This is a genomic window from Gordonia sp. 852002-50395_SCH5434458, assembly GCF_001665905.1.
GTDB classification, from domain to species: domain Bacteria; phylum Actinomycetota; class Actinomycetes; order Mycobacteriales; family Mycobacteriaceae; genus Gordonia; species Gordonia jacobaea.
Genome location: NZ_LZTC01000020.1, coordinates 56198 through 113868 on the forward strand (window position 1 = coordinate 56198; position 57671 = coordinate 113868).

Sequence of the window (57671 nt, forward strand, 5' to 3'; positions counted from 1 at the left end):
ATGCTGCGACCCGCCGACGGACGCACGGCGACGCAGGCACTCTCGGGAGCGACAAGTGGACCGGACGCGGCAGTCGGATTCTCCCCCAACGGAATTCCCGATGATCTCTCCCCCGAGCCCGGCAGTCAACGGCCCGGCCAGATGAACGTGGCGGCAAGTCCCGCACGACCGTTCTCGATCACGGGCGGATTGGGCGCGGGCACCACGGGCGGCCGCGGACCCGAAACCGTCAACGGTTCGACCGTCGCACTTCCGTACGGACTCGACCCCGCGACGACGCCCGTCCTCGGCAGCTACGGCTACGCGGGCGAAGCCCGCCTGACCACCGACTGGTACGACCTACCCGCCGATCGCGCGAAGACCCCGCTGCTCGTGGTCTCGGCCGCGGGTGCGATCTCGACGGTCGACACCTTCGGGGTGACCAACTTCGGACAGAAACTGGTCGTGCAGTTCGGCACCAGGGGACCCGACGGGTCGTTCACCCAGATCGGGCCAGACATCCTCCCGATCGACCCCGGACCGGTCATCTCCAACCGGCCGTGGCGCAACCTGCGCGTACCCATGAGTGCGGCGCCACCGAGAGCATCGGCGATGCGAATGTCGCTGTTGGACAACAACCTCGGGCAGTACCAGTTCATCGGCATCACCCCGCCACGAGCGCCGCAACTGCAGACACTCCAGCAGGTCGTGGGATCACAGACTCCCACACTGATCGACTTCATGGTTGCCGCCCACTTCCCGTGCCAGCAGCCGATGCGGGTGACCAACGGGGTCGCGGAGATCCCGCGCTGGCGCATCCTGCCCGACTATCCCTTCGCCAACTCCCAGTCGAAGACCTGGCAGGCGGGGGTCGACGGTGGCCTGCTCGGCATCTCGGAGACAACGACGGCCGCCCAGGCCGTCCCGACCTATCTCAAGGACGATTGGACACGGGAATGGGGTGCGCTGGAACGACTTTCACCACTGACCCCGGACGCGCCGTCAGCACAGCTACAGACGTCACAGACCACCCGCTGGGGTTGGTCACACGATGGTTCGATCAGGGTGGAGCCGCAGTCCGATGACAACTGATCCGACACCGCAGCCGCCGACCCAGAGCACGGAACGCGACGAACCAACCACCGGGGCGCCACGCAACTACCGCCGAGCGCAGATCATCGCTGCCGTCGCGGGAGTGCTCGGTGTCCTTCTCGCGGTTGCCACTCCGCTGCTGCCGGTCACACAGTCGACAGCGGCCCTGTCGTGGCCGCAGGGTGAGGGCGTCGGCAACGTCGCCGCACCGCTCGTCTCGTTCGTTCCCGTCGACATGGATCTGCGGGTTCCGTGCTCACTCGCCCGTGACCTGCCCGCGTCGGGTGGAGTCCTGATGTCGACGACGCCCGCGGGCGGTCAGGACGCCAGCGCGCGCGGATTGTTCGTCCGCGCCGACGCGTCGACGATCACCGTCACCGACCGCGACGTCGTGATTCTCTCGACCGAACGCGCAGCCGCTCAGGACAATTCGTCGTGTGCGGTGGTGTTCCACGCCGACGAGCGCGGGGTGAACGCGAAGATCGACGGCACGTCGGCAGGTGCGGGCAGCCCGTTGACGTACTCGACTCCCGACCACGAGATGCGCCCGCAGATCGTCGGGGTCTACACCGACCTTCCCGGGTCTGCGTCGCGCGACGGCCTGTCGATGCACGCCACGATCGACACCAGATACGTGAGTTCGCCGACGCCGCTCAAACTGGCCGCGATCATCGTCGGCATCATCATGACGTTGCTGTCCCTGGTCGCACTCGGCGTGCTCGACTCGCGAGATGGCAGGGGCCACAGACGATTCCTGCCCGCCGGCTGGTTCACCATCCGCGGCCCCGACCTCGCGGTACTCGCCATACTGGCGTTCTGGTGGTTGGCGGGGGCCAACACATCCGACGACGGCTACAACTTCATCGTCGGACGCATCACCGGCGATGCCGGCTACGCCGACAACTACTTCCGCTATTTCGGTGTGCCGCAGGACCCCTTCGGCTGGCACTTCCAGGTGATCTCCGCGATGACGCACGTCAGTCTCGCCACACCGTGGATGCGCCTGCCCGCCTTCCTACTCGGACTTCTCGGATGGTGGCTCATCTCCCGCGAGGTGATCCCGCGGCTGGGACGAGCGGTGCGCACGAGCACTCCGGCCGTGTGGTCGGCGGCATTCGTCTATCTCGCACTCTGGTTGCCCTACAACAACGGTCTGCGGCCCGAACCAGCGGAAGCGGTCGGCGCACTCCTGACGTGGTGCTGCGTCGAACGTGCCATCGCCACACGCAGATTGCTGCCGTACGCGGTCGCCGTCGCCGTCGCCGCGTTCACCCTTGCACTCGCTCCCGGTGGTCTCATGGCCGTGGCCGCCCTGCTCGCGGGTGTCCGTCCCATCGTGCGCACCATCGTGACCCGACGTCGGCGCGACGGACTGCTCCCCATGCTCGCGCCGATCTTCGCGGCCGGAACCCTTGTGCTGTACGAGATCTTCGCCGACCAGCCACTCGCGCCGCTGATCGCGGGCAACAAGGTTGCCACCGACGTCGGTCCGACGCTCGAGTGGTGGCAGGAGCCGATTCGCTACTACTACCTCATCCTGCCCACCGCCGACGGCACGCTCGCACGCCGCTACGGCGTGCTGATCATGATCCTGTGCCTCGTCGTCGTACTCCTGCGACTGCTGCGTAAGCAGCATCCCAACGGCATTGCGCGCGCACCGATCTGGCGGCTGATCGCGGTCACGCTCGGCACGATGTTCTTCATCGCTTTCACACCCACCAAGTGGACTCATCACTTCGGCGTCTACGCCGGAATCGCAGGCGGACTCGCCGCCGCCGCGGGCGCAATGATGGCGCCGACCATTCTGCGTTCACGCCGCAACCGCGCGTTCTTCGCAGCGGCGGTACTCGCGGTCACCGGAATCTCGTTCGCGGGCACCAACGGTTGGTGGTTCGTCGGCAGCTACGGCATCCCCTGGTGGGACAGGCAGCCGTCGATCGGCGGTGTGAGCCTCTGGTGGGTATTCCTGATCGCAGCGGTTCTCACTGCGGCGGCAGGTCTGTGGTTCCACCTGCGCGACGACTACACCGACGAACAGACGCGAACCGGCCACTCCGATCACTGGTACAGCAAGCTGAAATTCTCTCCGCTGCCGGTCATCTCGATCTTCATGGTGCTGTTCATGGTGGCCTCGTTCGCAAAAGCCGCCTACGTGCAACGTGATTCGTGGTCGTGGCTGAACTCCAACGCCCGCGCTCTCACCGGCAACGAGTGCGGCCTCGCCAATGACGTCCTCGTCGAGGCCGACGTCAACACGGGCATGCTCGCACCCGCTGCCGTCGACGGCCGCCCCGCGCCGAGCATCTCCGACGCTCTCGCAGGCGCTGGGCAGGGCTCTTCGGCTGTCGGATTCACCCCGAACGGTGTGGCCAACAAGCTGTCGGTCGACGCGACCGAGGACACGGACTCGTCGGGATCGTCGGGCGCCGTGAGTTCGGCGCCCACCAACTCTGCACCGACGGGCGCGGGTTCCGACGATCGCGACCAGACAACCGACGCCTCGCAGGGCGGCACCGAGGGTGGGCAGGGCGCGCGCGGCGTCAACGGCTCCACTGTGCGACTGCCCTTCGGACTCGACCCCGCGACCACCCCGGTACTCGGCTCCTACGGCGCGCCGTCGGGAACCGGTTCGGTGACAACCGACTGGTACCAGGTACCCCAACGCAGCGCCGACAAGCCGCTGCTCACGATCGCCGTCGCGGGCTCGGTCGACGCCGTCGACGGTGACGGACTGCGCAGCGACGGTCAGGACGTGACCGTCGAATTCGGACGCGTCGGCGCCGGCGGCACCGTGCAGCGTCTGGGCACGATGTCGCCGCTCGACGTCGGAACGGCTCCGACGTGGCGCAACCTCCGATTCCCCCTCGCCGATGCACCGGCACAGGCGACGCTCGCGCGGGTCGTCGTGCGTGACACATCCGGAGCACCGTCGGAATGGGTCGCAGTCACCCCGCCACGGGTTCCGGCCCTGCGGACGCTCAACGAGGTCGTCGGAACCACAGATCCGGTCTTCATCGACTGGGTGTCGGGACTCGTCTTCCCGTGCCAGCAGCCGATGAAGGTGCGCAACGGTGTGATGCAGGTACCGCGTTGGCGCATCATGCCCGACGCCGAGGCCACCCAGAAGAACAGCCAGACCTGGATGTCGGGGACCGCGGGCGGGCCGCTCGGTATCACCGAGGCCATGCTCATCCCCACCTTGCTCCCCACATACCTGCGCAACAACTGGGGCCGCGACTGGGGCGGACTGCAGCGGTTCACCGAGGTCGACCCCGCGCCACCGGCACAGCTCGAACTCGGCACCGCGCGCCGATCGGGACTCTGGGACCCGGGTCCCATTCGCTCGAGCGGGTACTGACCGGGCGCCGGCGCGGCGTCGTAGAAACACGTGTTTCTGACAGACGCGAGCAAAGCTTCGCGTGCATGTGTCAGAAACACGTGTATTTGCGGCTCGGGTCGAGCCGTCCAGCGTGGTGAGGACATGATCACCTTGCTTGCGCCAACGGCGTGGGCGCGCATCATTGGTGCTCATGAGCGTCGACGATTCTTCGCCCGCGGAACCCGCAGAACCCCCACGGCGCGCAGAGCACGCGGAGGAGCCAGGACACAGCCACGGTCACGGCGACGAGCCGCACGCGGGGTCGCTCGCGAATCGGCTGAACTGGTTGCGGGCTGGCGTGCTCGGGGCCAACGACGGCATCGTCTCGACGGCGGGCATCGTCGTCGGCGTTGCCGCCGCGACCACTGATCGTGCCCCGATCTTCACCGCGGGAATCGCGGGGTTGGCCGCAGGAGCGGTGTCGATGGCGCTCGGCGAGTATGTCTCGGTCAGCACCCAGCGCGACACCGAACGCGCACTGCTCGACAAAGAGGCCCGGGAACTGGCCGAGCAACCCGAAGCCGAGTTCGACGAGCTGGTGGGCCTTTACGAAGCGAAGGGACTGACACATTCGACGGCGTGTCAGGTCGCGCGCGAGTTGACCGAGCATGATGCCTTCGACGCGCACGTCGAAGCCGAACTGGGCATCGATCCGCACGAGCTCACCAACCCCTGGCAGGCGGCAGTCTCGTCGGCGGTGTCGTTCACGACGGGAGCAGTCCTACCCCTGATCGCAATCCTCGCGCCGCCCGCATCGATTCGGATTCCGGTCACATTTGTCGTTGTCCTGATCGCACTGGCGATAACCGGAGCCCTCGGCGCGATCCTCGGCGGCTCGAAACCGTGGAGACCAATGATTCGGGTCGTGATCGGTGGCGCAATCGCGATGGCCGTGACATTCGGCATTGGTCACTTGGTAGGCCATACCGTTACTTGACAGTCACCTACGACTACCTGTGCGGCGCTTGTGAGTGATACGAAAATGGACTTCTACCAGCAAGTTCAGGCTTACCTTGCTTGCCGATGACGCACCCCGAGACACGCACGCGATCCGATTCCGAAGTGGTCACATTTCAATTAACAAGGATTTGGTTCGCATACCGCAAGGATTCTCGTGGCCTACCGTTGAGTATGTAAAGAAACCGCGAGAAACCGCAACAGAAAAGGCTTGTACGTCCAGCGAACCGAATTCTGCTGAACCGCTTCCGCAGTGGACCTCCGACAAGGGTTCACCCTCCCATTGGAGCGACGATGAGCATCCTGGATCACACCTCACACGACCTCTCCCCGCGCGAGCACGGCTACGAGACAAACGACTTCGGCGAGATCGTCGGGTTCGAGCACGCGGAGCTCGAAAAGACCGCTCCTGAGCACTATTTCGATCCGTTCGTCGAGCAAGCAGACACCGGCGACTTCCCCTCGCTACGTGCCGACGCCTCTCCGGTTTCGACCTCTGGTACCGACCCAAAGGTGGGTCGCGAGTCCACCACTGGAACCGTGCCCGCCCCCGACAACCACGAGGAACACAGCACCCTCCTCATCGCCGGACTCCTCCCCATCGGCTGTCTGTGGATCGGCATCACCGTCGACAGCCTCTTTGATTCCGTTGCGCTCACCGCCTCCATCGTCGCAGTGTTTGCTACTCTCACGCTCGGAGTGCTCGTCGCATCAGCACTTCACGACAGCGAATAGCGCGGTCCGACCGCGCCGTAGATGTCGGGGCGACATCGACGCTCCGTCAGAGAGCGTGAGGGATGAGCCAAGGTCTGACGAGTACCAGGGGCGGGGACGCAGCGTCGATCTTCCAGGGTATGGAGTTGAGGCTTCAGTTCAGCCCGGTCTTCGAACTGTCGGGCGGGAGCCTGGTCGGGGCAAGTCTCGAGCTCAGCGGCCCGAAGGGCACCAATTTCGACTCCCCGCGCGCTCTGCGTCGAACCGCGACGCTCATGGAACAGCGCACGGTCCTCGATTCGCGGAAGTTCGCATTCGCCGACTCCGCGGCGGCCAGACGCGTCTCCGCGGCTCTTCCGCTCTTCCTCGCCGTCGACATCGACCTCTACGATCCGGAGCGCACCTACTCAGATGGTGAGACCCTTGCGTTGCTGATCGAACCGCGTAGCGTCTTGCGGCGTCCGCAGTCGCGGCTCGCCCAGGTCGCACGGGCACGGCGAGACGGACGACTGATCGCCGTCGAAGGGGTCAGCGCGGATCGTAGGACGGCGACATTACTCACGCTCGTCGAACCCGACGTCGTGCTACTGCACCCCGACATCCTCGCGCCGATTCCGACACCCGAAACCGCGCACCTCGCACACACACTCGCCGCACACACCGAACGCACCGGCGCGATCGTCATCGCAACGGGAGTCGACACCGAGGCCGATCGGCGGACCGCTCAGACCCTCGGCGCCCGATACGGGTTGGGCGCCCTGCACCCGCCGGTGTCGGATGCCGACGACCGTGTGCTCGGCTCGATCTCCGAACTCCCTCCGCTGCCTGCACGCACAACGCCGTCCACCGACGAGAAGACACCGTTCGCCATCGCATCGAAGTCGGGTGCGCCACGTCTCGCCGACGAACGACTGCTGCTCGAGATGAGCAAGGACCTCGAGCGGACCGCGACCGAGGCGAGCGTCGCGGTGGTGCTCGGCACCTTCCAGGATCAACACCGCTTCGCACCGTCGACGTCGCAACGGTGGCGTGCACTCTCGGAAAAGGTGGGCCTCGTCGGCGTGTACGGCGAGGGAATCCGGCCCATGAGCGAGGGCAACATCCATTACGCACCACTGAGTTCCGACGACGCTCTCGTGGAGGAATGGAACGTCGCCGTCCTCGGAATGCACTTCGCCGCACTGCTTTCCGCACGCGAAATCCATGGGCGACGCCCCAGCGGTCGTCGCGAGTTCATGTTTGTCCAGAGCTACGATCGGACGATCGTGACGCAGGCGGTGCGAGTGATCTTGTCCCGCTTCACCTGACGCCCTACCTCTCTGCGAGCGAACTCAGATCGGCATCAGCAGATGCTTACGCGGAGTGCGCATCGTCTGCTTGTCACGCAACTGCGCCAACGCTTTTCGAAGCTGCAGTCTCGTCTGGGCGGGCTCGATGACGGCGTCGATGTAGCCACGCTCTGCGGCGAGATACGGCGTGGCCATCATCGTGTTGTAGAAGTCGATGAAGTCGCGTCGCACCTTGTCGGCGTCGTGCGCCGACATGCCCTCGGTCTGCCTACGAGTCAGCACCGCCGCCGCCGACTCTGCGCCCATCACAGCGATTTTCGCCGTCGGCCACGCGAAGTTGAGGTCGGCACCGAGCTGCTTGGAACCCATCACCGCGTACGCGCCGCCGTACGCCTTGCGCAGGACGACGGTGACCTTCGGAACGTCGGCTTCGACGTAGGCGAACAAGAACTTGCCCGAGCGTCGAATGGTGCCCTTCTGCTCCTCGACGAGTCCCGGCAGGATTCCCGGGGTGTCGACGAGGAATACGAGCGGGATGCGGAAGGCGTTGCAGATGCGCACGAATCGCGTTGCCTTCTCGGATGAGTCGGTGTCGAGCGTCCCCGCCATCACGCTCGGCTGGTTGGCGACGACGCCGACGCTGTGCCCGTCGACGCGCGCGTAACCGGTGAGGATGTTGGGCGCGAACAATTCGCCGACCTCGTGGAACGCGCCGTCGTCGAAGAGCTTCACGATGATGTCGCGCATGTCGTACGCGGCGTTGTCGCTGTCGGGCATGAAATCGTTGAGCGCCAAGTCGGACTCGGTGATCTCGGGCTCGAGGCCCGGATTGATGACCGGCGGCTCTTCGAAGCTGGTCGACGGCATGTACTGCAGGTACTCGCGTACCCACTCGAATGCCTGCTTCTCGTCCGGCGCGATGTGATGGATGTTGCCCCACCGCGCCTGGTTGTGAGCGCTACCGAGGTCTTCTGCCGAAATCTCCTCGCCCGTGGTCTGTTTGATGACGTCGGGGCCGGTGACGAACATGTACGACTTGTCCTCGACCGCGACGAGGATGTCGGTGTTCGCGGGCGTGTACACCGCGCCGCCCGCACACTTTCCGAGGATCACCGACACCTGCGGCGACAGACCGGAGAGCAGATCGTTTCGTCGCCCCATCTCGGCGTACCAAGCCAGTGAGGTCACCGCGTCCTGGATGCGCGCACCGGCCGAATCGTTGATGCCGACCATCGGGCAGCCGATCTTGCCTGCCCACTCCATGAGCGCAGAAACCTTGCGGCCGAACATCTCTCCGACGGTGCCGCCGAAGACGGTCTGGTCGTGGCTGAAGGCAGCGACAGGACGGCCGTGCACCAGTCCGTGTCCCGTCACGACGCCGTCGCCGTAGCCCGTGTGTGCTGCCCCGGGCATCTTGGCGAGCGCACCGATCTCGACGAAGGTCCCGGGATCGAACAGCATATCGAGACGCTCACGCGGAGAACAGATTCCCTTACGCTCGCGCTTCTCGATCGCCTTCTCGCCACCGGGTTCACGCGCCTGCTCCAACCGGACGCGTAGATCGGCGAGTTTGGCTGCGGTCGTGTCGGTCACGTGATTCTTCTTCCTCGATGTCAGTGCTGCGCCGGCCCGCTTCGCGTTCCGTCGCGATGTCGGTGCTAGTTGGTCGCCTTCGCCTCCACGGCGGCCAGACGCTTCGTCAGGTCGGCGCCGATCTTGGCGATGTACGGCTCGTCGACGATCGACAGGTGATCGCCGCCGATATGGATGATCTCCAGGTCGTCGACGACCTCGCCCCACCGACCATCCTCGTCGATCTCCGCCCACTGGGGCTCGAGTTCGATTGCGCCGTCGTGCATCTTGTCGGCGCGGTAGAGGATCACCTTGCCGCTATAGGGCTGCGGCGCGATGTTGGTCAGCGCGCGGTTGTCGACAAACGACGTCCGCTGATGCTCGATGATGCCGCCGGGGATCTTGGTGCCAGACATCGAGACCATCTCCATGATGATCGCGAACTGGCCCTCGTCGTCGGCGTCGACGAGTCGGTCCATCGGGATCGGGACGTCGGGGTCGAGATCGTAGTTGCGGATCGCGAAGTCTTTCCAGCGTTCGAGCCGTGCCCGCTTGTTCTCGGGGGTGTCGGGCACATCGTGGCGCGGTCGGACCACGTCGATCAGTCCGACGAACGCGACTTCTTCGCCCTCGTCACGCAAGACCTTGGCGCAGCCGTACGCGAGCGCGCCGCCGAGCGACCACCCGATCAGCACATACGGGCCGTGCGGTTGGACCTCACGCAACCGAGGCAGGTACTGCGCGACCCGTTCCTCGATGGTGCCCTCGACGCGGTCGAAACCGATCACCGGCTGATCGTCGGGAAGCCGCTTGAGCAGTGCCTCGTACGCCGACGTGTTACCGCCCGCGGGGTGGAACAGCAAGGCGGGCACCGGATCTCCCGCGGTGGGGTCGTAAGACTTCTTGCCGCTCGGCACCAGACGCAGGTAGCGGATGAAGCCGTCGGTGTCGGCCGCGGCGTCGAGGAACTTGCGGACGTAGTCCGACATCTCCTCGATCGTCTCCGAATCGAGAATGTCCTCGACATCGATGTCACCACCGGTGCGCTCGTTGAGCTTGTCGGTCAGCTTCTGTGCGACGTCCTCTTCGAGCACGGGCAGCTTGTTGAAGATGCCCCCGGCCGACTTGCCCGTGATGACCGCGTACACGCCGAACGTCAAGCGCTCCGCGGCATCTCGCGGCGGAACGTCGGAACCCGCCGCCTCTGCGACGGCCTGCTGGCTCGTGAGGTCCGGCGCTGCTGCAGGTGTCGTAACCCGCTGATCGAGCTTGTCGAGATCACCCCGCTGATCGAGCGCCCCCTGCTGATCGAGCTTGTCGAGATCACCCCCCTGATCGGCAGCCTCCCGCTGATCGAGCTTGTCGAGATCATCCTTCGCGAGTTGCTCGTCGATGTAGGAGTTGAGCGCTGCGGTGTCGAGTTCACCTTCGCCGGCGGCCTTGCCTGCGAGGTCGTCGAGTTGGTCGCGGTGGGTGACCGCGAACGCGACGAACTTCTCGACGTCGGACAGGTTTGCCTGACGCATCGCCTGCAGTTGCAGTTGCGGAATGTCGAATTCGTACTCGACACGGTTCTTGATGCGCACCGCCATGAGTGAGTCGAGTCCGAGTTCGATCAGCGGGATCTCGCGCGGTAGATCCTCGGGGTCGTAGCCCATCGACTCACCGACGATGATCGCGAGTCGATCACCAACGGACTCACCCGATTCCGGGTCCCACTTGTTGCCGATGTCGTCGACGACCTCGTCCTCGACCGTCAGCGACGTGTCGGTGTAGCCGACCTTCGCCGGGTCTATGGCACCGTCTGCGCGCTCGGCAGCGCCGTCGGCAGGTTCCGCGCTGCCGCCGCCAGCTTCTGTGGTGCCCGTGACGACCGCCTCGAACAGGAGGTGGAAGTTCTTGTCCCGCTTGGTGTGCACCGTCACCGACGCACCGCCAGGATGCGGACTCAGTGTGGTGGTCAACGAGCCGGTCTTCGGGAACTCGCCGTGCGTAGCTGCAGCGCCGACGCGCGCGTCGTCGAATACCTCTGCGGCCGCGGCACGAACCAACTCACGCGGATCGGTCACCGCAGCAGCATTGACCTCCCACGCGTGGCGGCCATCGGGAAGCGCGACGTGCGAACCGGGAATCCGCCCTGCCGTACCACCACTGGAGATCTGCGCGGTGAGCCAGAATGGCTTGCGGTCGAAACGGGTTCGCGGGATGTCGGCGTAATCGCCTGTGCCGAACAGTGATCCGACGTCGACGGGATGTCCGTGGACGTACAGCTTCATCAGCGCGTTGACGACACCGAAGCTCTCGTCCTCCTTGCGGCGCAGCGTCTCGATCAGCTCGGCGTCGTGCAAGCCTGCCGAAAAGGTCACTGCGGCAACGGAGATCAGCACCGCCGGGTTCGGCGAGAGCTCGAGGAAGGTCCGGTGGCCGTTCTCGACCGACTTCGAGATCGCCTGGCTGAACCACACGCTGTGGCGCAGGCCCTTGAGGAAGTAGTCGATGGTGTGCACGGGCTCGTGTCCAGCGCGGTAGAAGGCCTCGCGATCGACCGAACTGTAGAAGCCGGTTTCGAGGCGCTTCGGCTCGATTCCGGTGAGCTCGTAAGACAATTCGCCGAGCAACGGGTCCATCTGCGACGTGTGGCTCGCACCCTTGGTCTGCAGTTTGCGACCCAACTTGCCCTCGGCCTCGGCGCGCGCGACGATCGCGTCGACCTGAGGCTCGGGTCCACCGATGACGGTGTGCGTCGGTGCCGCGTAGACGCAGATCTCGAGGTCGGGGAAGTCGACGAGGACGTCATTGATGTCGTCCGCGCTGTACTCGACGAGCGCCATCAGGCGGATGTCGTCGCCGGAGAGCGTCGCCTCGCCCTCGCCCATGAGCCGCGAGCGCTGGCAGATGACACGTGTGGCGTCTTCGAGCGAGAGCCCCCCACTGATGTACGCGGCCGACGCCTCGCCCATCGAATGCGGCACCAGCACACCGGGTTCGGCGCCGTGGTGACGCAGGAGGTCGGCAAGGGCAACCTGGATCGTGTAGATACCGACCTGGGCGGTCTCGATGCCGTAGGTCTGCTCGTCGTCGACGAACATCTCCGCGATGGAGTATCCGAGTTCGTTCTGCACGTACTCGTCGACGCGGTCGACGTACTTCTTGAAGATCGGATTCTCGAGGTAGAGCTGCTTGGCCATCTTGCGATGCTGCGAGCCGAAGCCCGAGAGCAGCCAGACCGCCGTTGCGGCGTCGGGCGAATCAGCCGAGTACACAAGAGGATTGGCTTTGCCCTCCGCGACGGCGCGCACACCCTTGACTGCGTCTTCGTGGGTGCGGGCCATGACGACCGACCGCGAACGACCGTGGTTGCGGTGCGCGAGCGCGCGTCCGATGTCGGCGAGGGGCGTCGACGCACCCTCGTCGGACTCGAGCCACTCGAGCAGGTCGGCGGCAGCCTTACGACGCCGCGACGGCAGGAATCCCGAAAGCACCAGCGGCACAACCGATCCCTCGACGGCGCACGGGGCAAAGCCGTCGGCGGGGTCGGCTTCGACGACCTCGGCGGGCGCGTCGTCCTTCTTCGCCTGCGCGGCCAGGACGGCGCGCTCGGCGTCGGTGAGGAAGTCCTCGTCGTCATCGTCGGTGGTTTCGACAAGCTCAACCAGCGAGGACGGCTCAACCAGCGGGGACGGCTCAACCAACGAGGAGGACTCAGCGTCTCCGGTGGTCGGGGTGTCTCCGCTGGTCGAGCTTGTCGAGACCACGCCCGACAGATCACTCGGCAGCGCCTCACGCACGACGACGTGCGCGTTGGTGCCACCGAAGCCGAAGCCCGACACACCCGCGACAGCATGGCCCGAGTAGCGCGGCCAGTCCGTCGGCTCCTCGACCACCTTGAGGTGTCCGGCGTCGAACTGAATGTAGGGGTTGGGGCCGGAGTAGTTGAGCGATGCAGGCAGCTTGTTGTGCTGCATAGCGAGAACCACCTTGGCGAGCGCACCTGCGCCCGCGGCGGACTCCATATGCCCGAAGTTCGTCTTGGCGGAACCGAGGAGTGCAGGCGCGTCGGCCTGTCGACCGCGCCCGACGACGCGCCCGAGGGCGTCGGCTTCGATGGGATCGCCGAGCACCGTGCCGGTTCCGTGCGCTTCGATGTAGTCGACGCCGCGCGGATCGACAGCGGCGTCGGTGTACGCCGAGCGCAGCACCTCGACCTGGGCCTCGGGATTCGGAGCGGGCAGGCCGTTGGAGCGGCCGTCGGAGTTGACCGCCGAACCCGCGACAACTGCGAGCACGGTGTCGCCGTCGCGTCGGGCGTCGGCGATGCGCTTGAGTACGAACAGTCCGCCACCCTCGGCGCGGATCATGCCGTCGGCGTCGGCCGAGAACGCCTTGATGTGGCCGTCCTTGGCCTGCGCGCCGATGCTGTCGAAGCCGAGCGTCGCCGCGGGCGTGATGATCATGTTGACGCCACCGGCGAGCGCGACGTCGGATTCACCCGAGCGCAGGCTGCGTACGGCCTGATGCACGGCGACCAACGACGACGAGCACGCGGTGTCCATCGCGACCGACGGACCGTGGAAGTCGAAGAAGTAGGAGACGCGGTTGGCGACGATCGACGTCGACGTTCCGGTCAGCGCGTAGGCGGCGGTGTCGTGAGCGCCGTCGTCGAGGCCCATGGCCGCGAGAAGCTGGTAGTCGTTGGTCGACGTGCCGATGAAGACACCGACCGGCGCGCCCTTGAGGTCGCTGGCCGGAATGTGGGCGTCTTCGAGTGCCTCCCATGCCAGTTCGAGTGCGAGGCGCTGCTGCGGGTCGACCATCTCGACCTCGCGCGGACTCATCTGGAAGAAGTCGGCGTCGAAGCTCTTGACGTCGTCGAGGTAGCCGCCCTTGACGTTGGACTCGTCGATCACCTTCGCGAGGCGCGGGTCGGATTTGAACTCGGCCCAGCGGTCGTCGGGAAGGTCGGAGATGCCGTCGCGGCCGGAGATCAGGGCTTCCCAGGTGGAGTCAGGGGTCTGCCCGGCCTTGGGGAAGCGTGTCGAGAGGCCGACGATCGCGATGTCGTCGTCGGCGTTGCGCTCGCGAATCCAGAAGGTCTCGGCGTCGAGGTCGAGGCCCTCGTCGGGGTCGCCTTCGATGATGCGCTTGGCCAGCATCGCGATGGTGGGGTGGTTGTAGGCGACCGTCGCGGTCAGTACGACGCCGGTCTTGTCCTCGATGTCGGCGGCAAGCGCCACCGCATCGCGCGACGACAGGCCGAACTCCTCCATCGGACGGTCGTCGGAGATCTGCTCCGCGGAGATTCCGGTCGACGTCGCGACCCACTCCCGCAGCCAGTCGCGCAGTTCGGAAACCGTCAGCCCACCGGCGGTCTCGCCGTCGGTGCTCTCGCTGTTGACGCTGTCGGTGTCGGGGCTGTCGGCGTCGGCCGCAGGCTCGATGTTCGGCTCGTTGTTCAGTTCAGACATCGGTCACCAGACTACTTGGCGGCGCAGCCAGGGCTGCGCGGGTTGTGGGCAGAAGTGGTCTCGACAAGCTCGACCAGCGGGGCGGGGGCTCGACCAGCGGCGGGCACTCGACCAGCGGGTGGTCTCGACAAGCTCGACCAGCGGTGGCCGCTCGACCACCCCGACGACGCCGCCTCCGACGAAGAGCTGCGCCGCGGGCCCCAATCACACCGAATCGGGAAACGCATCCTGCTTGTATCCGCCGCGGAGTCGGCCGTCGACATATGCGGTCTTGGTGGCGCGGCGTGCGATCTTGCCGCTGCTGGTGCGGGGAATCGAGCCTGCGGGCACGAGCAGTACGTCGCGGGCCATCACGCCGTGGCGCTGGGCCACCGCGGCGCGGACGGTGTCGGCGATCTCCTGCGGATCGGTCTTCTTGCCCGGTCCACGCTCGGCCACGATGACCAGCTGCTCCGACGCGTCGTCGGCGTCGAATTTCAGTCCGCTGGCGGCGTTCTCGAAGACGACGCTCGGCAGCTGGTTGGCGGGGACGGCGAAGGCGGCGACAAAGCCGGGGCGCAGCGCGGTGCTGGCCTCCTGTGCGCTGAACTCGAGGTCTTGCGGGTAGTGATTGCGGCCGTCGACGATCACGAGGTCTTTGACGCGACCGGTGATGTAGAGCTCGCCGTCGAGCCAGACGCCGTAGTCGCCTGTGCGCATCCACTGTGCGTCTGCGGGCGCGCCGTCGGTGTGGCTGCCCTGTTCGAGCGGCGTGTCGACGGTGTTGTGGAACGTCGCCTCGCTCTCGTCGGCCTTGTTCCAGTAGCCGGCTCCGATGTTGAGGCCGTGCAGCCAGATCTCGCCGACCTCGCCGTCGGCTTTCTCGACGGCCTTTCCGGTCTCGTCGTATTCAGCGGCGTCGACGATCGTGGCCCACTGGCTCAGCGCGACCTGTCCACACGAGACCTGTGCGACCGCGTTGGGTGCGTGCTGGTCGACGACCTTCATGTGTCCGGCGTTGAGTTCGTCGCGGTCGACGTAGACGATCTTGGCCTCGTTGTTGCGCTGCGTCGCGGAGACGAACAGCGTTGCCTCGGCCATGCCGTAGCAGGGCTTGATCGCGGTCTTGGGCAGGCCGTACGGACCGAATGCGTCGTTGAACTTCTTCATCGAGCTGACGGTGACGGGCTCGGAGCCGTTGATCAGGCCGATCACGTTCGACAGGTCGAGGTGCTCGCCGTCCTTGGGCAGACCGCGTGCTGCGGCGTGCTCGTAGGCGAAGTTCGGGGCTGCCGCGTATGTCTCGGCGCCGTCGCTTGCCGCTGCGAGTTCCTTGATCCAGCGGCCCGGCCTGCGGACGAATGCCTGCGGGCTCATGATCGTGATGTAGCGGCCGCCGAGCGCAGGAAGGATCACCGTGAGCAGACCCATGTCGTGGAACATCGGCAGCCAGGTGACGCCGCGCGCGTTGCGGTCGATCTCGATGCAGTCGTAGATCTGCAGGCAGTTGGCCGCGACAGCCTCGTAGGTGATCTCGACGCCTGCGGGCACGCGGGTGGAGCCTGACGTGTACTGGAGGTACGCGACGGTGTCGCGGTTGTGGTCCTTACCCGCGACCGGTGCGACCCAGCTCGATCCGACGGAGTCGGGGACTGCGTCGACGGCGATCACGCGGGGACGTTCCTTGGCGGGCACGCCGGCGAAGAAGTCGCGTACGGCCTCGGCCGACTTGGTCGAGGTGAGGATTGCCGTCGGCTTGCAGTCGGCGAGCACCGCGGTCAGGCGATCGGTGTGGCCCGGCTCGTCGGGGCTGAAGAGCGGAACGGCGATATTGCTCGCGTAGAGCGCCGCGAAGAAACCGATCACGTACTCCAGCGATTGCGGAGCAAGAATCGCGACTCGATCACCGGGCTTGGTGACCTGCTGCAGCCGTGCGGCGACCGCGCGCAGTCGCTTACCGAACTGCGCCCAGGTGAGGTCTTGCGCCTCGCCGTCGCGTTCGCGGCTGTAGTCGATGAAGCGGTACGCCAGCGTGTCAGCCTGATCGCGCACGTTCCGTTCGACATAGTCGACCAGCGTCGCGTCCTCGTTGAAATGCAGGTTGCCGCTCTCATCGAGGAACTGCTCAAATTCTGTGTTCAGCATCCATTACTCCTGTGGCCCCCTTGTGGGACGCCACGTCCGTGCGCCTCGTCGGCGCGGTGTCGTGGCACTCCCCGCAGGTACCACGTCTTTTGGGCGTCGCGTCCGCATCTATAACGCGTGACACGGTAGCCCACACTCGGCTACTCACCCGAATTCTTGGCTTTTGGTGGATTGCACCTTTACGACGTCGGAATTCCGACACATCCCGAGAGTCATTCGCAGGCGAATTCACGTCAGCCCATTCCGACGAATGCGAAATGGGCCGTCGATGATGTTACTCCCCCTTCAATTGTGCAAGCACAGGCGCAAACGCATCCATCTGAGTGGGGAAGACGCCCACGTACGACATCGTCGTGCGTCGACGCACCTCGCGGATCTGGTCGGCGATCTCCTCGAACGATCCGATCGCGATATAGGGCGACGTCAACACGTCGTCGACGGTGAACTCGGTGTCGTGGGCAATGTTAGGCGGGTACCCCTGCGCAAGCGCCTTGAGTGCCATTTCCGCAGTGGCCTCGCGGTCGTCGGTGATGACGATGACCGCGATGGTCCAGTTGAGCTCGATGTCGGCGAACCGGTCGCCCGCGACCTCGCGGATGCGGTCGACGCGCGCCGCCGTCCTCTCGATCGTCATGTCCGACAGCTTCATCTTGCCGTCGGGCGTGGTGCCCGGGGCGACGGAGATGATGTCGGCGTGCTTGGCGGCCAGGGCGAGCATCTTCGGTCCGCCGCCGCCGACTGCGATCGGCGGTCGCGGTCCCTGACGAGGCCGAGGACTGCCCTCGAGGCCGTGGATCTGATAGAACTCGCCGTCGAAGTCGACGGTCTCGCCGCGCATCAGCTTGTCCAGGATGGTCAGCGATTCGTCGAGCTTCCTGATGCGCACACCCGGCGACTCGAACTCGATCCCCGCCTTGTCGAACTCTTCCTTCATCCATCCCGCGCCGATGCCGAGCTCGAGTCGGCCCTTGCTCAGGACGTCGATCGTGTTGGCCTCCTTGGCCAGGATCGCCGGATGACGGAAGCCGTTGGCGAGCACGGAGGTTCCGAGACGGATGGTGCTCGTCGCCTGGCTGAGCGCTCCGAGGGCTGCGAGCGGTCCGACCTGGTTGCCCAGGTGGTCGGGTACCGCGAACGTGTCGTAGCCGTACTCTTCCGCGGTCTGCGCCAGCTTCACGAACTTGCGGGCTCCGCCCTCGTCCTTGTTGCCCTCGCCGCCGGCTCCGAACCGGAACTTGCGCAGTTCACCGGGGTCACTCATCGTCGCCTGCTTCTCCTCACGCATCACTGCGGTTACCGGTCGCGTTGCCGGTTGGTCTGGTGGGCGTATATGCCCGACCGTCCAACGGTAATGCAGGTCGACGGCGCTGCCCAAACACGGCTCGACGGGACATACGACCTAGTCGAGCGCGGGCATGACTGCGAACGCGACGATCCGACGCCGCGTGACGGGCGCGACGTCGGATCTACGTCAGTTGTGTGCGGGACGCGGGGCGTCGGCGATCACTTTGTTCGACCAGCCGTACATCCACTGCGTGGCGCTGACGCCGTCGAGCTGCCAGTAGCGCTTGGTCGCGTACATGGCGTGAACGGGATTGTTGATCGCGCCCGCGAGCTGACCGACCGCAGCGACCGGATTGGCGACGGTCGGCGAATCGCAGATGAGATCGCCTGGCGCACAGATAGATTGGACGCGGTCTCGGAGATCGCCGAACCCACCGCTTCGCGGTCCGGTCATCGTGATCCCCGGCACGAGCTTGCCTATCCCGCTGAGCGCGACCTCGGCACCTACACCGTCGGGTGCGGGGCCGATGTCGTTCTGCTGCCCCTTCTCGCGTCGGCCGTCGGCGATGAGCCCGACGCCGAGCACCAGGTCCTGATCCGACGCGGCGATCGGGCCGCGACCGTTGCCGATGTTGCTCGCGAGGTCGCCTCCGATGACCGCACCTTGCGAGAAGCCCATGATCACGTAGCGCGTCAGCGGACACTTCTTGTTGGTGTCACGCAGTTTTGCCGCAGCGCGGTTGTAGCCCTGCTGTCGGGACACGTTGTAGTCGACCTGGCGGTCGTTGAGATTGGTCGGGTTACGGAATTGCGCGATGTAGGGAACGGTGTAGACCTCGGTGCGCGAGGTCGGGTACTCGTTCTGCAGCGCCGTGGACACCCGTCGCATCAGCGACGCCTTGTTGGCCGTCGGATTCATCGGGTCGTCGTCGGCCGACGATTCCCACGTACCCGGTATGACCAGCGTCAACACGTCCGGACAGTCGGCGGACTGCGCCTCCGGACGTCCGGGCGACGGTGGAGCGCTGGTCGACGGCCCCTCGCCGCCGGGAATACTCGGCGGTCCGGGTTTGAGCAGAGTGATCACCAAGATCACGATCAACACGATCGCGATGACGGCGAGAAGGGCTAGGAGCAGTGCAATACGACCGAGTCGACGACCCTTACGTCGACCGGTGGCACCTCGCTTGGCCGTCACCTAGCAGTAATTGTCACGTGCGGCTTTGATGACCTTGTCCGCCTTCGAGTTCGCCTCTGCGACGTTCTTCGAACTCGGGCCGATCATCGCGGTCACGAAAGCCTTCACGGTCGTCGGATCGGCTCCCTTGGACTGCTGCGCACAGACGTACTCGGCGCTGTTGAGCGCGACGGAGTTGTCGGAGTCGCCTGCGAAGCTGATGTTCTGGTCCTTGAGCGCCTGCAGGTACTTCTTGCCCTTGTTGCTCACCGGCTCGCCGCCGGGGCCGGGAAAGTTCTCCGGCACCTTGGTGCCGCTGTTCGGTGCGGTCGCGGGCAGCGTCGTCGAACCCGACACCTTGGTGCCGTCCGACGCGGCTTTCGACGACTCGATCTCTGATTCCGACGACTTCGCGGCCGACGACGACGGAGACGAGTACATCGACGTCGTCGTGACGGGGTCACTCGTGATCGGAGCACTTGCTGTCGAGTCGTCCGAGCACGCGGTCAATCCGCCTGCCAGAGCGAGTCCCGCCACCATCACACCCAACCCGAAGAACTTCCTCATCATCACTTCCTCATCACAACCCGACCGGTCGTTGTCGGCACCGTGCCAGGCTACTCCGAACGCAAGACGTCACAGACCACCACAACGACGTCACCTGCGAAAACGCCGCGATTCCTCAGCGAGATCTCAGCGCACCCACACCCGGCGCCGAGGCTGTGCCGATCAATCGAACACACTCGGCACCGGGTGAGGCTGCGCGCGGTCATTTACCGATGACCGTCCCGCCATTGGCGGTCCAGGAAATCTTGCCGCGCTCGAACGTGTTGAAGCGTCCCTTGCCGTCCCTGGTTGGCAGTTCGTCGCTGGTCGGCAGACCCAGTTTGCCGCCGGGACCGCCGATCGAGGCGTATGCCCCACCGATCGCGCCCGCGACCTCCTTGGGCCCCTTGGGACCCGTGATCACGCGACCCTTGTAGAAGTCCTGTGCGCGTCCACCCGGTACCGCGTACTCGGGGGTGAGGCAGCCGCCCAGTTTGTTGGCGTCTGCGACCTTCTTGAACGCCGCCGACGCACGGCACGCGACCTTGTCGCCGCCGAGTCCGAGCGCCGCCGCAGCCTGCGGCCACGCCTGCGCCATCTCGAACTCCCAGTAGGCCCAGGTGTGGGTTCCGGACGGTCGGTACACCGCCTGCCCCGGGATGCCGAGCTGGTTGAGCTTGATCGCGAACTGTTGCGACGTGACGCGGCTGAGCAGTTCCAGACCGACGCCCGAGTAGTTCGTGGCGAGCAGCGGGATATCCGACGGCTTGTCGTGTGGTCCGACGAGTCCGTTGCCCGACGAGACGTAGAGGCTCGTTCCGCGAAGCTTGTCGGCGATCAGGAACGGGTCGTGCTCCTTCCATGCCGGATCGCTCGGCGGTCCGAACATGTTCATCGAGTTGTAGCCACCGCCATCGCGCTGAGCGAACTGGATTGCCTGCGGCATACCCGTCGACGTCAACTGCAGAATGCCCGAGAACGACGCCGCGAACTTGTAGAAGCCCGGATTGCGCGCGGCCAGCATCATCGCGCCGGTGCCACCCATGGAGAGGCCCTCGATGCCGCGGACGTCCGTCGAACGCCAGTCGCCTTCGATGATCGGGGGCAGCTCGTGGATGAGGAATGTCTCCCACTTGTAGGTCTTGCCGCGGTCGGGCTGCTTCCAGTCGGTGTAGAAGCTCGACTCACCGCCGATGGGGAGAACGACGTTGACGTTCTTGTCCTTGTAGAAGTCGACGATGTTGGTGTTCAGGACCCACCCACTCTGGTCGTCCTGCGCACGCAGGCCGTCGAGCATCGTCAGTTGCGGGAACTTGGCGTCCGGGCGCGCCCACCAGTCACGCGCCAGCAGGATCTGCACCTGGATGTCGGTGTTCATCGCGGGCGAGTGCACCCACAGCGCGACGCGGCGGTCGGTGTACCAGAACACTTTCGTGACGCGTGCGGGCTGAGCGGGCGCCGCTGCAGGCTGCGCGGGTGCTGCCGCGGGCGGCGCAGGCTGAGCGGGCGCCGGCGCTGCGGGTTGGGCTGGCGCTGCGGGTTGAGCCGGCGCTGCCGGGTTGGCAGGGGGCGCGGCGGGCGGATCAGCAGGCGCCGACGCCTGGCCCGCCATCGTCACACCGACTGCCACGGCGATCGTCGCCGACACCGTGGCTGCGAAACGCGTGATCCGACGTCCTCGTCGCCACCCCTGCTCGTTCGTCACCCGATCCCCCTTCGCGCGATCAGCGCGTACCGCTCGACGCATTCGATTCCCACTCCTTCGCACCGGTGGGGCGGAACTCCGCTGTGTACGCGTCTACGCACACCTCAGAAATCACACACATCCCACTAGCCACATTTTGCCTCAGGTGTTTCTTACCCTGTCCCGACGATGAATCCACGCGCGACGCGCTGAGGCGGATGAGATTTCTGTGACTTGTGATGCAGATGGGGTCAGTCGACGTGGCGCTATCGAGGTCGGCCACAAATTCGAGGTCGGCCACAAACGACGCGACCCCGACCGGGAGTCCCGGTCGGGGTCGCGTACGAGTAGAGCGTTACTGATCAGATCAGCGGAAGAAGCCTCGCTGGTAGGCGCTCCACACCATGTCCTGCCAGTAGCCCCACGCGTGGGTGCCATTGGCGTCGTAGGTCATCAGGTTGATGCCCTGCGTGAAGGCTGCGACCTCGAATGCCTTGCGCTGTGCCAGCGCCAGCACCTCGAGCGTCGAACCCTTGAACAGGTCGTCGAAGACGTTCGGCAGCGCGTTGTAGCGGCCGAAGAGTCCGTTGCCCGATCCGGTGAAGACCTTGAGGTGATGCATGCGGTTGATCAGCATGAACGGGTCGTTGTCGTACCAACGCTGATCCCACGGGGGACCCCACATGGCGTCGACGTTCCACGGCTTGGGATCGACGTCGAGCATGGCCAGTCGAAGCATGGTGTGCATGCCCGGCGCGCTCAGGAAGTCGTAGCCCGAGAGCGAGCCTGCCGCGTAGTAGAGATCGGGGCGCTTGGCAGCGAGAACCAGAGCCGCGTTACCACCGGACGAGATGCCCATGATGGCGTACTTGCCGCCCTTGCCCTTGAAGCCCTTCTGGCGCAGAGCCGGCGCGAGGCGGTTCTGGATCACGCACTCCCACATGTAACGACGCTGCTGGCCGTTGAAGTTACTCGGCGCGTTCCAGTTGGTGTAGAAGCTGGCAGGTCCGCCGATCGGCTCGACGACGTTGACGCCGCGGTTGACCAGCTCCTGGACGTTGGTGTTGATTTCCCAGCCCGAGAAGTCGTACTGGGCGCGCATCCCGTCGAGAAGGATCACGGTGCGGGTGTTGCCCGGCTTGAACCAGGAGCGCACCTTGACCTTGCCGGGAGCCATCGACTTGTTGCCGAAGGCACCGTTGGTCGGCATGCCGCAGGCGTCGATCCACCACTCGCTCTTGCCTGCGGGGGTTCCGTTGACACGTGCATCTGCGGTACCTGCGCCCGTGATGACCGACGCGAGACCCGCGATCGTCATCAGCGCGACTGTCACCGCAACCAACCGGCTACGCATCCGGAATCCACCGCGTTTCCCGGGCGTCATCGCTCCCGACCTCACCGCTACTCCCATCGACCAAACTCTCCTCTGTTACCAGTCCCCATGCGCCCCACAGGACACACCAGGCACCAGATCGTTACGTGCGCGATATCAACCCGACCGGCTTGGCTACCCCTGGACTACGTTCCCACCCGTCACATGCGGCCTCCGCACGACCTGTGCGAGACACACTCTGCGAGTGCAATACACACCGAATCCGGTGCAATGCACAACGACTCGGGAGCCTATTGCATAGTCCAACACACTGACAATCAGTGTGACCGTCGCCACATGGACCGTCTTACGACGTCGACGTGGTGCCGATCGACCAATACCGCTCGGTCTTATCTCTCATCGCTTTATCAGGCTCCGACGTTACCTATCCGATACATAACAGGACAAATCTGTCATGCACTTAGCCACCCTTAAGGTGTCTGACCTGCACAGATCGTTGGGTGATTTGTCCAGATTGTGACGCTCATCTCGGGTGCATGCGGGGCGGAACGGGCAGTCCGCAGCGCTGGAGTTCGTACTCCGGGTTGCGCTGAATGCGGTAGTCGGAGAAGCCGAACGACTGCGGCAAATTCTTCTTGAAACGCTCGAAGGACCACGTGTCCTTATACGACTCGATCCGATCGACGGTCTGCGAACACGTCAGCGCTTCCTTCGCCTGCGCAACCATGTCCTCGTCGAGGAAGCCCGGCAGCACCGGCCATTTGGGATAGGCGCCGGACTCCGCGATGACCCACTCGGCGGGCAGGTTCTTGTCGTGCCCGATGCGACCGTCCTCGAGGCGTTCGGTGTGTGCGGCGATCGGGTACGCGAGTCCCATCTGATCGATCACGCGGACGTCGAGCGGAGCGTTCATGCTCGTCATCCCGAGATTGAGGAAGTAGACGGTCGCCTTGCGCTCTGACTGCGGGGTGTTGTCCGGCAGCTTGGCCACGTACCACTCGTCGTAGTTGTTCGACGGCAGGATCACTCCACCCTGCGTCCGGTACTCGTCGATCCGCTCGACCATGGCACGCATGCGTGGGTAGTCGAGGTAGTCGGCTGCGGTGACCGGGTTTTCGTTGCCCATGTTGGTGACGTAGAACCGACGCTCGTCGACGATGCCGCTGCGTCCGATGTCGATGCCGGCGTTGGGCAGCACCTTCTCATGGCAGACGATCGCCCAGACGAGCGTCGTGATCCACAGCGCAGCCATCACGGTCGCACCGCCGAGTTGCACCATCACGCGTCGGCGCCGACCCCGGTCCTTCACCGCGTCGACGCCGCGTCCGAAGGCCGCGCGGACATCGGCAACAGCGGGCAGCGAGAGCGGTATGACCATGACCGGGAGCAGGATCGTGAACATCGGCGTCAGCAACACACGGCCGTGCATGAAGTCGCCACCCTGGCGCAGCCAGTAGACGCCGACCACGAATCCCGCGACCACGATGGCCACCGTGACGGTCGTCGGAGTCTGCAGATTGCGCGACCATCGTGACAGTCGCTCGCGGACCGTCGGGCGTTCTGTGTCCTTCGACGTGTCCTTTGACGACGCCGCGGCGCTCGAGTCGTCTCGTGTGGCCGTGCGGTTCATCCGGATGCCCACGACGATCAGGACTCCCGCAACGATCGCGAGGACGACCGGAAGGACAAGCGTGTACGGCCCGAAGAGGTTGCCGAGATAGACGAAACCCTGATGCCACTTGGACCCGCTCGCATCCTTCGCGACGGCAGGGTTGGGAATGAGCAGTGCGTAGTAGCCCATCCGGAAGATCTGATAGCCAACCGGCAACACCGCGGCACACAGCACAACGCCGACACGCATCTTCCACGTCAGCGGCGCCAGGAAGACCAACAGCAAGGCGATTCCGCCGACCACGGCGAGTTCTGGCCGGATCAGCGGCGCGAGACCCGCCCAGAACGCGAGGAACAGCGTCGCCGCTGCTCCTCGGTATCCCGCGTTTCTCTGCGCGCCCTCCGGAGCGGCACCACCGGACCGTCTTCGGGACCAGGCGATCAGCAGACACCAGAGCACCGCGACCCAGAAGATGCACAGCCCGTTTTCCAGGCCGCTCGTGGCAAAGTCACGCGCGGGTGGGATCGCGATATAGATGATCGCTCCCAGCGGCAGCAGCAGCGTGATCCCGGTTGCAGCGGGACCGGTGATGCGCGGTCCGAGCAGTCGCGCCGTGCCGTACATCGCGATCGGGATCGCAGATACCGAGAGCACCAGTGCGACCCACAGGGCGACGTACTCGAGCTGACCGTCGGTCACCCATGCCCAGAACCACAGCAGGTAGGTCCACGCCGTCGACGTGTTCGCCTCGACTCGCTCGCCCGCATTGAACACCGGTCCGTTGCCTGCGAAGAGGTTTCGCAGCGTGCGCAGCACGATCAGACCGTCGTCGGCGATCCAGCGACGCTGCCACGCACCGATCGCGAAGAAGGTTGCGACCCCGATGGCCCCGATCAGGAAACTGACCGTCGCCGTCCACTCACGCGGCCCCCACGACGACAGAAATCGCCGACGCCCCGCTCCCGGCGGGGGGCCGGCGGCCGCACCGTCGACGGCCTTGTCACTCTCGTCGTCGACCTTGTCGTCAGTGCGGACGTCATCGGGGCCGACGTCATCAGAGCCGACATCAGCTCCGGTGTCCTCGCCGACGGGACCGGTTTCCGGATCGGCGGCACCAGACCGCTCACCGATGACGGGGATCACCATCGTGACGTCGGTGCCCACGGCTCGGTCGGCGTCGTCATAGGAGTCCGCGGTGCCGGGGATCTCTCGAAGTCTGTGTCGCCCCGCGCGAGCGGGCTCGTCACGAACGTCAGACGACATAGACCGCGACACCAACACAGACGATCCATGCCAGCGCCAGGATCTGCAGAATGCGGTCGCCGAAGGCGATCTCTTCGGGTTCGCCCGCGGTACCGCCGTCGACGACGACGGCATAGCGCAGAATCGCGATGGTGAACGGCACCATCGAGATGGCGTACCACACGTTGGTGTCGTGCCCGGAGTTCTTGTCGAACGCCCACAGGCCGTAGAACGCGACGACGAGCGTCGCCGACAGCGTCCACACGAAACGCAGGTAACTCGTGGTGTAGTACTGCAGCGATTTGCGGATCTTTGCGCCGGTTCGCTCGGCGAGAACCAGCTCGGCGTAACGCTTGCCCGCTGCCATGAACAGCGATCCGAAGGCCATGACCAGCAGGAACCACTGCGACAGTTTGATGTCGGTCGCGGTACCACCGGCGATCGCGCGCAGCAGGAAGCCGGACGAGACGATGCAGATGTCGATGACCGGCTGGTTCTTGAGCCCGAAACAGTAACCGAGCTGGATCACCAGGTAGATCGCGATGACCACCGCGGTCTGCCAGTTCGCCGAATAGGCGATCAGCAGCGACGCCACACCGAGCACCACCGCGAGTACGTACGCGAGCTTGACCGGCACCACGCCGGCGGCGATCGGCCGATAACGCTTGGTCGGGTGGTTGCGATCGGATTCGACGTCGATCGCGTCGTTGATCAGGTAGATGCACGACGCCGCGAGACAGAACGCCACGAAGGCGATACCCGCGCGGCCGAGCACGTGTGCGTCGGTGATGCTGCCCGCGGCGAGCGGAGCTGCCAGCACCAGGACGTTCTTCACCCACTGGCGTGGGCGGAGCGCCTTGATCAGGCCGTCGACCCGGTTCTTCGGCGGGCCGACCTTCTTGCCGTGCTCGATGGGCTCCTCGCTCATGCCTCTCCTCGGTTCCTGATCGCCCACGCGGCAGCGGTCCGTGCGGTCTGCCCGGGCACCAGTGCAAGTGCACCCGCTCGGGCCGCCACACGCGCGGTGCGCGTGGCACGCGGATGCCCTGCAGCCGTGCGTGATGCCTGCTCGAACAGCGTGTCAGCACCGATGACGGCTCCAGCACCCAGCGCGCCGAGTGCGGCTCCCGCGGCGACGTCGCTCGGATAGTGAACCCCGAGCACAAGCCGCGAGGTGAGCATAGGTGGCACCAGAAGTGCCGGTAGCAGGTAGGGCGGCAAACCGGCGGCCCGACCGATCAGAATCGACGCCGCAGTTGTCGACGTCGCGTGCGACGACGGGAAGCTCAACTTGCTCGGCGTCGACACCCCGATCCGGATTCTGGGGTCGTGCGGCCGGGGGCGTCGGACGATGCGTTTGATGATCACCGACGCCGCGTGCGTCCCGAATGCTCCGACTCCGGCCTCGACCCATCGACGTTGCGCCGTGGCGTCGCCCCGACGACGAGCGGCGGCGTACCCGAGTCCCGAGATGGCCAGCCAACCGAGCGAATGCTCTCCGAAATGCGAGAGAGCCCGCGCTGTCGGGAGCACACCGGGTCGGTCGTAGAGCGCATCCTGGATGGCGATCAGCGCGTCGACCTCGCGGCTCTCGCCGCGACTGACTGCATCGTTCGACGACTCGTCGCGTTCCGCGACGTCCCGATCATTCGATTCCGAAGACACCCGCCCAGCTCTCCTTACTGGTCAAGTCCTGATGAGCGGCGCGGTAGCGCTGCGCCATCTCAGGAAACCTCTCGTTGAGTTCACGCACCAGGGCAGCGGATTCGCGTGCGAGCGCGATCATCTTGTCGCGGTCTCGCTGGCGATACACCACTCCCCGACCATCCGCCGTGGTGACCGTGACACCGTCGACCCGCCCGAGCGAGAACCACCGCGCCTCGATGGGCGGGTAGTTGGCTTGCGGCACCTCGTGATGACGAGGGTCTGCCGGGCGCAGGTTGTTGACCACCGACGCCGCGAGCGCCTTGATCTTGCTCACCGGATTGGTCGGCACATTGACACCGAGATGCGTTGCCTCCCCGCTGGTTCGAGGCAGTTCGGTCGCCGAGGGCAACACGACCGCGTCGGGGTACTGCTTACGCATCTCCGCGATCTTGGGAAGCGCTGTCGGCAACAGGTCGCGGATGTGATCCGGTCCCGCGAGGAAGTCGCGGATCGCTTCGTTCTGAATCGCCACCGTCGAATATTCAAGGCTCAGAAGATGTTTGGCAGTCGCCTTGACCATCGACTGCAGAATCCCCTTGATCGGACCGTCGTGGTGGATCGAGGCGACGACGAGCCGGTTGCGAAGGTGGAAGTACGCCTGCCAGTCGATGGCGTCGTCCTTGTCACTCCAGGCCATGTGCCAGATGGCGATTCCCGGGATCGTCGCCGTCGGGTAGCCCGCTTTCGCGGCACGCAGGGCGTACTCCCAGTCGTCCCACTTGATGAACAACGGCATCGGTAGGCCGATCTGCTCCGCGCATTCACGCGGGATCATGCACATCCACCAGCCGTTGCCCTCGACGTCGATCCGACGATGCAGGTTCTTGGAATTCTCCCTGTCGCGCAACGGGTACTGCGCGAAGTCGTGGTCGTACTCGACGAAGGGCGCGGCCGTCCACATGAAGTTGTGGTGATTGATCACCTCACCCATCGAGTGCAGGTGACTGCGGTCCTGCAGGTTGAGCATCTGACCGCCAACGAGCATGGGCGACTTGGCAAATCGCGACATCGCGAGCGCGCGCAGGATGGAATCCGGCTCGATCGCGATGTCGTCGTCCATGTAGAGGATGTACGGGCTGTCGGTGAGCCGCAGCGCCTCGTACATGATGCGCGCGTAGCCGCCCGAGCCGCCGAGGTTGCCCTGGTCGAAGATGTGCAACCGATCGCCGAGCGCTGCGGAAGCTTCCTCGTAGCCGGGCTCGTCGACGACGTTGCGCGTGCCCTGGTCGGGCATGAGCACGGCGTCGATCACCGCGTCCACCAACGGATCCGACGTGAGCGCGGCCAGTGCATTGACCGCGTCCGTCGGCCGGTTGAAGGTCGGGATGCCGACGGTGACGCGCTTGGTCTCCGGGCCTGTAGCCGCTGCAACCGCCGAATACCAACCCGCCGAGACGATTTCGGTGTCGGTGTCGGTGGTGACGTCGAACCAGATCCATCCGCCGTCCTCGAATGGCCCGAGGTCGAGCTCGAATTCGATGACGCCGTAACCATGTTCGTCGGTGGGCACCAGGTCGCCGCCGATTCCAATGCGCGAACCGTCGACCTTGGAGCGGTAGAGGTCCACGCGGCACGTGCCGCGGACCTCGACGCGCAGCACAACCGACTTCAGGACCGACCAGCGTCGCCAATACGACGCCGCGAACGCGTTGAAGTAGGTCTCGAAGCTGACCTCCGACTCGCCTGCGAGAAGCACAGACGTCCTGGTCGGCGCGTGGGCACGACGAGTGTTGTTGTCGGACTCCACCTGATAGAGCGAGCGCACGTCGATGGGCTCACCCGGCCGCGGGAAGATGACCCGCTGCAGTAGTTCGACGGCCTTCGACTCGGGAACGCTCGGCGCCGTCGCCGGCTGCGCCCCGGTGGTCTCGATCGTCTCGACAGACGTCGTTTCGTTGGAAACAGTCACACTCATCTACTCCGCCTCCGCCAGCGGCGCACCGTCACTCAGGTGCGGCGCCAGCGTGTTCTCGAACATGGTGAGCGCACTCGCGATCGCCATGTGCATGTCCAGGTATTGGTAGGTGCCCAACCGGCCGCCGAACAACACCTTGGCGTCTGCGGTCTCGGTCTTGGCAAGCTCCCGGTAGGCGGCGAGCTTGTCGCGGTCCTCCGGGGTGTTGATGGGGTAGTACGGCTCGTCGTCGTCGTTGGCGAATCGGCTGAACTCGCGCATGATGACGGTCTTGTCCGTCGGATAGTTCTTGCGCTCGGGGTGGAAGTGGCGGAACTCGTGGATACGCGTGAACGGGACGTCGGCGTCGTTGTAGTTCATCACCGGGGTGCCCTGGAAGTCGCCGGTTGCCAGCACCTCGGTCTCGAAGTCGAGGGTGCGCCATCCCAGGCGTCCCGCCGAGTAGTCGAAGTACCGGTCGAGCGGGCCGGTGTAGACGACCGGTGCGTCGGGGTTGGCGGCGCGGATCTCGTCGCGGATGGCGAACCAGTCGGTGTCGGTGCGCACCTCGATGCGCTCGTCGGCCGCCATGTTCTCCAGCCACGCGGTGTACCCGTCGACCGGCAACCCTTCGTAGGTGTCGTTGAAGTAGCGGTTGTCGAAGGTGTAGCGCACGGGCAGCCGCGTGATGTTCGACGCGGGCAGGTTCTTGGGGTCGGTCTGCCACTGCTTGGCCGTGTACGCCTTGATGAACGCCTCGTAGAGCGGGCGCCCGATCAGGCTGATCGCCTTCTCCTCGAGGTTCTTGGCGTCCTTCGTGTCGATCTCGCTGGACTGCTCGGCGATCAGCGCGCGCGCCTCATCGGGGCTGTAGTACCGGCCGAAGAACTGCGACACCAGGCCCAGTCCCATCGGGAACTGGTACGCCTGGCCGTCGTGCAGCGCGAACACCCGGTGCTGGTAGCCCGTGAAGTCGGTGAACTGATTGACGTAGTCCCACACCTTCTTGTTCGACGTGTGGAACAGGTGGGCGCCGTATTTGTGCACCTCGATACCGGTTTCGGGCTCGGCCTCCGAATAAGCGTTCCCGCCGATGTGCGACCTGCGCTCGACCACCAGAACCCGCTTGTCGAGCTGGGTCGCCGCGCGCTCGGCGATGGTGAGACCGAAGAACCCGGATCCGACGATGATCAGATCGAAGGCGGAGTTCGACACGACGGTGCTATTGGTGGCCACGGGTGTTCAGGGTAACGGACCCGACAACGGTGCTATCCACACACGCAGGGGAGTCGTCCACACACGCGGGGGCAGCGTCGTCGACGCACGCAGGGTCGAGGTGGTCGACACGCGCGAACACCCTGAGACGACGTCGCGAGTCCCCTATTCGGACGTGATGTGCCCCGAGCACACAATTAAGGCTGGCCAGGGCCGGTATAATCAATACATCGGGCTGTAGAAAACGGCTCACCGAAGACTGTGCGACGCAGTTTGTGTACCGCTGTTCGAGTACCGCGGATTGCGCAACTCCCCGAGGAGTCCGCCAATGACCTCCCAGCACATCACCCCACCAGTCTCTCTGCGTAGTTCTTCGACGTCTGACGTCCCGATTCCGCCCCGCACGCCGATGACCCGGTTCTTTCCCGCGCCGACGCACAGTCAGCCACCGCAGTCGTTCGGCACCCCGGAACCGGAGTGGCTGACCTGGCTGGCTTCGCAGAGCTGGCCACAGGTTGCCTTCGACATCGATCGCCTCGTCGTCGTCGCAGCTCATCCCGACGACGAGATCCTGGGGGCCGGTGGCCTCGTGCATGCCGCGGCGGCGAACGGCATCGAGGTGGTCACGATCTGCGCCTCCGACGGCCATGCGACCCACCCCGGATCGCCGGAGCAACTGGCAAACCGTCGACACCTCGAACTCGATGCCGCGTCGATGCTGCTCGGCCTTGACCTCCCGCGGTGGGGCGGCCTCCACTCGGGAACCCTCGAGCAGTACCCCGACCGGCTCGACGCGATGATCACCGACGCCCTCGACGACCGGCCGGGCGCCCGAAACGGCCTCTTGGCCGTCTGGGATCACGACGGCGAGGCCGATCACGAAGCCGTCGGCCAGGCCGCCATGCGTGTCGCAAAACCACGCGGTATCCAACTGTGGATGTACCCGATCTGGCTCTGGTACTGGGCACATCCCGGCGACGCGAATGTGCCGTGGCACCGTGTGCAAACCATCGGCGTCTCGCCGATCGTGATGGCCGTGAAGAATGCCGCTGCGCGATCCTTCGCGGAGCAGAAGCGTCCCCGCAACGCGGACGACAACCCACAGCCCATTCTCGGCAGCTCGATCACGTCGCATCTCCTCCGGGGTACGGAGTATGTTTTCGGCTGAAAGGTCGCGGCCAAACGTCTCCGCACAGCACCAAATGTGCGCCTGTGACGAAGTGCTGTGTGGATGCCTTGCCGAAGGAGTAACCGTTGACTGACCTCACCTCGCGGACAGACGCACCGACCACGTGGACGGGCACTGAGATCGCACAGAAGAGTTCGGAGATCGCTCGCATTGTCGCGCAACTGCAGTCGGAGAGCACCGACAGCGACATGCTGCTGCGCCTGTTCACCAAGGCCGCCGCCGAGGCGATCGGCTCGGACTACGCCAGCATCACCATCGTCACCGAAGGCCGGATCGAGACGCCGGTGATGATCGGCGAGATCGCGGCACAATCGGACGCGCTTCAACAGGAACTCGGCGAGGGACCGTGCATCCGCTCGGCCACCGACGACACCACGATCTGGATCGACGACATGCGTCGAGAAACGCGTTGGCCGACGTTCTGCGCAGCGGCCGCCGACCTCGGCATCGGGTCGATGGCGTGCTTCTGCCTCTACATCGCGGGCGAAGAACGCGGCGCACTCAACCTGCACAGCACTGTTCCGAACGCCTTCGACGACGAGGCGCGGGCCCTCGGCCAGTTGTTCGCCGCCCACACCGCGACTGCGTTCTCGGCGGTGCGCGAGAAGGAGCAGCTCCGCACGGCGCTCAGTTCACGCGACCTGATCGGCCAGGCCAAGGGCATGCTGATGGAACGGTACCGACTCAGCCCCGACCAGGCGTTCAGCCTCCTCGCGCGGCTCTCCCAGGACTCGAACACCAAACTCGTCGACATCGCCGCCCAGGTCGTCGACGCCGGCCCGGAGTAGTCGGGCCGGGTCGTCGGCTCGGGGGTCGTCGGCTCGGGCGGTTGGCTCGACGCCACAGCGATCGGGCCGCCGCACTGATTGACCGCGGCCGGCCCGACCCGACCGCTCAGCGCAGCCGGTCGGCGCGCGGGAAGCCGAGCACGGGGACGCCGCCGCGCTGCTGGAAGTCGGCCAGCCCTTTGCCCGCGAGCGCGTGGGCGCCGGTCGGCTGGCTGAAGAACATCATGCCCTTCTGGAAGAGCTGCGTGACCCCGGCGCCGTCGGGCGTCAGCGTCGGGACGCCGACCGCCTGGCCGAGCGGCCCGGTGACGCCACCGAGATCGCCGAGCTTGCCGTTGAGCGCGTCGGTCGCGATGCCCAGGAGCTTCGACGACCCGGGCACGAGGTTGTCGGCCAGTCCGGTCAGCGAGTCGGGGATCAGCGAGCCGAGATCAGCAGAACCCAACCCGGCGCCAGCACCCGGCCCCGTCGGCGGGGTCACGATCTTCGGCTTACTCGTCTGGCCCTTCACCGAGAACCACGACGACTTGAGCTGAAGCTTGGTCCGAACGTCCTCGCCGGTCGCCTCGACGGTGCCGCCCGAGCCGGAGACGCGGACCCGCAAGGCGCGACCGTTCTCCGGCCCGAGCCCGTTGGCCTCGATCACCTCGAAACTACGCAGCGCACCGACCCCGAAAGCGGACGCGATGCTCGACCCACTCACGTTGGCAGTCCAATTGTGTTCCGGCGCAATCGAATCGCCCTCGTCGACGACGGCCGGGAAACGTCCACCCGCGGTGTAACCACCGGTCGACGCGGAGAATTCCGTGAACGCCGGCTGGCCGTTCTGCCGCAGGATCTGTCCCGCGGTCGCGTCGGCCGCACGATTGGTGCGCGGGTCCTCACCCGCGACTCCGCCGTACATCTGGGAGTTCTGCGTGTCGTCGATCTTCTTGCCGCCCGCGATGGCCGAGAGCGCGTAGCTCCGCGCGACGACGGCCTGCGCCTTGAGCGCTTCCATGCCGCCCGAGTCGCCCCAGCTCGGAATGCTCTCCTTGGCGATCACACCCTTGACGTAGTCGTCGAGGTTCAGTTTGTTGACCACGCGTCCGCCGTCGAGCCCGAGCGAACCGCGATACGCCGCGTTCGATCCGCAGAACTTCAGCAACTCGCCACCGGGGCGATTGGTCGCCGGGTTGATCGGATCGACGAAGGTCGCGGGCACCGATTGCACCGCGCCGCCGCCACAGCCGTTGGTGATGGTCGCGGTTCCACCCGAGATGCTGACAGCCTGCCCCGGCTGCACCTGCACACTGCCCACACGCGCACCTGCGTCAGCGCGGACGTTGACCGCGGACTGTTTGCTCAGCCCGACGGTGATGTCGGGGCGGTCGGCCTTGCTCAGCGTCGTCCCGCCGTAGAAGTGCTGCAGGATCTTCGACGACGACCAGCCCTTCTTGGCGTACCCGTATGCACCCCACTGGCCCATGCCACGGCCGTGACCGTGCCCGTGTCCGATCAGGACCACGCCGGGGTCGGCCACGAGACCGATGTCGGATCGCGCAGAGAAGCCGTCGCCCGCGATGACCCCTCCCACCAGCAGCGCAGGGGCAACGGCACAGACGACCGCAGACGATGTTCGACGACGTCGACTCCCCGGACGCGCCCGGGAGACGAACGGATTCGACAGTCGGAGTTTCACGGCTGTCCGCACCTCCAGCGCGCAGTTGGTCAGACTCTCCCCATCGAGGCCTGTTACAGATGTGACTAATGGGACGTATGTGACCATAGTGATTCTTCTTCCAAATACCAACCTCAGGGCATAACAACCGCGTCACGAGTTGGACGGCCTCCTCGCCCCGACCACGCGCGCATCCACGCCGCCTGGGCGCTCCGTACGGCCGACTGGGCGTTCCGTACGGCCGACTGGGCGCTCCGTAAAGCCCACTGGGCGTGCCCAACTTTCGGATCGCCGCAGTTCTTAACCTGTCGGTCGCTCGCGACGCTTCCTATCGTTCGACGCACCACCGCGGGCCCGTCTGCCGCACGGCATCACGCAGATCGACGATTCACCGGCATCAGAACCGCACCGACTTCCACCTTCAGGGGACACCTCATGACAAACACGCTCGACGTCGCTCCCGAGACCCAGATCTCGCGCCTCACGGTGCCCGAGATCGACGACCTGCCCGACGATCTTCAACGCCAGATCCGTTCCATCGAGCGTCAATTGGGCTACATCCCCAACTGGGTGCGCGCGTTCGCGCTCGGTGGCGCACACGCCGCGCGGTTCAACGAATACATCCTCGGACTGCTCGACCCCAACGCCGGCCTGCTCCCCTACGCCGACCGTGAACTGATCGCCACAGTCAGTTCTGCCGAAAACGGTTGCTCCTATTGCCGTCTCAATCACGCCGTGAGCCTCGGCGATGCACTCGGCGACAAGAAGCTCGGCACCCGAATCGCCGTCGACTACCGCGAGGTCCGTGAACTCACCGCCCGCCAGCGCACACTCGCCGACTTCGCGGCCACGCTCTCGGTCCGCCCGGGGGAAGTCTCCGACGACGACCTCGACGCGCTGCGCGACCTCGGACTCGACGACGCCGCAATCTACGAGGCGATCCAGGTCGTCGCAGCCTTCGCCGCGGCGAACCGGTTCAGCATCGCGCTGCAGGTACGCCCCGACGACCAGTTCTTCGACTGACACCCACCGCCCAACACCGCCACAGCGGAAACTCCACCGCCGAAAACACAACAGCCGCAACTCCATAAGGGAAACGCCATGACAGAGACAACAATTCAACCGACCACCACCGAATGGGTGATCCCCGAGGACACCCTCGAACGCTTCCGCGAGCGCGCCGTCGCCCATGATCGCGACAACACCTTCTTCGCCGACGACCTCGCCGACCTCTCCGAACTCGGCTACCTGCGCGCAACGCTGCCGGTCGAACGCGGCGGCCTCGGCCTGACGCTGCACCAGCTCAACGCCGAGCAGCGCCGCCTGGCCACGTTCGCACCTGCCACCGCGCTCGGGATCAACATGCACCTGTACTGGGTCGGCCCGATCACCGATCAACTGGCACAGGGCAATTCGGATGTCTCCTGGCTTGCCGACGAGGTCGCGGCGGGCAAGGTCATCGCCGCCGGACACGGCGAACCCGGCAACGACCTCGTCATCGACGATTCGACGACCATCGCGACTCCGGTCGAGGGTGGTTACCGCATCACCGGCCGAAAGATCTTCACCTCGCTGTCACCGGCGTGGGATTGGCTCGGCGTGCACGCCCGCGACAACTCCGACCCCGAACACCCAAAGATCGTGCACACCTTCATTCCTCGCGGAGAAGGCGTCACCACCGTCGAGACCTGGGACACCCTGAGTGTGCGGGCAACAGCAAGCCACGACACTCTGCTCGACAACGTCTTCGTTCCGCACGAACGCACCGTCGGCGTCGTCGAACTCGGCGAGCAACCCACCGGATACGTCGCGGGCATCTTCCCGTGGGTACTTCCGGCACTCGGCAACATCTACGTCGGAATCGCCCGCCGCGCACTCGATCTCGCGATCGCCTCGGCGACGTCGCGCAGCGCGCTCAGCCTCGACGGTGAAACCGTCGCCCACAAGCCGTTCACGCAGTATCACGTCGCGGAGGCCGAACTGGCACTCGAAGCCGTGACCGGCGCACTGGACGACCTCACCAAGTCGCTCACCGCCGGTGAGGATCTCGGCGACCGTGCCCTCCTACGGCTGTTCGCCGCAAAGGAGAACAGCACCCGGGTCGGCCGACAAGTCACCGACCTTGCGCTCGAGATCGCGGGAGCCGGTGCGCTGCATCGTCGTAACGAGTTGGAGCGGCTCTACCGCGACGTACGCGCGGGCAGCTTCCACCCACCGAACTCCGACGCGGTGCGCGCTTTCGTAGGGGCGTTCGCGCTCGGACTCGCCTGACCCCTCGACCTCAGCTTGCGCGGTGGTTCTACCCGAACCACCGCGCGAGCACCCGCGCGACGCCGTCCTCGTTGTTGCCGACCGTGACTTCGTCGGCGGCGGCGATCGCAGCCGGATGCGCGTGTCCCATCGCAACCCCGTGCCCGGCCCAGGTGAGCATCTCGACGTCGTTCGGCATGTCACCGAACGCCACGGTGCGCTCGCCCGAAAGCCCTGCGAGGTCGATCAGTTTGTCGAGACCCGACGCCTTGTGCGTGTCGGGCACCGAGAGCTCGATCAGTCCGTTGTCGGTGGAGAAGGTGACCTGCGCGATGCCGTCGACCTCCGGCAGAAGTCGCCGCGCCATCTCACCACTGGCCAGATCGGGCTGTCGCACAAGCAGTTTCACCACCGGCTCCGAGTAGACCTCGTCGTCGCCTACCTCGATGTGGTCGGGGTTGAGCCACGCGTGTCGATAACCCGCGGTCGCCACGAAGGGCGGTGTCGCAGCGTCGAATTCCGACGAGCCGACCCGTTCTCCGGCAACCCCGGCGTCGGGAAGACACCGCGCGATCACCTCGCGGAGCACCGCGAGCCGATCGGTTTGCAGCAGAGCCGAATACACGATCTTGTCGTTCGCGATGTCGTAGATGATCGCACCGTTGGCGCATACCGCATATCGCACGTTGACCGCGGAACCCGGGAATTGGTCGGTGATCTCGGCGATCCAACGAGGTGGCCTGCCCGTCGCCAGGACGAACTCGGTGCCGGCATCACACGCTGCCCCGAGTACGCCGATCGTGAAGGGCGACACCGTGTTCTGGTCGTCGATCAGGGTGCCGTCGACGTCGCTGGCAATCAGTGTCGGCGGGCCGTCGAATCCGACTGTGCTCTCGCCGGTCGACGCTGCGGATGCGTCACTCACCATTGGCCTTTCGCTCGCGGGCAGCAGCCTTGCGCTCGGCTTCGTCCTTCTCGATGACCGCAGCCTCCTCGGGTGTGGGTGCCGAACCACCGAGTCGGTGGGGCACCCAGAACTCACCCTCCGGGTGCGATCCGTAATCGTGCTGAACACGCAGGAGTTGCTCGCGCATCACGTCTCGTAATCGCGATGTCTCCTGCTCCGGATTACTCGCGGCCGCAACCGTTATCGGACTGCCGTAGCGCACGCGCACCGGAATCCGACTGCGCCCCATGTCACGTGTGCCACCCTTGGTCCACTGTCGCTGCGCTCCCCAGACGATGGTCGGAATCAACGGCACTCCTGCCTCTGCGGCCATGCGCACCGCACCGGTCTTGAAGTCCTTGAGCTCAAAGCTGCGACTGATCGTCGCCTCCGGATACACCGCGACGATCCGACCCTCTCGCAGCGACGAGACCGCGCCCCGAAAGGCTTCGACACCTTGCGATCGATCAACGGGCACGGAGCGGGTGAGGGTGATCAAGAACCGCATGATGGCGATATCCATCATCTCGGACTTGATCATGAACCGCGTTCGACGCCCCGCCTGGTACACGCCGTACGCCGCGGGCAGGAAGTCGACGTAGCTCGTGTGGTTGATCACCAGGACCGCACCGCCGTCGGCGGGGATGTTGTCGAGACCGTCGAATCGGAGGTCCATCTTCTGGCCGCGGACGATTCCGGTGGCGATCAGTTCGAGAACACGGAAGACCGGCTCCCGACGCGACGAGTCGCCGTTGTCACCTCTCGACTCAGAACTCACCCGTCCAGCCTATCGGGCAGGCCGCCGCCCACCTGAGGGCAACCACTCGGGGTGCCTACTCCGGCGACGACTCGTCACGCGCCGCCCTGCGCGCGTCCCGGGCAGCCTTCTCCTCGGCGTCCAGGCGGTTGGCTTCCTCCAGCGTCGGCGCCGAACCTCCCAGTCGCGCGGGCACCCAGAACTCGCCCTTGGGGTGCTCACCGTAGGCGTCCTGTAGTTCGAGCAGCTTCTCGCCCATCGACTTGTGCAACTGCGCGGTCAAGGTGTCAGGGTCGCCGACGGGCTCGATCGGCTCGGCCACGCCGACCATGATCTTGTAGCCCGTGCGGCCCAGTTGCTTGGGGTATCCCTTGGTCCAGACGCGCTGCGCCCCCCAGATCACCGTCGGGAGCAGCGGCGCCCCGGACTCGAGTGCCATGCGCGCGGCACCGTTCTTGAAGTCCTTGAGCTCGAAACTCCGGCTGATCGTCGCCTCCGGATATACCCCGACCAGCTCGCCCTGCTTGAGGTACTCGACTGCCTGGTGATAGCTGTCGGCGCCATTGGCCCGGTCGACCGGGATGTGCTTGAGCGCCCGCATGATCGGCCCCGAGACCTTGTTGTCGAAGACCTCTTTCTTCGCCATGAACCGCACGTACCGCTTGCCCTGGAGATACGCCGGGATGCCCGCGTAGGTGAAGTCCATGTAGCCCGTGTGATTGAGCGCAACCACGCCCGGCCCGCTCTTCGGGACGTTCTCGACGCCGGAGATCTCGAACTTCAGGCCTTCGGCCAGCCACAACAGTCGCGCGGTTGTGATCACAGAGGCGTACACGGGTTCCATGTGTCGAGCTTAGCCAGTGCCGCAACACCTGAGCGTGACTCATCTACACCCGCGGGCACATACGAGGAAGTGCGCCCTGTCACAGCGATCGAGAACGGTACCGAAGCCCCATGACGCGAGTTGCACGCAGTCGATAGATTGGATGGTCGAGAGCTCCACCGCGCGACCCGTAGAACTTCAGCCCCCGCGCGAACACGAAAGGCCCCACGTGCAGATCACCAGTATCGGACACGCCGGTTTCCACCTCCAGACCAACGCAGGCTCGATCCTCTGCGATCCCTGGACCAACCCGACGTACTTCGCGTCGTGGGTGCCGTTCCCCGACAACTCCGAACTCGACTGGAAAGCGCTCGGCCAGTGCGACTACCTCTACGTCTCGCACCTGCACCTCGACCATTTCGACGAGCGCAACCTGCGTGAGAACGTCAGCAAGGACGCGACGGTCCTGCTCCCCGACTACCCGGTCCCCGACCTCAAGCGCGAGCTCGAGAAGCTCGGGTTCACCAAGTTCGTCGAGACGACCGACTCGGTCAAGACCACGGTCAGCGGCCCCAAGGGCGACCTCGACATCATGATCATCGCGTTGCGCGCACCCGCCGACGGCCCGATCGGCGACTCCGGCCTCGTCGTCTCCGACGGCGAGACCACCGCGTTCAACATGAACGACGCCCGACCGATCGACCTCGACGTCATCGCCGAGCAGTTCGGCCACGTCGACGTCCACATGCTGCAGTACTCGGGCGCCATCTGGTACCCGATGGTCTACGACATCCCGAAGCGCTCCAAGGCCAACTTCGCCGCGCAAAAGCGTCAGCGCGGCATGGACCGCGCCCGCTCCTACATCGAGCAGGTCGGGGCGACGTGGGTCATCCCGACAGCAGGCCCACCGATGTTCCTCGACGACGACCTGTTCGAGCTGAACGACTTCGGCTCCGGGATCGACGATCCCTCCCAGAACGCACGGCCGGGCGACGTGACGTCGATCTTCCCCGACCAGGAGACCTTTCTCGAGCAGATGGTCATCCACGGCACCGACGACGGCGAGCATCACCGCGGCCTGATGATGGTGTCGGGATCGACGGCCCGCTTCACCGGTTCGACGCTCGACGAGGTCAGCCACCCGTACGCCCCGCACGACGTGTTCGGCGAGAACAAGCAGGCGTACCTCGAGCAGATGAAGGAGAAGTTCGCACCGGTCATCGCCGCACAGAAGGAAACCTGGGCAGTCGACGACGGCGAGTCGCTCCTCGAACCTCTCCGCGAGTTGTTCGAGCCGATCATGGTGCAGTCGGACCTGATCTGCGACGGCATCGGGTACCCGGTCGGCCTGGTCATCACCCCGGATTTCCGTAGCAAGGACGGCGCCGACCACCCGCAGGCACAAACCGTCGTCCTCGACTTCCCCAACCGCATCGTGCGCGAGCCGAAAGAGGGAGAAGGCAAGTACCGCTACGGTTTCCGCATCGCCCCCGAACTGGTGCGCACGGTGCTGCGCGATCAAGAGCCCGACTGGGTCAACACCATCTTCTTGTCGACGCGGTTCACCACGTGGCGCATCGGCGGCTACAACGAGTACCTCTACACCTTCTTCAAATGCCTCACCGACGAGCGAATCGCATACGCCGACGGCTGGTTCTCCGAAGCGCACGACGACTCGGCGTCGATCGTCAAGGACGGCTGGGAAATTCAACGCCGCTGCCCGCACCTCAAGGCCGACCTCTCCAAGTTCGGTGTGATCGAGGGCGAGAAGCTCACGTGCAATCTGCACGGCTGGCAGTGGGACCTTCCGTCGGGGCGCTGCCTGACGTCGAAGGGACATGAGTTGCGCTCCAAGCACATTGACGCAATGTGACAGTCCTGAGCGTGACAACTCAACCGTGACATACGAACCGTGACAACAGAACTGTGACAACCGAACCGGGCCAGCGCACGTACGCCGGGCGTCCTGTCGCCGACCGGCTGGCAGAGAGGCGTCGACGCTTTTTCGACGCGGCACTGGGCGAATTCGCCTCCGTCGGCTACGCCAAGTCGTCGGTGACGTCGATCTGCCGAGAAGCAGGTCTGTCGCGTCGACAGTTCTACGAGCTGTTCTCCGACCGCGAAGAACTCCTCGTCGCGCTCTACGACGAAATCCAGGGTGCCGCCCGAGATGCCGTCGCAACCGCGTTGTCGGAGAGCACTTCTCGTGACACGCACGTCTTGGCAACCGCTGCGATGCGCGCCTACATGCGCTCTGTGGGCACCGACCCCCGGCGTGCCGAGGTGTCGTTCGCACAGATCGTCGGAGTCAGTCCGCGCGTCGAACAGCACAGACTCGACGGCCGCGACGAGTGGGTGTCGTACTTCGTGGCCGCGATGTCGACCTTCGCGGGGAGGCCCACCGACTCACGCACCGATCAGCTCGGAATCGCCTTCGTCGGCGCACTCACCGCGATCGTGCACCGCTGGAGCCTCTCCCCCGATCCCGAGTCGATCGACGACGTCGTTGAACTTCTCGCCGACGTCCTCCTGGCGTTCGCCGAAATCTGACTCCTCTGAGGATCCGACCAGCCTGTCGAGACCTGACCGACGCTGTCGAGATCTGACCAACTCCGCGCCGATCTTGTGTGCCACACCACACTGGAGTAGCTTCTCCCCACAGTGAGACGTCGGTGTCTCACTCATTGGCAGCGAGGAGTCATCCAGGTGAGTCGGGGAACAGGTCACGCAGTCAGACGTGTGTGGACGGTCGAGGTTGCGGCACTGATGGCGCTCGGATTGATTGCGGGAGCGTTGATATCCGGCGCAGGGCAGGCGTCGGCGGTGCCGGTCGCGCCGGCGCTCCCCTTCCCCGTACCGCCGGCGATCCCCGAGTTCGACAAGAGTTTCTACTCGCCACCCGCGCAGACCGTGGCCACCAAGCAGCCCGGCGAACTCATCGCAGCTCGACGGGTCAACCTGGCCGCGCTCTCGATCTTTCCGTTGAACGTCGACAGTTGGCAGTACTCCTTCCGCTCGACCAACACTCGCGGCGAGCCCATCGCCTCCGTCGCCACCGTGCTCAAACCCCGCGGCAAGGCGAAACCCGGTCCGTCCAAGCTGATCTCGTGGCAGTCGGCCGAGGACTCGACGGCGCAGTACTGCGCGCCGTCGTATGCATTGCAGCAGGCCTCGATTCCGGGAACCCTGACCGGCTCGGTCGATTCCACATTTGAACTACTCCAGATCACGTCGCTTGTCGCGGCCGGCTACTCGGTGGTGATCCCCGACCATCAGGGACCCGATTCCGCTTTCGCCGCAGGCCCTCTCGCCGGGCGTATCACCCTTGATGCGATTCGGGGTGCACGGAACTTCACGCCGTTGGGACTAAAGCGCGACCTGCGAGTTGGTTTGATGGGCTACTCCGGTGGTGCGATCGCGACCGGCTGGGCGTCGGAGCTTCACGAGTCCTATGCTCCCGAGCTGCCGATCGTCGGGGCAGCCGAAGGTGGTGTGCCCGCGAACATCCGCGCGCTCGTCGACCTCGCCAACAACAACGCGGCGTCCGGCCTCATCCTCGCCGGCGTGATCGGTGTCAGTCGCGAGTACCCAGAGCTCGCGGCTTTCCTACGCGCACATACCAACCCGCTGGGCAAGGCGCTCATCGAGGGCAAGAATCCGCTGTGCCTCTCCTACCAGGCGGCGCTCGCCCCGTTCCTCAACATCAAGGGATTGATCGATGTCCCCGGCGACCCACTGGACTACCCGGCACCACGAAAAGTGCTGAACGAGTTGAAGATGGGGCGCAACACTCCGACCTTCCCGATGTTCATCTACCAATCGAATCCCGACTGGATAGCCCCGGTCGGTCCGGTCAACACCCTCGTGAAGACCTACTGCGCAACGCCGGGAGCCGACATACAGTACACGCGCGACCACTTCAGCGAGCACATCACGCTGGCCGTCGAGGGCTTCGCTCCTGCAGTCGTCTGGATGGCAGATCGCCTGGACGGCAAGCCCGTTCGACGCGGATGTTCTACGAGCGACCAGGGAACGATGGCACTCAACCCCGACACCTGGCCCGCTTTCGTCAACCTCGTCGGCAACAACCTCGCGGCGCTCGTGGGGCAGCAACTCGGCCGAAACCCGGTGCACCCCTGACCGTCAGCAGCGCGGCGCCGGCCGACCGGCGAACCTGTCGTTGAGGTAGGCCAACGCGTCGCCGGTCCACGGCGCGAGCGCCTCGGCGTGGTCGAGTCCCTGGTACACATGGATCGACGTGGAAAGTCCACGCGCACAGTAGCTTCTGCTCAGCCCGACCACATCGGCGGTGAGCATCACCCCGTCACCTCGACCGTCCTTGTCTCCGACGCCGAGCATCATCGGTGTTCGAGGTGTGCCGAGGGAACCCATCACGTTCGCCTTGATCGCTGCGGGGATACCCGGAACGTCGAGGAGCGAAGGATACTGCGGGAGCAGCAACGACGAATCGGTCAGATTCGGGTACTTGCCGAGGAAGTTGTTGATGCACTCACCACGAATGTCGCCGAGAACCTGAACACCCTTCGGCGACAGGTACTTATCGATACCGATGCCGTACGTCTCGTCGTAGACGCTCATGAGTGCGGGGATCACCGCCGACCACCGCGTGGTCCCGTTCACATAGGCGAGGTTGTGTGCCGGGTTGACCAGCACGCCGCCGGCCGTCGCACCGACCAGGTTCAACTCAGGTGCATACGACGGTGCGATCTCAGCACCGAATCCTGTGGGGATCGAACCACCCGAGTAGCCGTAGAGGCCGACCGGCGTCGAGGCCGGGGCGCGCAGAAACCGTTGTGCCGCACGGATTCCGTCGAGCGCGGCGTGCGCCGACTCCTTTCCGATGGTCCACCGCATGTTGGGACCCTCGTAGTCGGGAACCACCACCGTGTAGCCTGCCGAGACCATCGACGCGATCATCGTGACATCGACCGCACTCGACGATGACTTGCCACCGCGCAGCGTGTACGACGGATCGCACTGGCTGCCGAGCGCGTCGTAGAACTCGTGATACGAGATCATGCGTCGCGGCGTTCCCGGCCTGCTGCCCGGCGGCGAGATGATCGTGGTGACCGTCGACGACGGCGCCCCGAAGGCATCGTTGGTCCGGTACAGCAGTTGTGTGCCCGTCGCGGGCAGGCTCGTGCCGTTCGTGCCGAGCGTCACCACACGCGACGAGATCACCGCGCCGGGCCGCAGCCCACCGATCGGCTCGCTCGGGGTGTAGAACGGGTCGTTCGCAGGCGTAACCGTTGGCGCCGGAGCGGGACTCGCGGCCTGCCCGGTCGACGGGGGTGCCGCCGACGCCGAACCCGCCGAATACCCCGAGTACCCCAGCAGCGACAATGACAACAAAAGCGCGACGACGACCGCTCGTACCAACACCGACCGTCGACTCACATCTACTCTGCGCACCCGCTCAAACTAGAACAGCGCCACCATCCGCGCAGCACGATCCACCAAGACGCCGATCAGACGACGCCCCCGCGGGTCACTTCGATTGCGCGTTGCTCGATATCGGCGTCGGTCGCAGCGGACAGGTCGATCGCAGCTACGCCCAGAATGCGGTCATAGACAGACTTGTCGTGTTCTGCCAACCACTTCGAGAACTGCTCCGCGACGTCGGCCTTGCCCTTCCCGTGCCCGAGGAGAACGAACGAACGGTCTTTCAGATCGAGCTTGATCGATCCGGACAATTCCTTGAAGAAGGCGTCGAGCTCCTTCTCGTCGTCGCGGCCGGTTGCGCGTTCGACGGTCCGCAGGTGACGCGCGACGGACTGCTTGTCGCGCACCTGTTCCGCGGCGTCGGTGACCTTCACCTCGTCGAGGTCGTAGGACAGAATCCGCGCTCCCTTGGCGTCGACGGTGACCACGGCCAGATCTCCCTCACCCTGGTCCTCCGGCTTGGCAGCCAGCAGGTGGCGAGCGAGCTCGATGTCCTCGATCGACACGCGCCCGTCGTGCGGGCGGTGAAAGACTTCGCGATGCCCGTTGAGCGATACCGACAGACGGTCGCCGTGCTCCTGCTCGACCTCGTCCGCGACGTCCTCCCACATGTTGATGAACTGCGTCCACTCGATGTCGCGCGGAGCGGGATGTCCGAGGATCGCGTCGCGTGTCTTGCGGTTGTGAGCGTTCACGTGTGTCAGTTCTCCTGTGCCGCACCGGATGCGGCTGGTTGTTGGGATTCCTTGGTAGCGGACGTATCAGTCGTCGCCGGTTCTGCGGACGGCGCGGGCGCCTCAGCGAGCTCGTCGGCAGGCGTCTGAGCCGCCGCATCCTTCTTCACCGACAGGGTGAGCCTCGGCTCTCCCGCGTCGACGACGACGGTGTCGCCGGGTTCGACCGCACCCTTGAGCACGAGGTTCGACAGCTCGTTGTCGAGCTGCTTCTGAATCAACCTGCGCAGAGGGCGCGCACCGAACTCCGGTTGGTAACCCTCTTCGGCGAGTTGATCTTTCGCGGCGTCGGTCACGTCGAGCCCGATGCTCTGCGACTTGAGCATGCGTCGTGTCCCGTCGAGAGTCAGGTCGACGATCTGGCGTAGTTGCGTCTTGTCGAGTCGATCGAACACGACGGTCTCGTCGATCCGGTTGAGGAACTCGGGACGGAATCGTTGCCGCAGCAGATCCATCACGTCGGGGACCACCTTCTCCACGTCACCGTCGGGTGCGTTGAGGATGAGATCCGAACCGATGTTGCTCGTCATGATCACCAGAGTGTTCTTGAAATCGACTGTGCGACCCTGACCGTCGGTCACCCGGCCGTCGTCGAGCAACTGCAGCAACACGTTGAACACGTCCGGGTGCGCCTTCTCGATCTCGTCGAACAGGATCACCGAATACGGCTGGCGGCGAACCTTGTCGGTGAGCTGACCGGCGTCGTCGTATCCGACATATCCGGGAGGCGCACCGACGAGTCGTGCGACGTTGTGCTTCTCCTGGAACTCGCTCATGTCGAAGCGGATCATCCGGTCCTCGTCGCCGAAGACCGCTGCGGCAAGGGCTTTCGCGAGTTCCGTCTTGCCGACGCCGGTCGGGCCGAGGAAGAGGAACGATCCGATCGGCCGGTTGGGATCGGAGAGTCCAGCCCGCGCCCGGCGCACCGCCTCGGCCACCGCGGTCACCGCCTTGTCCTGGCCGATCACCCTGTCGTGCAGTGTGTTCTCGAGGCCGAGCAACTTCTCGCGCTCCTCGGTGGTCAACTCCGACACCGGGATTCCGGTCTGCCTCGACACCACCTCGGCGATGTCCATGACGGTCACCTCCGGCGTCGGCGACTGACCCGCGGCACCGGCATTCGCGCGCTTCTCGTCGATCTCGGTCTTGAGTTGGTTCGCGCGCTCGTAGTCTTCGTTGGCGACGGCCGATTCCTTCTCGCGTTCGAGGCGAGCGACCTCCTCCTCGAACTCTCGCGTCTCGGGGTCGGGAGTCTTGGTACGCAACCGGACTCGCGCACCCGCCTGGTCGATCACGTCGATCGCTTTGTCGGGCATGAACCTGTCGGTGACGTAGCGGTCGGTCAATTCGGCTGCGGCGACGAGGGATTCCTTCGTGTACCGCACCTGATGGTGTTCTTCGTAGACGTCGGCGAGGCCCTCGAGGATCTGGATCGTGTCGTCCACGGACGGTTCGGAGATCATCACCGGCTGGAAGCGACGTTCGAGCGCCGCATCCTTCTCGATGTACTTGCGGTACTCGTCGATCGTGGTCGCGCCGATGGTGTGCAACTCGCCCCGGGCGAGGGCAGGCTTGAGCATGTTGCCCGCATCCATCGAACCCTCGCCGCCGGATCCGGCGCCGACAATGGTGTGCAGTTCGTCGATGAACAGGACGAGTTCGTCGGAGTGCTCCCGCACCTCGTCGAGCACCTTGGTCAGCCGCTCCTCGAACTCGCCGCGATACTTGGCGCCCGCGACCATCGAACTCATGTCGAGCGCGATCACGCGTCGCCCCGCGAGCGTCGACGGGACGTCGCCGTTGACGATGCGTTGCGCGAGACCTTCGACGATCGCCGTTTTTCCGACGCCGGGATCGCCGATCAGCACCGGGTTGTTCTTCCGACGCCGCGAGAGGATCTCGATGGTCTCCTCGATCTCGTCGTTGCGGCCAACCACGGGGTCGACGTTGCCCTCCCTGGCCTGTTCAGTGAGATCGCGCCCGTACTCGTCGAGTGTCGGGGTGTCCGACTGTGCTGCAGGCTTGGCCTCGGCCTTGCGTCCCTCCTCGATTCCCGCCCCGCCCTTCAACACTCGCGCAGCCGGGATGTCCGACGGCAACATCGCGATACCGAGGAGCACGTGCTCCGGCCCCACGTAGCCGACGTTCGCACGAGCCGCCTGCTGCTGCGCATTGCGCAGCGCCTGCCGCGCCGCGGGACTCAGACCGGGACTCTCGTCGCTGGTGCCGCCGCCGTCGACCGACGAGATCGCCTGCATCTGTGAGGCGACGGTTTCCGGGTCGAGGCCGGTTTGCTCGATGATCGAACGCGACGGCTCGACCTGCGTGGCGCCGTACAGGAGGTGCTCGGGGGTGATCTCGGCGTTGCCCCATTCGACGGCTGCCTGCGCGGCCACCGAGACCAGTCGCTTGGTGTCGTCGCTGAACAATCGGTTGACGTCGACGCGCTGTACCTGCGGACGGGTTCCGCTGCTGCCGAAGAACCTGTTGAAGATGTCGCCGAAGGCGTCGTTGCTGCTGAAAGGGTCGCTACCAAACCATGATTCGGACAAAGCTTCCTCACTTCACTCGGGCGCGACTTCACTGAGCACGAATTCAGGAGGGCACGCGCAGTTTTCGTGTAGCCATGCGGATGTCTCGGCAGCAGCGACGTGGCCGGAGCCGACACAACGGAACTCCCGGGACGTCGATCGCCCGTCCCGGTCACGCGAAGAGGAACCTCTGTTTCGACGTTAGCCGCTATGTCGAAGCTTTGCCACGAGATCTGCAATGCACCCGACACCGCCGCATCTCGATCGCGTCTCGGCGCTCAGACGTCGGCGAGCGCTCGACGCACCGCCGACTGCCAGCCCGCGGCTTCCCGACGCCTGCGCTGCGGGTCCATCGACGGCGTCCACGACGCCGCGACGTGGCGGTTCTCCCGCAGCGAATCGAGATCGTCCCAGTACCCGACGGCCAGTCCCGCGGCGTATGCCGCCCCCAGCGACACCGTCTCGGAGACGAATGGCCTGATGACAGGAACGTCGAGGACGTCGGCGACGTGCTGCATGAGCAGGTTGTTCGCCGTCATCCCACCGTCGACGGCCAGCCGCTGCAGTTGTATCCCAGCGACGTCGCGCATCGCTTCGACGACGTCGGCCGTCTGCCACGCGGTGGCCTCGAGCACCGCGCGGGCGAGATGACCCTTCGTCACATACGACGTCAGCCCGGTCACGATCCCTCGCGCTTCCGAATTCCAGTGCGGCGCATACAGTCCGGAGAAGGCGGGTACCACGTAGCAGCCGCCGTTGTCGTCGACGGTGCGCGCGAGCGTCTCGATCTCCGGCGCGGTATCGATCAGACCGAGTTGGTCTCGGCACCAGTTCACCAACGAGCCCGTCATCGCGATCGGACCCTCGAGTGCGTACACCGGAGCCTCGCCCGGCAGGCTGTAGGCGATGGTGGGCACGAGGCCACGCGCCGACGGGACAATCGACGTTCCCACGTTCATCAGCACGAAAGCGCCTGTGCCATAGGTACATTTGACGTCACCGGGAGCGAAGCACGTCTGGCCGAACAATGCCGACTGCTGATCTCCGAGGGCACTGGCAATCGGCACGCCGGGCAGGACGCGGGCACATTTGGCATACACCTCGCTACTGCCGACGACCCGCGGCATCATCGCCTCGGGGATGTCGAGGAGACGAAGCATTCGTGAACTCCAGTCGCGTCGTCGAAGATCGAGCAACAGGGTGCGACTGGCGTTGGTGACGTCGGTGATGTGGATGCCGCCCTTGGGGCCACCGGTCAGGTTCCAGATGAGCCAGGTCTCCAGCGTCCCGAACAAGACCTCGCCGTGCTGGGCCGACGCTTCCGCGCCGCCGATGTTGTCGAGCAGCCAGCGCAGACGTGGCGCGGCAAAGTAGGTCGCCGGGTCGAGTCCTGTCACGTCGCGGATCTCGCTGGCATGTTCGCCGAGTTGGTCGACCATCGGCCCGGTACGCGTGTCCTGCCAGGTGATCGCGGGGGCGAGCGGGCGGCCGGTACGGCGATCCCAGATGACCGTCGTCTCGCGTTGGTTGGCAACGCCGAGCGCCACGACGTCCGACGGGGTCCGGCCGGCGAGGGCCAGCGCCTTGGGTACGACCTTCTGCACGTTGACCCACAGCTCGTGCGCGTTCTGCTCCACCCAACCGGGCCGCGGGAACGACTGCTTCTGCTCGAGTTGGGCGATCGAGACCATGCGGCCGTGCCTATCGAAGAGCATGCAGCGCGACGACGTCGTGCCGACATCGATCGCGGCGACGACCGAGCCGTCGTTGGCCTTCACGCTCACCGCGCAGCACCCAACTCCCGGTCGATCGACGTCGCGGCCTGTCGCATCTGATCGATCACGACGTTGCGCGGCAGCGTGCCCGACCGGAAGATCGTCGACGGCGGTCCGACGACGACGAGCGCGCCGATCTCACCGGGCCTGCGACCGTGTACGGGGACGGCCGTCGCCGCGCTGCCGCGTTCGTATTCGCCGTGTTCGGTGGCCAGTCCGGTTTGACGCACGGTGGCGATTTCGGTTGCGAGCTCGGTGCGGGAGACGACCGTGTCCGAGGTGAACCTGTCCAGAATCATGTTGCGCAACAACCGATCCCGATTCTGCGAGTACGCAAGAAGTAACTTGCCGCCAGCCGATGCGTGCAGCGGCACGCGCTCGCCGACGCGCATCCGCTGGGGCGAGTCGTCGGGCCTGAAGACGTGATGCACGACGACAGCGGCGTCGGTGTCGAGCACCTCGAGCCAGACCTGCATGTCGAGCATCGCCGCCAGGGTGTCGCACCACCCCATCGCCGCCGACCGCAACACGTTGCCGTCGAGATTCGACGGCGAGCCGTTGTGGTGCACGCCCGTGAGGTAGGAGCCGTCCTCGTCCTGATCGACATAGCCGATATCGAGAAGGGTGCCGAGGATGCCGTGCACCGTCGCCTTCGGTAGGCCCAACTCGGCCGCGATCTCACGGAGCGACAACGACCGCGGACTGCGCTCGAGCAGGTCGAGCGCGGCAGCGGCGCGCTGGATCGACTGGATTGGTCCCGGCACCTTGCCTCCTCCCTGGAGTCCCACTGGTCCTACAACTGGTCCCGTGAGCCTTGTGAACGTGCTCCGTTTGCTCGACTTTACGGCCGCTTACACTCCTCGCGATCAAGAATGGCCGACCTTCGTTCGACATTGTCGAACGACAATCATTGATCTGGGTCACAGTCTCGGCTTACTTTTTCCTCCATCCGGCTGGTACCGACAACACCATCAGGACATCGAGCCGGTCACAAAGGAGTGAAACCATGACGAAGAAAACCCCGCTGGTGGGTGAACTCTCCGCAGAATGCATCGGCACGATGATCCTCATCTTGTTCGGCTGCGGTGTGGTAGCCCAGGTCGTCTGCGGAGGCTTCCCCAAGACGCTCGGTGCGGGCGACCACAACTCGATCGCATTCGCGTGGGGCTTCGGCGTCGCGCTTGCCGTCTATGTCGCGGGTCGCCTCAGCGGCGCGCACCTCAACCCCGCCGTCACCATCGCCCTGGCCGCGTTCAAGGGCTTCGACCGCCGCAAGGTCGCACCGTTCATCGCTGCGCAGATGGTCGGCGCGTTCATCGGAGCCCTGATCGTCCGCTACACCTACGCCGACCAGATCAGGGCGATCGACCCCGACCACACCAAGGCGACTCAGGGAATCTTCTCGACGTCCCCGGGCAGCGGCGTCTCGCTGACCACCGCATTCATCGATCAGATCGTCGGCACCGCGATCCTCGTCGCCGTCATCTTTGCCCTGACCTGCGTGGTCAACAATCCTCCGCTCGGCAACATGGCGCCGCTGATCATCGGCATCCTCGTCGTCGCGATCGGTATGGCATGGGGCACCAACGCCGGCTACGCCATCAACCCTGCCCGTGACTTCGGTCCACGACTTGCGTCGCTGATCACCGGATACGGCGACGCGATGTACTCCGCGAACGGTCCGGAACTCTACTTCTGGATACCGATCGTCGCGCCTATCATCGGTGGACTACTCGGCGGGGCGATCTTCGTCTTCGGCATCGAACGCTTCCTCCCGACAGAGGGCGACGACAGCCAGGAGATCGGTGTTTCCGAACCCACCGAACCCGAGCACATCAGCGCGCGACACTGAACACACTCATCACCTGACACCTGACTTCATCGAGAACGAGAGATACACCCATGCCAGATTTCGTCGGTTCCGTCGACCAGGGAACCACCAGCACCCGATTCATGATCTTCGACCACGCCGGTAACGAGGTCGCCCGCCACCAACTCGAACACGAGCAGATCCTCCCCCGCGCCGGCTGGGTCGAGCACAACCCGGTCGAGATCTGGGAGCGGACATCGGCCGTCATCCAGACTGCACTCGGCAAAGCCGGACTGACCTCGAGCGACCTTGCCGCCCTCGGCATCACCAACCAGCGCGAGACCACCGTCGTCTGGGACCGTCGAACGGGACGCCCGTACTACAACGCGATCGTGTGGCAGGACACCCGCACCGACAAGATCGCCAGCGCACTGGAACGAAACGGACACGGCGACACCATCCGCCACAAGGCGGGACTTCCGCCCGCCACCTACTTCGCAGGCGGCAAGATCCAGTGGATCCTCGAGAACGTGCCGGGCGTCCGTGAGGCAGCAGAAAGTGGCGACGCCATCTTCGGCACCACCGACACCTGGCTCACCTGGCATCTCACCGGCGGCTATCGCGGCGGCGAACACGTCACCGACGTGACCAACGCGAGCCGCACCATGCTGATGAACCTCGAGACCCTCGACTGGGACGACGAACTGCTGTCCCTGTTCAACATTCCGCGCGCGATGCTTCCCGACATCCTGCCGTCGTCGAGCCCCAAGGCCTTCGGTGTCACCGAGTCGACCGGACCGCTCGCAGGCGAGGTTCCCATCACCGGCGTGCTCGGCGACCAGCAGGCGGCGACCGTCGGCCAGGTCTGCTTCGCCCCCGGTGAGGCCAAGAACACCTACGGCACAGGCAATTTCATGTTGCTCAACACCGGCACCGACATCGTGCGGAGCAAGTCGGGATTGTTGACCACCGTCGCCTATCAGCTCGGCGAGGAGAAGCCCGTCTACGCACTCGAGGGCTCGATCGCGGTGACCGGCTCCGCCGTCCAGTGGCTGCGCGATCAGCTCGGAATCATCAGTGGCGCATCACAATCCGAGGCACTTGCCCGCCAGGTCGACGACAACGGCGGCGTCTACTTCGTGCCTGCCTTCTCCGGCTTGTTCGCTCCGTACTGGCGGTCGGATGCGCGCGGCGCGATCGTTGGACTCTCGCGGTTCAACACCAACGCGCACCTCGCGCGTGCCACCCTGGAGTCGATCTGCTACCAGACGCGCGACGTCACCGAGGCGATGACCGCCGATTCCGGTGTGACGCTTGATGTTCTGAAGGTCGACGGCGGCGTCACCGCCAACGAACTGTGTATGCAGATCCAGGCCGATGTGCTCGGCGTTCCGGTCAGCCGACCGGTCGTGGCCGAGACAACGGCACTCGGCGCGGCGTACGCTGCCGGGCTGGCCGTCGGGGTCTGGAAGAACACGGACGAACTACGCGAGAACTGGAATGAAGCCCGACGGTGGGAGCCGGAGTGGGACGAGAACCAGCGCGAAGCCGGTTACAAGCAGTGGCGCAAGGCCGTTGAGCGCACCCTCGACTGGGTCGATGTGGACTGACGATGTCACCGTTGCCCGGCTGCCATTCACCCGCCACGTCGCACATGGTGCGTCGTGTCGCGGTGGATGAGCAGTCGGGCGAGGTTTTCGTCGAGCACGATGTCCGTGATCAGTCCCGCTGCGAAAGCACCTTCTGTCGCAGCGGCTTTCGACTCTCCCGACACCACACAGATACGACGGGGGACGGCCCGGATCACGTCCAGGTCCGGGCCGGACGACCGCTTGTTCAACTCGATCCCCGCGTCGCTGCCGTCGTGTCGGTAGAACACCGTCGCGACGTCGCCGACGACTCGCTCGGAGCGCAGCGACGCAAAGTCGGCGGGCTCGAGGTAGCCGCCGGTGTAGACGTGGCTGGGGACGTCGGCGTCGGGGGCACCGAGCCCGAAGAGCGCGACGTTCATCGTCTGCTGGACGTCGAGGACTCGCTTGGTACTGCGCTCGTGCCACAGCGCGACTTTGGTGTTCGGGTCGTCGAAGAACGCGGGCACCGGGAACTGTTCCACGCGAGCCGAATACGCCGTGGCAAATCTGCGGAGGATCTCGCTGGCGTAGTCGATTCCCGAACTCGTCGGGTTACCCGCACCGTTGAGCTGCACGATCTGCGTGTTCCACAGTTCCTTTGGCACAACATGTCTGCTGACGACGCTGATCGTGGCGCCCCAGGCGATACCGAGCGTCGTATTGGCCTCCAACATCCTGCCCAGCGATCGCGCGGCTTCCTGCCCGACGCGCTCGAGTCGGTCGGCGTCGGACATCTGCGCGGTCGTCGGCACGACCGAGGCGTTCACACCAAAGCGTCGGCCGAACTCGTCGGCAACCTCGCCGGTTCTACCCGCCGGCGCGTGGATCGTGATGTCGACGAGGCCGGTCGCGCGGGCGAAGCTCAGCAGTCGCGACACCGACGACCGGCTCATCCCCAGCTCGCGACCGATGGCTGCCATGTCGAGGTCTTGCATGTAGTACAGATGCGCCGCACGCACTGCGAGCGCACTGCGCTTCGGATCGTCGGCCGCGACTCTTTCCACCCCACACGTTCTACCAGCAAAACCCACCCGTGCACATATGTGCAGAAGTATTGCTCTTATGTGCAGAGACCATCAGGATGGAATCATGACCGAAAACACCACCTCGACCGCACCGCTCCGGCCAAGCGTCGCGACGCTCACCGAGCGCCCGTCGGCACAGGTCCTCATCATCGGTGGCGGCATCAACGGCATCTCCACCTTCCGCGACCTCGCACTGCAGGGCATCGACGTCGTGCTCGTCGAGCGCGACGACTGGGTCAGTGGCGCGTCGTCGGCGTCGAGCCACATGATCCACGGCGGTATCCGCTATCTGGAGAACGGCGAGTTCCGGCTCGTCCGTGAGTCGGTGCACGAGCGCAACGGCCTGCTCGAGATCGCACCCCACTACGTGAAGCCCCTCGAGACCACCGTCCCCATCTTCTCGACGTTCAGCGGAATCCTGAACGCGCCGAGGCGTTTTCTCACGCACAACACCGGCAAGCCCAACGAGCGCGGCGCGGCGTTGATCAAGGCCGGACTGGTCATGTACGACGCCTTCTCCGGCGCCGGTAAGCGCCGGGTGCCACGTCACAAGTTCCGCGCAGGCGACAAGGCTCGCGCCGACATGCCCCGACTTAACTCCGGCATTCGTTATACCGCAACCTATTTCGACGCCTCAGTGCACGATCCCGAGCGTCTAGCACTCGACGTCCTCAAGGATGGCCTGGCCACCGGCCCGCACGCCCGTGCGACCAACCACGTCGAAGCCATCGCGATTCGCGACGGCGAGGTGGTGCTCGCCGATCGTGTCAGCGGTGAACAGTTCACCGTGTCTGCCGAGGTCATCGTGAACGCGAGTGGTCCGTGGACCGACCTCACCAACGACGCGCTCGGCGGCGACACCCGGTACATGGGCGGCACCAAGGGATCTCACATCGTTCTCGATCACCCCGACCTCGTCGAGGCCACTCGTGGGCGCGAGATCTTCTTCGAGCACTCCGACGGTCGCATCGTGCTGATCTACCCGCTCAAGGACCGAGTCCTGGTGGGCACCACCGACATCGACGCAGACCCGAGCACGCCGACGCGGTGCACCGACGACGAGATCGACTACTTCTTCGATCTCATCAAGCATGTGTTCCCGGATATCGCCGTCTCCCGCGATGACATCGTGTACTCGTTCTCCGGCATCCGCCCGCTGCCCCGCCACGACGACACGACGCCGGGCTTCGTCTCGCGCGACTACAACGTCGAACGTACTGAGCTGCCCGGGGTTTCGGTTCCGGTGCTCAGCTTGGTCGGCGGTAAGTGGACCACGTTCCGCGCCCTCGGCGAGCAGTTGTCGGATCGCATCATGGAGCTGCTCGGCGCTGCCCGACAGGTCTCGACCGTCGGACTGCCCATCGGCGGCGGCCGCGACTACCCGACCACCGACGCGCAGCGTCGAGCATGGGTCGCTAGCCGACGCGGCGACGTACCCGCCGACCGCGCCGATGAGCTGCTCACCCGCTACGGCACCCGCGCCAGCGAGGTCATCGCAGCGATCACCACCGGCCCCGACGCCCCGCTGCCCGCCAGCGGACTCTCGACCGCCGAGCTGCGCTACATGATCGAGACCGAGCAGGCCGTGCACATCAGCGACATCCTGCTGCGCAGAACCGATCTGGCCTTCGTCGGCGGAGTGACCGCAGCCGTACTCACCGAGCTCGGCGACGCCATGGCCGAGATCCTCGGCTGGGACGGCCAGCAGCGCGCCGCCGAAATCGAGGCCGCCGTCGAGAATCTCAACGACGCCCACCGCGTGCAGGTGACCGCCAGCACGGCCAGCGTCTGAGCGCTGGGTGATCTCGACAAGCTCGATCAGCGGTGGTCAGCCCGATCAGCGGTGAGCAGCTCGATCAGCGGTGGTGCCCCTCCGCTGGTTGAGCGGGCGTGCCCCCCGCTGGTTGAGCGGGCGTGAGCGCAGCGAACACCCGAGTCGAAACCACACCCAGCGCAGCGAGCGATCTCGACAAGCTCGATCAGCGGTGGTTGGCCCCTCCGCTGGTTGAGCGGGCGTGAGCGCAGCGAACACCCAAGTCGAAACCACCCCCACCGCGGCAGGTGATCTCGACAAGCTCGATCAGCGGTAGTCAGCCCGATCAGCGGTGGCCAACCCGATCAGCGGTGCTGGCCCTCGCTGGTTGAGCGGGCGTGAGCGCAGCGAACACCCGAGTCGAAACCACTCGCCGCGGCAGGTGATCTCGACAAGCTCGATCAGCGGGTTGGCTCGATCAGCGGCGTGCCCCCCGCTGGTTGAGCGGGCGTGAGCGCAGCGAACACCCGAGTCGAAACCACTCCCGAGTCACACCGCGGACTCCGTCGCCTCGACGGCAGACGACGTCGCGACGACGATCGCTCCGCTCACCGCGGCGGCGAACGCGATCAGCGTCGGCACCGCCCAGCCGGGACGGGTGCTGTCGCCGAGCAGAGCAATTCCCAGCGCGCTGGGGACCACCGTCTCGCCGACCACGATCGACGCCGCCGCGGCGCTGACCGCCCCGGTCTGCAGCGCGACGGTGAACAGATAGAACCCGCCCACCCCGCAGATCGCCACCGCGTACGCGGCCGGGTCCGTGAGGATCGCGCCGACGTCGAACGGGTCGACGCCGTCGAGAATTCTGATCGCCACGGCCATCAGACCGAACAGCGCACCGCCGCCGAGTCCCGCGACAACGGCGACTCCCCTCGGAATCACTCTGGTCACGGCGGTGACCGCCACGAAGAGCCCGACACCCACCCCGAGCAGTGCCCAGTGCAGCCAATTGTGGTCGCGGTGGCCCTCCTCGCCCGCACCGATACCGAGCACGACGAGCGCGATCACCACGACGGCCACCGCGGTCCACTCTCGACGACTGAGCCGAGCGTCGAGGACCAACGTCGCCAACACCGCGGTGACAACCAGGTTCGCACTCACGATGGGTTGCGCGAGGAAGAGCGGAATGAGCCTGTCCGCAACCAGGTTTCCCGCGAAGCCGATCCCGTCGAGCGCCAGCCCGAGCAGGAATGACACCGTGAGCATGGCGGTGACCGTCGAACGCAACGACGGCGCGGCCCCGACCGTGCCATCCTCGACGCTCTGCGCACCTCGCGCCTGCAGCACCGACGCCGTGCCGTACGCCAACGCCGCGAGAATCGCGGCAACGATGCCGATGACCATGCGGTTCAGTATTCATCATCCGCGTGGCGAGAACGCGACGTCACGGCAACGCGACAGCCGAACGTATCAGCTGCCGTGCCCGTAGCCGGCCGGGAGGTTGACCGACTCGGCCTTCTCGACGGCCGTCACAGCGCCCGACGATGCCAGGATCACGCCGCCGACGACAGCGGCCACGAACGCGACGATCGCGGCAGGCCCCCACCCGGAGCGCGTGACGTCGCCGAGAAAGATGATGCCAACGGCACCCGGAAGCACCGTTTGTCCGACGACGAGTGCCGCGGCCGCGCCGTTGACCGACCCCGTCTGCAGCGCAACCGTGAACAGATAAAAGCCGCCGATGCCACTGATGAGGAGCGCATAGAGCGCGGGATCGGTGAACAGCACTCCCGGCTGCAACGGTGAAACACCCGTCAGCACACGGGAAGCCACGGCCATGACCCCGAAGATCGCGCCCGCGATGAGTCCCGCGAATGCCGCGATTCGGCGCTTGAGCACTCGAGCTCCCACGATGCCGATCACGATCAGCAACGGTCCGGCGACGAGCGTCGCCCAGCCCATCCAGGCGTCGTAGTCGGAGCCCTCGCGCCCGGCAGATATCGCGAGCAGGATCAGCGAGAGGATGACCACCGCCCCCGAAACCCATTCTCTCCAGGTGAGACTCACCTTCAGCACGATCGCGGCGAGTACCGCGGTCGCGACCATGCGCGCAGAGATAATGGTCTGCGAGAGGAACAGCGGGATCAGTCGCGCGGACACGATCGTCGCGATGAAACCGACGATGTCAAACGCGAACCCGATGAGGAACGGCACTGTCAGCATCGTCGCAGCGGTGGAGCGCAGCGTCGGATGTGGTGTGTTCGAACGCAA

Annotated in this window: 40 protein-coding genes (2 of these 40 running past the window's edge); 15 read left to right on the top strand and 25 right to left on the bottom strand. The window is 65.4% G+C overall.

Annotated features, from left to right (window positions below):
- The 5 genes from A5785_RS04305 to A5785_RS04325 all read left to right on the top strand — a co-directional run.
- A protein-coding gene (locus A5785_RS04305) for an arabinosyltransferase domain-containing protein (RefSeq protein WP_082938013.1) crosses the window boundary here: on the top strand, positions 1-1071 show its 3' end. The gene continues 2295 nt to the left of window position 1, outside the view; 1071 of the gene's 3366 nt are visible here — the last part of the coding sequence; the start codon falls outside the window, past its left edge; the stop codon is at positions 1069-1071.
- Positions 1061-4429 carry an arabinosyltransferase domain-containing protein gene (locus tag A5785_RS04310; protein ID WP_197494540.1) on the top strand — a complete coding sequence of 1123 codons (3369 nt, stop codon included), beginning with the start codon at positions 1061-1063 and terminating at the stop codon, positions 4427-4429. The genes A5785_RS04305 and A5785_RS04310 overlap by 11 nt, the downstream gene beginning before the upstream one ends.
- Before the next feature lie 172 nt (positions 4430-4601).
- The gene (locus tag A5785_RS04315) at positions 4602-5387 is read left to right on the top strand and encodes a VIT1/CCC1 transporter family protein (protein WP_049700185.1); all 786 of its coding nucleotides are present in this window, start codon (positions 4602-4604) and stop codon (positions 5385-5387) included.
- A gap of 314 nt (positions 5388-5701) precedes the next feature.
- Entirely contained in the window at positions 5702-6142 is a 441-nt protein-coding gene (locus A5785_RS04320) for a hypothetical protein (RefSeq protein WP_049700186.1), read from the top strand.
- Positions 6143-6261: 119 nt separating this feature from the next.
- Positions 6262-7428, top strand: coding sequence for a DICT sensory domain-containing protein (locus tag A5785_RS04325; protein ID WP_231894228.1), 1167 nt, complete (start codon positions 6262-6264; stop codon positions 7426-7428).
- A gap of 24 nt (positions 7429-7452) precedes the next feature.
- Here A5785_RS04325 and A5785_RS04330 read toward each other — a convergent pair whose 3' ends face one another.
- The 13 genes from A5785_RS04330 to glf form a co-directional block, all read right to left on the bottom strand.
- A complete protein-coding gene (locus A5785_RS04330; RefSeq protein ID WP_049700188.1) occupies positions 7453-9003 on the bottom strand; it encodes an acyl-CoA carboxylase subunit beta in 1551 nt (516 codons plus the stop codon).
- A gap of 65 nt (positions 9004-9068) precedes the next feature.
- The gene (gene pks13 / locus A5785_RS04335; RefSeq protein WP_064864704.1) at positions 9069-14447 is read right to left on the bottom strand and encodes a polyketide synthase Pks13; all 5379 of its coding nucleotides are present in this window, start codon (positions 14445-14447) and stop codon (positions 9069-9071) included.
- A 204-nt stretch (positions 14448-14651) separates the two neighbouring features.
- Positions 14652-16571 carry a long-chain-fatty-acid--AMP ligase FadD32 gene (fadD32, locus tag A5785_RS04340; protein ID WP_064864706.1) on the bottom strand — a complete coding sequence of 640 codons (1920 nt, stop codon included), beginning with the start codon at positions 16569-16571 and terminating at the stop codon, positions 14652-14654.
- A 274-nt stretch (positions 16572-16845) separates the two neighbouring features.
- The gene (locus A5785_RS04345) at positions 16846-17832 is read right to left on the bottom strand and encodes an LLM class F420-dependent oxidoreductase (protein ID WP_152930124.1); all 987 of its coding nucleotides are present in this window, start codon (positions 17830-17832) and stop codon (positions 16846-16848) included.
- Positions 17833-18042: 210 nt separating this feature from the next.
- Positions 18043-19053: a cutinase family protein gene (locus A5785_RS04350; RefSeq protein ID WP_049700192.1), complete on the bottom strand. Its 1011-nt coding sequence runs from the start codon at positions 19051-19053 to the stop codon at positions 18043-18045.
- On the bottom strand, positions 19054-19599 hold the full coding sequence (locus tag A5785_RS04355; protein WP_049700304.1) for a DUF732 domain-containing protein: 546 nt from the start codon (positions 19597-19599) through the stop codon (positions 19054-19056).
- 202 nt (positions 19600-19801) lie between these two features.
- On the bottom strand, positions 19802-21325 hold the full coding sequence (locus tag A5785_RS04360) for an alpha/beta hydrolase-fold protein (protein WP_420841307.1): 1524 nt from the start codon (positions 21323-21325) through the stop codon (positions 19802-19804).
- A gap of 304 nt (positions 21326-21629) precedes the next feature.
- Positions 21630-22646 carry an alpha/beta hydrolase gene (locus A5785_RS04365; RefSeq protein ID WP_049700194.1) on the bottom strand — a complete coding sequence of 339 codons (1017 nt, stop codon included), beginning with the start codon at positions 22644-22646 and terminating at the stop codon, positions 21630-21632.
- Positions 22647-23118: 472 nt separating this feature from the next.
- Positions 23119-25470 (bottom strand): flagellar motor control protein ZomB, encoded by a 2352-nt coding sequence (zomB, locus tag A5785_RS04370; protein WP_053117511.1) that lies wholly within the window; start codon positions 25468-25470, stop codon positions 23119-23121.
- A complete protein-coding gene (locus tag A5785_RS04375; RefSeq protein WP_049700195.1) occupies positions 25460-26377 on the bottom strand; it encodes a decaprenyl-phosphate phosphoribosyltransferase in 918 nt (305 codons plus the stop codon). Before A5785_RS04375 ends, zomB begins: the two co-directional genes overlap by 11 nt.
- On the bottom strand, positions 26374-27114 hold the full coding sequence (locus A5785_RS04380; RefSeq protein ID WP_049700196.1) for a phosphatase PAP2 family protein: 741 nt from the start codon (positions 27112-27114) through the stop codon (positions 26374-26376). Before A5785_RS04380 ends, A5785_RS04375 begins: the two co-directional genes overlap by 4 nt.
- On the bottom strand, positions 27095-29071 hold the full coding sequence (locus A5785_RS04385; protein ID WP_231894229.1) for a glycosyltransferase: 1977 nt from the start codon (positions 29069-29071) through the stop codon (positions 27095-27097). The genes A5785_RS04380 and A5785_RS04385 overlap by 20 nt, the downstream gene beginning before the upstream one ends.
- A complete protein-coding gene (gene glf, locus A5785_RS04390; protein WP_049700197.1) occupies positions 29072-30286 on the bottom strand; it encodes a UDP-galactopyranose mutase in 1215 nt (404 codons plus the stop codon).
- Positions 30287-30593: 307 nt separating this feature from the next.
- On the opposite strand from glf, the gene A5785_RS04395 reads away from it, so the two are divergent.
- Together A5785_RS04395 and A5785_RS04400 are read left to right on the top strand one after the other, a co-directional pair.
- Entirely contained in the window at positions 30594-31433 is an 840-nt protein-coding gene (locus A5785_RS04395) for a PIG-L deacetylase family protein (RefSeq protein WP_049700198.1), read from the top strand.
- An 86-nt stretch (positions 31434-31519) separates the two neighbouring features.
- On the top strand, positions 31520-32242 hold the full coding sequence (locus A5785_RS04400) for a GAF and ANTAR domain-containing protein (RefSeq protein WP_049700199.1): 723 nt from the start codon (positions 31520-31522) through the stop codon (positions 32240-32242).
- Between the two features lie 106 nt (positions 32243-32348).
- Here A5785_RS04400 and A5785_RS04405 read toward each other — a convergent pair whose 3' ends face one another.
- A complete protein-coding gene (locus tag A5785_RS04405) occupies positions 32349-33923 on the bottom strand; it encodes a SpoIID/LytB domain-containing protein (protein WP_152930125.1) in 1575 nt (524 codons plus the stop codon).
- Positions 33924-34337: 414 nt separating this feature from the next.
- Between A5785_RS04405 and A5785_RS04410 the strand changes: the two genes are divergently transcribed.
- Positions 34338-34925, top strand: coding sequence for a peroxidase-related enzyme (locus A5785_RS04410; protein WP_049700200.1), 588 nt, complete (start codon positions 34338-34340; stop codon positions 34923-34925).
- A 78-nt stretch (positions 34926-35003) separates the two neighbouring features.
- The gene (locus tag A5785_RS04415; protein WP_049700201.1) at positions 35004-36173 is read left to right on the top strand and encodes an acyl-CoA dehydrogenase family protein; all 1170 of its coding nucleotides are present in this window, start codon (positions 35004-35006) and stop codon (positions 36171-36173) included.
- A gap of 28 nt (positions 36174-36201) precedes the next feature.
- Here A5785_RS04415 and A5785_RS04420 read toward each other — a convergent pair whose 3' ends face one another.
- Genes A5785_RS04420 through A5785_RS04430 form a run of 3 tightly spaced genes read right to left on the bottom strand, consistent with a single transcriptional unit; the run spans position 36202 to position 38699 of the window.
- Complete coding sequence (locus A5785_RS04420) at positions 36202-37077, bottom strand: HAD family hydrolase (protein WP_082938014.1); 876 nt, start codon at positions 37075-37077, stop codon at positions 36202-36204.
- Positions 37070-37876 carry a lysophospholipid acyltransferase family protein gene (locus tag A5785_RS04425; protein WP_049700203.1) on the bottom strand — a complete coding sequence of 269 codons (807 nt, stop codon included), beginning with the start codon at positions 37874-37876 and terminating at the stop codon, positions 37070-37072. The genes A5785_RS04420 and A5785_RS04425 overlap by 8 nt, the downstream gene beginning before the upstream one ends.
- Positions 37877-37931: 55 nt before the next feature.
- The gene (locus tag A5785_RS04430; protein ID WP_049700204.1) at positions 37932-38699 is read right to left on the bottom strand and encodes a lysophospholipid acyltransferase family protein; all 768 of its coding nucleotides are present in this window, start codon (positions 38697-38699) and stop codon (positions 37932-37934) included.
- A 208-nt stretch (positions 38700-38907) separates the two neighbouring features.
- On the opposite strand from A5785_RS04430, the gene A5785_RS04435 reads away from it, so the two are divergent.
- The 3 genes from A5785_RS04435 (at position 38908) to A5785_RS04445 (ending at position 42818) form a co-directional block, all read left to right on the top strand.
- Positions 38908-40551 (top strand): Rieske 2Fe-2S domain-containing protein, encoded by a 1644-nt coding sequence (locus A5785_RS04435; protein WP_049700309.1) that lies wholly within the window; start codon positions 38908-38910, stop codon positions 40549-40551.
- Positions 40552-40604: 53 nt separating this feature from the next.
- Positions 40605-41228 (top strand): TetR/AcrR family transcriptional regulator, encoded by a 624-nt coding sequence (locus tag A5785_RS04440; RefSeq protein WP_049700205.1) that lies wholly within the window; start codon positions 40605-40607, stop codon positions 41226-41228.
- Between the two features lie 216 nt (positions 41229-41444).
- Positions 41445-42818 carry a lipase family protein gene (locus A5785_RS04445; RefSeq protein WP_231894230.1) on the top strand — a complete coding sequence of 458 codons (1374 nt, stop codon included), beginning with the start codon at positions 41445-41447 and terminating at the stop codon, positions 42816-42818.
- A 3-nt stretch (positions 42819-42821) separates the two neighbouring features.
- Here A5785_RS04445 and A5785_RS04450 read toward each other — a convergent pair whose 3' ends face one another.
- From A5785_RS04450 to A5785_RS04470, 5 genes are all read right to left on the bottom strand, one after another.
- The gene (locus A5785_RS04450; protein ID WP_420841308.1) at positions 42822-44111 is read right to left on the bottom strand and encodes a lipase family protein; all 1290 of its coding nucleotides are present in this window, start codon (positions 44109-44111) and stop codon (positions 42822-42824) included.
- A gap of 56 nt (positions 44112-44167) precedes the next feature.
- Positions 44168-44836 carry a hypothetical protein gene (locus A5785_RS04455; RefSeq protein WP_049700208.1) on the bottom strand — a complete coding sequence of 223 codons (669 nt, stop codon included), beginning with the start codon at positions 44834-44836 and terminating at the stop codon, positions 44168-44170.
- A 5-nt stretch (positions 44837-44841) separates the two neighbouring features.
- Positions 44842-47427 carry an ATP-dependent Clp protease ATP-binding subunit gene (locus A5785_RS04460; protein ID WP_049700209.1) on the bottom strand — a complete coding sequence of 862 codons (2586 nt, stop codon included), beginning with the start codon at positions 47425-47427 and terminating at the stop codon, positions 44842-44844.
- 257 nt (positions 47428-47684) lie between these two features.
- Positions 47685-49190 carry a glycerol kinase GlpK gene (gene glpK / locus A5785_RS04465; protein WP_082938011.1) on the bottom strand — a complete coding sequence of 502 codons (1506 nt, stop codon included), beginning with the start codon at positions 49188-49190 and terminating at the stop codon, positions 47685-47687.
- Complete coding sequence (locus tag A5785_RS04470; RefSeq protein ID WP_049700311.1) at positions 49187-49945, bottom strand: IclR family transcriptional regulator; 759 nt, start codon at positions 49943-49945, stop codon at positions 49187-49189. The genes glpK (A5785_RS04465) and A5785_RS04470 overlap by 4 nt, the downstream gene beginning before the upstream one ends.
- A gap of 242 nt (positions 49946-50187) precedes the next feature.
- Here A5785_RS04470 and A5785_RS04475 point away from each other — a divergent pair, with 242 nt between their 5' ends.
- Together A5785_RS04475 and glpK (A5785_RS04480) are read left to right on the top strand one after the other, a co-directional pair.
- A complete protein-coding gene (locus A5785_RS04475) occupies positions 50188-51033 on the top strand; it encodes an MIP/aquaporin family protein (protein ID WP_049700210.1) in 846 nt (281 codons plus the stop codon).
- A 50-nt stretch (positions 51034-51083) separates the two neighbouring features.
- A complete protein-coding gene (gene glpK, locus A5785_RS04480) occupies positions 51084-52601 on the top strand; it encodes a glycerol kinase GlpK (RefSeq protein WP_049700211.1) in 1518 nt (505 codons plus the stop codon).
- Between the two features lie 26 nt (positions 52602-52627).
- On the opposite strand, the gene A5785_RS04485 is transcribed toward glpK (A5785_RS04480), so the two are convergent.
- The gene (locus A5785_RS04485) at positions 52628-53626 is read right to left on the bottom strand and encodes a sugar-binding transcriptional regulator (protein ID WP_049700212.1); all 999 of its coding nucleotides are present in this window, start codon (positions 53624-53626) and stop codon (positions 52628-52630) included.
- Between the two features lie 85 nt (positions 53627-53711).
- On the opposite strand from A5785_RS04485, the gene A5785_RS04490 reads away from it, so the two are divergent.
- Positions 53712-55439 carry a glycerol-3-phosphate dehydrogenase/oxidase gene (locus tag A5785_RS04490; RefSeq protein WP_049700213.1) on the top strand — a complete coding sequence of 576 codons (1728 nt, stop codon included), beginning with the start codon at positions 53712-53714 and terminating at the stop codon, positions 55437-55439.
- A 510-nt stretch (positions 55440-55949) separates the two neighbouring features.
- On the opposite strand, the gene A5785_RS04495 is transcribed toward A5785_RS04490, so the two are convergent.
- Together A5785_RS04495 and A5785_RS04500 are read right to left on the bottom strand one after the other, a co-directional pair.
- Positions 55950-56804, bottom strand: coding sequence for a DMT family transporter (locus A5785_RS04495; protein ID WP_064864708.1), 855 nt, complete (start codon positions 56802-56804; stop codon positions 55950-55952).
- 66 nt (positions 56805-56870) lie between these two features.
- Positions 56871-57671: the 3' portion of a hypothetical protein gene (locus A5785_RS04500; RefSeq protein ID WP_064864710.1), read on the bottom strand. It continues 114 nt past the right edge of the window; 801 of the gene's 915 nt are visible here — the last part of the coding sequence; the start codon falls outside the window, past its right edge; its stop codon occupies positions 56871-56873.

Coding starts and splice junctions, on each gene's coding strand:
- fadD32 (WP_064864706.1), bottom strand. CDS start 16,571: ATGCTGAACACAGAATTTGAGCAGTTCCTCGATGAGAGCGGCAACCTG.
- A5785_RS04395 (WP_049700198.1), top strand. CDS start 30,594: ATGACCTCCCAGCACATCACCCCACCAGTCTCTCTGCGTAGTTCTTCG.
- A5785_RS04385 (WP_231894229.1), bottom strand. CDS start 29,071: ATGAGTGTGACTGTTTCCAACGAAACGACGTCTGTCGAGACGATCGAG.
- A5785_RS04495 (WP_064864708.1), bottom strand. CDS start 56,804: ATGGTCATCGGCATCGTTGCCGCGATTCTCGCGGCGTTGGCGTACGGC.
- A5785_RS04315 (WP_049700185.1), top strand. CDS start 4,602: ATGAGCGTCGACGATTCTTCGCCCGCGGAACCCGCAGAACCCCCACGG.
- A5785_RS04365 (WP_049700194.1), bottom strand. CDS start 22,646: ATGACGCCCGGGAAACGCGGTGGATTCCGGATGCGTAGCCGGTTGGTT.
- A5785_RS04375 (WP_049700195.1), bottom strand. CDS start 26,377: ATGAGCGAGGAGCCCATCGAGCACGGCAAGAAGGTCGGCCCGCCGAAG.
- A5785_RS04320 (WP_049700186.1), top strand. CDS start 5,702: ATGAGCATCCTGGATCACACCTCACACGACCTCTCCCCGCGCGAGCAC.
- A5785_RS04475 (WP_049700210.1), top strand. CDS start 50,188: ATGACGAAGAAAACCCCGCTGGTGGGTGAACTCTCCGCAGAATGCATC.
- A5785_RS04355 (WP_049700304.1), bottom strand. CDS start 19,599: ATGAGGAAGTTCTTCGGGTTGGGTGTGATGGTGGCGGGACTCGCTCTG.
- A5785_RS04345 (WP_152930124.1), bottom strand. CDS start 17,832: ATGAGTGACCCCGGTGAACTGCGCAAGTTCCGGTTCGGAGCCGGCGGC.
- pks13 (WP_064864704.1), bottom strand. CDS start 14,447: ATGTCTGAACTGAACAACGAGCCGAACATCGAGCCTGCGGCCGACGCC.
- zomB (WP_053117511.1), bottom strand. CDS start 25,470: ATGTCGTCTGACGTTCGTGACGAGCCCGCTCGCGCGGGGCGACACAGA.
- A5785_RS04410 (WP_049700200.1), top strand. CDS start 34,338: ATGACAAACACGCTCGACGTCGCTCCCGAGACCCAGATCTCGCGCCTC.
- A5785_RS04360 (WP_420841307.1), bottom strand. CDS start 21,325: ATGCGTCGAGCGGTACGCGCTGATCGCGCGAAGGGGGATCGGGTGACG.
- A5785_RS04415 (WP_049700201.1), top strand. CDS start 35,004: ATGACAGAGACAACAATTCAACCGACCACCACCGAATGGGTGATCCCC.
- A5785_RS04445 (WP_231894230.1), top strand. CDS start 41,445: ATGGCGCTCGGATTGATTGCGGGAGCGTTGATATCCGGCGCAGGGCAG.
- A5785_RS04490 (WP_049700213.1), top strand. CDS start 53,712: ATGACCGAAAACACCACCTCGACCGCACCGCTCCGGCCAAGCGTCGCG.
- glpK (WP_049700211.1), top strand. CDS start 51,084: ATGCCAGATTTCGTCGGTTCCGTCGACCAGGGAACCACCAGCACCCGA.
- A5785_RS04310 (WP_197494540.1), top strand. CDS start 1,061: ATGACAACTGATCCGACACCGCAGCCGCCGACCCAGAGCACGGAACGC.
- A5785_RS04430 (WP_049700204.1), bottom strand. CDS start 38,699: ATGGAACCCGTGTACGCCTCTGTGATCACAACCGCGCGACTGTTGTGG.
- A5785_RS04325 (WP_231894228.1), top strand. CDS start 6,262: ATGGAGTTGAGGCTTCAGTTCAGCCCGGTCTTCGAACTGTCGGGCGGG.